Here is a 57,671-nt window from a genome sequence, read left to right as displayed (position 1 = left end):
CGCGCTCGCCGGGTACGACGGGTACGTCCTCGCGGTCAGCACGGCCCTGTCGCTGGTCCTGCTGATGTTCCTGCTGGCCGAACCCCTGCGCAACGCCGGCAGGTTCACCATGGGCGACGTCCTGGCCCGCAACATGCCCGGGCGGGCCGTACGGATCGCCGCGTGCGTGGTGACGCTTTCGGCGACCCTGCCCTTCCTGGTCGTCCAGCTGTCCGGGGCCGGGTCGCTGCTCACCTTCATCCTGAACATCCCGCACGTGGCAGGTGCCAGGACGGTGTGCATCGTCATCGTCGGCAGCCTGATGATCCTCTACGCGGCGCTCGGCGGCATGAGGGGCACCGCGCTCATCCAGATGATCAAGATCGTGCTCCTGCTCGGCACCAGCGTCGTCGTCGCCGCCCTGGTGCTGCGCCGCTTCGACTGGAGCCCCGGAGACGTCCTCAGGGCGGCCCAGCACGGCAGCGGCGCGGGCCCGGCCTTCCTCCAGCAGGGCCTTCAACTGGGCACCTCGCCCCTGGACCGGCTGGACTTCGTCGGTCTCCAGATCACCGTGGTCCTGGGCGTGGCCTGCCTGCCCCACATCACGATGCGCCTGTACTCCGCGCAGGACGTCCCGGCCGTGCGTCGCTCCATGTCGTGGGCGGTCAGCACGGTCACCACCTTCTGCCTGCTCGTGATCATCATGGGTACGGGCGCGGCAGCGCTGGTGGGATCGCGGTACATCACCGCGGCCGACCCGCAGGGCAGGACGTCGGTGCTCATGCTGTCGCAGGTGCTCGGCGGGGCCCCGGACTCCGCGGGCGCGACGATTCTCTACTCGGCCGTGGCGGGCATGGTGTTCATCACCCTGCTGTCGTCGGTCGCCGGTATGACCCTGGCCGCGGCCTCGTCGCTCGCCCACGACCTCTTCGCCCATGCGGCGCGACGGGGACAGGCCGAGCCGCGTACGGAGATGACGGTGGCGGCGTGGACGAGCGTGGCCGTGGGGACCCTTGCCATCGGGCTCGCCACTTTCGTCCAGAACTGGAACGTCGGCGTGCTGACGACCCTGGCCATCTGCATCGGGGCATCGGCGGTGGCTCCCGCGCTCACCTACTCCCTGTTCTGGCGCGGATTCACGCGCACCGGCCTGCTCGCCACCCTCTACGGCGGCGCGTCCTGCGCGGTGCTGCTCATGGCACTGTCCAAGGCCGTTTCGGGAACTCCGGCCGCCGTCTTCCCCGACGCCCACTTCGACCTGTTCCCCATGCAGTCCACCGGACTGGTCTCCGTGCCGTTCGGCTACCTGGCGGGGTGGCTGGGCAGCCGCTGGGACCACCGGCGCCGCCCCGCCGTCAGCGGCGAGAACGAGCGGCTGTACGAGGAGAGCGAGGCCCGGCTGCTCGCGGCAGCCGAGTGACCATGCCGGAGCAGGCGGGCCGGGCCGGCTCCCGGCTCGCCGCCATGGCCTGAGACGGTCAGGGCAGTGTGCCGGTCAGTGGTTGTTCGGTCCACACGGTCTTGCCCTCGCGGGTGTAGCGGGTACCCCAGCGTTCGGTCATCTGAGCCACCAGGAACAGCCCGCGCCCGCCCTCGTCGGTGATACGGGCGCGGCGCAGATGTGGTGAGGTATGGCTGGTGTCGCTGACTTCGCACACGAGACTCCGCTCACGGATCAGCCGCAAGGTCGCAGGGCCACTGGCGTACCGGTAGACGTTGGTGACCAGTTCGCTGGCGATCAACTCGGTGGTGAACGCCAGGTGCTCCAGACCCCATTCGGTGAGCTTGGCCGTGGTCAGTTCTCTGGCCCGGGCCGCGCTGGCAGGCTCCAGCGGCAGATGCCAGGAAGCGACATCGTCCGGTGGCAGTATGCGGGTGCGGGCGATCAGCAGGGCGACGTCGTCGCTGGGGCGCGAGGGCACAAGCGAGTCGACCACCGCCTGGCACGTCCGTTCCAGGGCGTCCGCGGGGCGGGTGAGCGCTGCACACAACTTCTTCAGCGCGGTGTCGGCATCGATGTGGCGTTCGCCGATGACTCCGTTGGTGTACAAGCACAGCAGGCTTCCCGCGGCCAGTTCGATGTCCCGGGCCTCGAACGGCAGGCCGCCCAGGCCGAGCGGTGGGCCGGCGGGCAGGTCGAGCGGAGCCACCTGTCCGTCCGGTGCGGTCACCACCGGCGGCGGGTGACCGGCGCGGGCCACGGAACAGCGCCCGGATACCGGGTCGTACACGGCGTACAGGCAGGTGGCGCCGACGACCTGCTCGCCCACGGGCCGTTCGCCGGCTGCTTCCTGTTCGGCCGCCAGCAGGTTGACCATGTCGTCCAGGCGGGAGAGGACCTCGTCCGGTTCCAGATCGAGGCTGGCGAGCGTGTGTACGGCGGTGCGCAGCCGGCCCATGGTGGCGGCGGCGTGGATGCCGCGACCGACCACGTCGCCGACGACGAGGGCGACCCGGGCCCCGGACAAGGGAATGACGTCGAACCAGTCGCCGCCAAGGCCCGGGCCCGCGCTGGCCGGCAGATACCGCAGGGCCACCTCCACGGCCGACTGGTGCGGAACCGCCCGGGGCAGAAGGCTGCTTTGCAGAGTGAGCGCGGTCTGCTGCTGCTGGGTGAAGCGACGGGCGTTGTCGATGGCGACGGCTGCGCGCGAGGCGAGTTCCTGGGCGAGGGTGAGATCGTCCGCCTCGAAGGGATCGGGGCGGCGCGAACGCCACAGGGTCATCACGCCCAGCACCATGCCACGTGCGGCAAGAGGTACCGCGATCAGCGAGTGGACGCCCAGGTCCGGAGCGTGGCCCCCCTGGTGGCCCTCCGGGGAGAACCAGTCGGGCGGGAGAACCGGTTCCAGGACGTGCCGCCCTTCGGCCAGGCATCCGGCCTGGGGTGTGTCAGGCCCGAACTCAACGGGTTCGCCCTGGGGGTGAGGCGGGCCGGGGTGCTGGGCACCGATGCCGCAGGCTCCCAGTCGGACCACAGTCCCTGACAAGGCCCTCGTCGGTTCCTCACCGCGTGTCACCGGCTGAAGCAGGTCCACCGACGCGTGGTCGGCGAGGTGAGGCACCATCACTTCGGCGAGTTCCCGGGCGGTCTCTGCCACGTCGAGGGTGGTTCCGATACGGCTGCCGGCCTGGTCGAGGAGCGCGAGCCGACGCTGGGCCCGATGGCGTTCGGTGATGTCCTCGATCATCTCGGCCACACCCAGGATGCGGCCGGATGGGTCCTCCAGCCGGAAGGACGAGACCGTCGCGACCCGCTCGCGTGTCGGATCCCATTCCAGTCGGACGAGCTGCTCGGAGTAGACCAACGGTCTTCCGGTCTCCATCACCTGGCGCACCCGGTCCACCGCCTTGCGTGCGTCGTCGGGGAGGAGGAAATAGCCGGTGGGCAGCCCGTGAAAGTCCGCTGCCGGAACGCCGCTGAAGCGTTCGATGGCCCGGTTGACCCGCAGAACCTTCAGATCGGGGCCGTGGACGACCAGGCCGATCGGGCACCGGCGGTACAAACCGTCGAGAACCGCGCGGTCTCTTTGCCACTCCAGGACGTCTGCCGCCGGTGCGGCGGTAAGAATCCACTCACGGACCCGGTCGTCGCGTGAGAGCGCACGGGCCCTGATTCCCATCTCCACGAGCCGCCCGTCGCCGTGCCGCACCCTCAGCACCCCGGACCAACCACCGGCTCCCCTGCACTTCGCCGCTGCCTCCCGGACAGCCGGCAGATCGCGAGGATCGACCAGGACCTCGCATGCCCCACGACCGATCACCTCTGCGTCCGGATGGCCGAGCAGTTCCCGCGCCCGCCGGCTCCATCCGACCACGACGCCCCGGTCGTCGAGCACCGCCAAGGCGGCGAGGTGCAGCGCGAACGGATCGTCGTGGCCTTTGCTGAGCTCCGTCATCCGCTTCTCCACCGCTGGACACCGCTCGGAGTTCCACCGTGCACGCTGACCTGCTGATGCCGTGCAAGTCTATTGAAACCCGGTAGAAGCCGCGGCCTCGTCCGCCGCGCCATGTGCGGGTCCTGCCGGGCCTCGCGGCGGTGTCCCCAGCTCGCGTGCCGCCAAGGCCCAGCTGAGTTCGACCGCGGTGTCCGGGGCGTCGAGGCTGGTGCCGGTGAGCTCCTCGAAACGGCGCAGCCGGTAGCGGACGGTGTTGACATGGACGTGTGCGCTGCGAGCGACTTCGCGGATGTGCCGTCCGCTCTCGAAGTATCCCCGCACCGACTCCTCGATGAGCGCACCGAACTCCCCCTCCGCCTCCAGCGGGCGCAGATAGCGGTCGAGCAGCAACTCGGCAAGTTCCGGTTCGGCGACGACCGCCACCCGCCAGGACAGGTCGCTCAGGTCGTACACGCCGCGCAGACCGTACGCGCGGGCGGCTTGCAGCAGCCTGCCGGCCGTGCGGAAGGAGAGGTGCACCGTGGCCAGGCCTGTCGGCGGGCCCACCCCCGCCGACACCTCCAGGTCACCGGTCGTCGGCTTTGCCTCGACGACTCCGGCGACAACCTCGTCCAGCACGGTGAGCAGCGCGCTTCGGCCGTTCCTGCGGCCGTGGGACTCCAGGGCGTGTTCCAGCGCATCCGAACCGACGTTGCCGTTCGGTACAGCTGTGATGGCCCGGTACGGCCGCGACGGGTCCAGTCCGTAGATCGCCGCACCGCTGTGGATCTCCGCCGAGCTCAGCGTCCCGTAGAGCAGTCCACGCAGGAAGTCGGCGCGGCGGCGGGCGTCGGACAGGGCGGACGCGACCTCCGCCTGCCGGTGGACCGCGGCGATCTGCAGACTCGCGACGTCCGCGAGCTCCCACAGACACTTGGTGCGGTCGACGATGAGGCCGGGGTCCAGCCCGCGTTCGGTCGCCTCGGCGAGGAACAGATCCCGTATCGCGCTCAGCGCCCGGCGGAAGGCCCGGAGCCCGTCGCTGAGCGGCACGCCTCGGGCGGCCCGGTCCCGGGCCACATCGGCTTCGTCGAAGTCCTCCGGCGCGGGGACCGTCCCCTCTCTCACCACCGTGAGAGCCCGCTGGAAGTGCCGATGCCAGATCCCGTCCAGGAGTTCCCGCGGTACCGCGCGGTAGGACGGGATCTGGTCCGCCAGATCCGTGTGCAGCCGCCCGCCCACGTGCGTCTGCTGCGCGGCCATCGCGGCGATGACCCGTTCGAGGGGCGCCGCCACGCCCGACTGCCCGCCCATGGGCCTCTTCTCCGCCCCTTTGGCCTTGGCCGTTGTGCAACTGAACAATATGCCGTCCTCCGGCCTTGGCCGGGAAGCCGTCGACAACCCGCCGCCCCTGAAAGCACAGTGGCACGGCGGCAAAGGGTGCCCGTATCGACGCGCACGCGCCGAGGCGCCGAGGCGCCGATCGACCGTGCTCAGAGCTGCCCTCGTGCTACCGCCCCGTCCCGACGAAGAGTGCGGAGTCCATCATGACCGACGACCACCATCACCGCCCCCACCACGACGGACCGGACACCGGCCCGCGCCTCGCACCGCTGCCCGAGGACGATTGGGACCCGTCCACCCGCGAGCTGCTCGCCGGCATTCCCCGGGACGCCGACGGCCACCTCGCCAACGTCTTCACCACCTTGGTGCGCCACCCCGGCCTCTTCCGGCACTTCCTCCCGTTCGGCAGCCATCTGCTGCGCGACGGCCGTCTACCGGACCGGACCCGGGAACTGCTGATCCTGCGCACCGCGTGCAACACCCGGGCCGGTTACGAATGGGGCCGGCATGTACCGCTGGCCAGGGCCGCCGGAGTCACCGACGAGGAGATCCGGCGGGTCGCCGCGGGCCCGGACGCCCAGGGGTGGGCGACGGCCGACGCCCGTCTGCTGCGCGCCGCCGACGAACTGCACCGGGACACACGCCTGTCCGCAGCCACCTGGTCCGCACTCGCCGCCGATCACGACGAGGCACAGCTGATCGAAATCACCATGCTCGTCGGTCAGTACCACATGGTCGCGTTCTTCCTGAACTCCGCCGGTACGCGGCTCGAGCCCGGCTACGAAACGGAGACCCTGCCCGGGCCCACCGGAGCCGACGCGGACCCGGCGGAGGGGGCACACACCGATGCCTGAGCCCCGGCACACCGCTACCCACCCGGTCGGCCTCCTTACCGGCCGGAACGTACTCGTCGTCGGAGCGGGCACTCGCCCCACCGACGATCCGAAGGCCCCAGTGGGCAACGGGCGGGCGGTGGCCGTACTCGCCGCCCGCGAGGGAGCCTCGGTGGCCTGCGCCGACGTCTCCCCCTCCGCCGCGGCAGCCACTGCCGCCCTGGTCGATGAGGAGGGCGCCCGTGGCCTGCCCGTGGTCGGTGACGCCACGGATGCCGGCCAGTCCTTGGCCATGGTCACCGAAGCACTCCGCGAACTCGGCTCGCTCGATGCGATCGTGGTCAACGTCGGGATCGGCCTCGGTGCGGGCCTGGCGGAGACCTCTCCGCAGCAGTGGGAGCGTGTGCTCTCGCTCAACCTGAGCGCCCCCTTCTTCGCCGCCAAGTACGGACTGCCCGCCATCGCCGACGGAGGATCGATCGTCTTCGTCGGTTCCGTGGCCGGATTGCGCGCGGCCACCAACTCGCCCGCCTACGACAGTTCCAAGGCAGGCCTGTTCGGTCTCACCCGCCATGTCGCCAAGGAGGGCGCGCCGCGCGGGATCCGTGCCAACCTGGTCGTCCCGGGCCTGATCGACACCCCGATGGGCCGCGAGGCCTCGGCCGGACGGGCGTCGCGTACCGCCTCGTTCAGCCGCATACCGCTAGGGCGCCAGGGCACCGCCTGGGAGGTGGCCGAAGCCGTCACCTTCCTGCTCTCCGAGCGCGCCTCCTACATCACCGGGCAGAGCCTGGTGGTGGACGGAGGCCTGAACGCCGTCTGAGCACCTGAGTACCTGTCCGCACGGTGCCGACGGGGCGGGGGCGGTCCCAGGGGCAGGGCATCGACCGGGACCGCCCCCGCCGCTCACTTCGTCAGCGGGCCGAACTCCTTGCGGGTGTCCACCGGCTTGCCGAACAGCTGCCACCGCTCGCCCTTGAACCGCGCCAGCTGCATCGTCTCGAGCGGGAAGGCGTCGTCGGGGCCCGTGGACATGGTGACCCCGGGCAGCAGCATGCCCACCTTCACGTCCTTCAGGCTGCGCACCGCGTCCCGCAGTCCTTCCCTGGTCGGGCACTTCATCGAGTCCAGGGCCTTGTGGAGGCTGGAGGCCACGGCCCAGCCATAGGCGTTGAACTGGTTGGCCGGGTCGGCGTCGGGAGCGTACTTGTGCATGGCGCTCGTGTAGGTCTTCATCTCGGGGTCGTTCGCCCACTGCGGGTCGGCGGGGTCCTTGAAGTAGGTCGCCGAGACCACGCCCTGCACGTTCTTGAACCCGACGGGCTGGAGCACGGCGACCGACGAAGCCACGTTGTTCACGATGTGCAGCGGGTTCCATTTGGTGTTCCTGGCGTCGGCGGCGAGGGCCTGGCTGCCGAACTTGGGGGTGGTGACGTCCAGCAGCACGTCCGCCTTCGAGCGGGAGAGGCTCGCCATCTGTGCCGACACGGACGGATCGGTGACCTCGTAGCTCTCCTCGGCGACCACCTTGATGCCACTGCCGGCGACGGCCTTCTTGAACCCGCCGAGCAGGTCCTTGCCGAAGTCGTCGTTCTGGTAGAGGACCGCCACCTTGGCCTTCGGCTTCTTGTCCTTCAGGTACTTGGCGTACACCCTGGCCTCGGCCACGTAGTTGGGCTGCCAGCCGATGGTCCAGGGATGCCTGGTGTCCGTGCCCCAGACGGAGGCACCCGTGGCGACAAAGGGCTGCGGCACCTTCTGCTTGTCGAGGTAGTCCCACACAGCCGCCGTGGAAGGAGTGCCCAAGGTCTGGAACACGGCGAAGACCTTCTCCTGCTCGACGAGTCTGCGGGCCTCCTCGACCGCCTTGGGCGGCTGGTAGCCGTCGTCGCGGACGATGAACTGCACCTTGCGGCCGTCTATGCCGCCCTTGTCGTTGACGTACTTGAAGTAGGCGGCCACGCCCTTGCTGATCGTGCCGTACGCAGAGGCGGGTCCCGACAGCGGATAGATCCCGCCCAGCTTGACGGTCTTGTCGGTGATGCCGGTGGTCTGCTGGCCCTTGCACGCGCCACCGGCGGTGGTGGACTGGCCGTCCTGGCCTCGCTGGCTGCTGCAGGCGGTGGCGGTGAGCAGGGCGGCGGTCGCGGCCGCAGCCGCCCGCAGAGCGGTCGTCTTGCGCATGTGGTTCATTCCTTTTCCGTGCGGGGCGGTGCGCCCACGGGTTCGGCGTCGACAACTGCGGAGTCCGCAGGGGTGAGGGTCGTGGCGGGTCGGGATCCTGCCGGGGACTTCGGTTTCGCATCGGGTGCGGAGTCGGCTTCGGGTGGTGAATCCGCTTCGGGCGCGTAGTCCGCCTCGGGCGCGTAGTCCGCCTCGGGCGCGTAGTCCGCCTCGGGCGTCCGTTCGAGCGCGGGAGTGGTGCGGGGCAGGCGATGGGCGACAGCGCCCAGGACACGGCCCGGCAGACCGGCCAGTCCCGTCGGGGCCACGAACATCACCGTGACGATCAGCAGGCCGAACACGACTCCCGGTGCCGCCTCGCTGATGTCCTGGGACACGCTCGGCACGTACATCACGAACGCCGCGCCCAGCAGGGGTCCGTACAGCGAGGCGAGCCCCCCGACCACCAGGCCGGCCAGCAGGGTGATGGACAGAACGAAGCTGAAGGAGTCGGGCGAGACGAAGCCGATCACCCAGGTGTACAGACACCCGGCGACACCCGCGAACATCGCGCTCCACGCGAAGGCGAGGCTCTTGTGCAACGACAGCCGCACGCCCATGACCTCGGCGGCGCTCTCGTTGTCCCGCACGGCGAGCAGTGCCCGGCCGACCCGGGACCGCAGCAGGTTGCGGGCGAGCAGCAGGGCCACCGCGGTGACGGCGAGGACGACGAAGTACATCCACTGGTCCTCGGCCAGCCCGCTCCAGGCGGGCGGCTGCAGCTTGTCCACGGTCAGGCCCATGGAGCCGCCCGTCACCGGTTCGAGCCGCTTGAGCAGGGGTGGCAGGAACACCGCGAACGAAAGGGTGACCAGGGCCAGGTACAGCCCGCGCAGCCGTAGGGCGGGCACTCCGAACCCGAGGCCCAGCAGGAAGCATCCGGCGGCCGCGACCGGCAGCGTGGCCAGGTGGCCGGAGTCGTACCGGTCGAGCATGACCGCCGCCGTGTAGGCCCCCGCCGCGAAGAACGCGCCGTGCCCCAGCGAGATCTGCCCGCCGAAGCCGACCAGCAGGTTCAGCCCGGCCAGCGCCACGGCGTACAGGAGCACCATGGTCAGCTGGAAGACCTGGAAGGGGGCGAAGTAGAAGGGTGCTCCGACGGCGACCGCGCCCGCAAGCAGGACAGTGAGCGCGGCCCGCAGCCGCCGGGCCCGGTCGGTGGCGAGCGCCGTTGTGATGGTGTTCATGCGCGCTCCACCGCCGCCCGTCCGAACAGGCCCTGGGGCCGCACCAGCAGCACCGCCAGAATGATCACGAGGGGGACGCCCACCTTCAGATCGGCACCGATCACGTCCACGTACGTCCCGGTCAGGGTCTCGGCGACGCCCACGAACAGGCCGCCGACGACCGCGCCCACCGGGCTGTCGAAGCCCCCCAGGGTGGCCGCGGCGAACGCGTAGATCAGCACGCCGCCCATCATGTTGGGCTCCAGGAACAGCACCGGGGCGACGAGCACGCCCGACACCGCGCCGACCGACGCGGCCAGCCCCCAGCCGAGCATCAGCACCCGTCCCACCCGGATGCCCGACAGCCGGGCGGAGGTGGGGTTGCACGCGACCGCCCGCATCACCAGGCCGATGGACGTGTGCTGGAACAGCAGATAGAGCAGGCCCATCACGACGGCCACCACGCCGAGAATCCCGAGCGTCGAATAGTCCACACGCACCCCGGCCAGGTCGAGCCCGCCGTCGGGGAAGGGCTCGGGGAAGTCCTTCACGGTGAACGACCAGATCAGGCCGGCCAGCGCGTTGACGAAGATGAACAGGCCGACCGTGACGATGACCACCGTCAGCTCGGGCGCGCCCTGCACGGGGCGGATGACGATCCGCTCGACCAGCATGCCGCCGGCGAAGGACACCGCGATGGTGACCGGCAGCGCCAGCCAGAACGGCATCCCGGACGCCACCAGCTGCCAGGCGACGTACGTGGAGAGCATGGCCAGCTCGCCCTGCGCGAAATTGACGATCCCCGTGAACCGGTGGATCAGCACGAGGGCCAGCGCCAGGCTGGCGTACACCGCTCCGGAGCCCAGTCCTTCCACCACTTGCTGGAGAAGATCGGTCACAGCGCTCACCCGGCCTTGCGCGAGCGGACGGAGACACCGAGATACACCTCTGCGACCTGCCCGTCCGCACGGATCTGTGCTGCCGGTCCGGACAGCGCCAGGCGGCCGGCCTCCAGTACGTGCGCCCGGTGCGCGATGTCCAGCGCCAGCTGGGCGTTCTGCTCGACGACGACCACGGTGGTTCGTTCCTCCTCGTTGACGGCACGGACGATCTCGAACAGCTCGCGCGTGACCAGTGGCGCGAGACCCAGGGACGGCTCGTCCAGGAGCAGCAGCGAGGGCCGCAGCATCAGCGCCCTGCCGATGGCGAGCATCTGCTGCTCCCCGCCGCTGAGGCTGCCTGCGGTCTGCCGCGACCGCTGGCGCAGTCTGGGGAAGTGGCCGTAGATCCGTTCCAGGTCGGCCGCCACGGCCGCACGCTCGGCGCGGCCCCGCCACCGGGAGCCGGTGCGGAGGTGGGCGCCGATGCGCAGGTTCTCCTCGACGGTCAGGTCGTTGAAAGTGCCCCGACCCTCGGGGACATGCGCGACGCCGAGCCTGGCGGCCTGCTCGGGCGAGCGGCCCAGCAGCTCGGTGCCGTTCAGAGTGACCGAGCCGCGGCCGCGGACCATGCCGCTCAGCGCCCGCAGCGTCGTGGTCTTGCCCGCGCCGTTGGGTCCGAGGATCGCGCACACCTCACCGCGGGCGACTGAGAAGTCGAGGCCCTGGAGCACACGGGCCTGGCCGTATCCGGCGTGCAGGCCGGATACCTTCAGGATCTCCGGCTCCGCGCTCGCCGCGGCCTCGGTGCGGTCAGTGGTGGGCTCGCTCATGCGGCCGCCCCCAGGTACGCCTCGACGACCGCCGGGTCGCGCTGGATCTCCTCCGGCGAGCCCTCGGCGATCTTGCGGCCGAAGTCGAGGCAGACCACCTTGTCGCACAGGCCCATCACGAACCCCATGTGGTGTTCGACCACCACGAGCGTGAGGTCGAACTCCTGGCGCACCGACCGGACCAGATCCGCGAATTGGCCGACCTCGCCGTGGCTGAGCCCGTTGACGGGTTCGTCGAGCAGTAGCAGCCGGGGCTGTACCGCGAGGGCCCGGGCGAGTTCGACGCGTTTGAGCGTGCCGAACGGCAGCCCGGAGGCGGGGTGGTCGGCGACGTCCGCCAGGCCGAGCCGCTGTAGCAAGTCGTCCGCCCGGTCACGTAGTTCCCTCTCCTCCCGCCGGACGCGGGGCAGCCGGAGCGCCGCGGCGAGGTGTCCTGTGCGCCCCCGGCTGTGGGCGCCGATCATGACGTTCTCCCGGACCGTGAGCCGCGGGAACAGGCCCAGGTTCTGGAAGGTGCGGGCGATGCCGCGCCCGGCCACGGCGTGTGGAGGGAGGGCCAGCAGGTCCTCGTCCTCGAACCGCATGTCTCCTCCGTCGGGAGTGCAGCGCCTGGTGAGGCAGTTGAACAAGGTGGTCTTGCCGGCTCCGTTCGGCCCGATGAGCCCCACGGCGGTGCCCGGCTCGACGGTGAACGCGACACCGTCCAGTGCCGTGATCCCGCCGAAGCGCACGGTGATACCGTCGACCGCGAGCATGAGTGACGCCCCTTCCGACGTGCTGGGGGGTGGGAGAGCGTCACAGTAGGTGGAGGCGTTCCAGCCGCACATTGGGTGTGAGCACCCAACTTCCCGGCCGCCGGACTGTGCGCCGCGCACAGGTGCCGGGAGATGTCTCAGGCCGAGCCTGTTGACGGAGCACGAGTCGGACGGCGACGATCTGCGCCATGCCTCGCGGTCCTGCCCTGGGCACCCCCCAGTTTTCCGAATCCCTCCGCCGGGAGCGGCGGCGGATCCTGCATGCCGTCCACGACCGGGTCGAGGAGGTGGCGGAGACCGCCGTCGAGGTGATGCGCGCGGAGATCCCGTCGTACGCGCTGCAGGGCGAACGGTTCTTCGACGAGGTACGGGAGCAGGTGCTCGAGCACTACCGGATGCAGCTGGCGGCGCTGGCCGGCGACCGGGACATCGCTCCCGAAGACCTGGTCTTCAGCCGGGCGGCAGCCATGCGCCGAGCCCGCGCGGGGTTCGCTCTGGAGGACTGGATCAGTGCCTTCCGGGTCGGCCGGCAGGTGATGTGGGACGCGATGCTGGAGTGCGCGGGCACGTCCGCCGAGGCCCAGCAGGCCGCACTGTCCCTCGTCACCCCGCTGATGCGGTACGTCGACTACGCCAGCACCCATGCCGCGCAGGCATACGTCGAGTATCAGCAGCACGTGGTGGCGGACGCCGACCGGGAACGCCGGGATCTCCTGGACCAGCTCCTGGCCGGCGTGGCACCGACCCGCGGTCCGCTGCTCGCCGCGGCCCAGGCGTACGGCATCGGACCGCGCTCGCCGATGATGGCGGTCGTGGCCGTCTGCGTAGGTGATACACACTCGGGAGACCACACCTCGGCCGAGAACGGGTATGCCACCAGCGCGTCGATCAGCGTCGCCGGGCCTTGGGCCGGCCGGACCCTGGTCGTCGTGCGCCACGGCGAGGTGGTGGCCGTGCCGGTGCTCCGGACCGGCATGGACGCGGACGACATCTGCGCCCACTTCGAGGCCGTACAGGAGCGGCTCGCGCGAAAGGGCACCATGCTCTGCATGGGCATCAGCACGGTCGCCCGGGGCGCGTCCGAACTGCCGCGCGCGTACGAGGAGGCGCGGGCCGCTCTCGACCTGGTGCCGAGCGGGGGCGGAGTGGCGGCGCTGCCCCGGCTGTCCCCGTTCGACTACCTGGCGCTGCGCGCCGACGACCTCGCTCGCCAGTTGGTCGATCCCCGGGTGCGGGTGCTGCTGGAGGAGGACCGCAGGCGTGGCGACATGCTGGCCGCCACCATACGGGCCTTCGCGGAGGCGGACCTCAATCTGCGGCTGGCCGCCGACCGGCTGCGGGTGCACCACAACACGGCGCATTACCGGTTGCGCCGGATCGAGGAACGCACCGGCCGCAACCCGCGCCGGATCGCCGACCTCCTGGAACTGCTGGTCGCCCTCGCTATCCGCGACGGGGCCGGGGAAGGTGAGGATTGCCAGTGAGCGGCATCGTGGAGTCCGCCGGGACCGAGGCGGCACGTCAGCTGCCGGGCGGGCAAGAAGGGACGGGCCTGCCGGAGGAACTCGCCGGGCAGAGCCAAACGGTCCGGCGTGCGCTGCTGGACGCCGCGCTGGCGGTGTTCACCGAGCGCGGTTACACCGACGCCGGCCTCACCGAGATCGCGGCGCGCTCCGGCATCCCGGTGGGCACCCTCTTCCAGCACTACGGCGGAAAGCGAGGGCTTTACCTCGCCCTGTGGGAGGAGTTCCGGGAGGAACAGGAGGGCCGGACCGCGACCACGCTGGCGTCCGAGCGAAGCCGCGGTGTGGACGACCCCGTCGCTCTCTTCGTGGCGGGAGCCAGGGCGTACCTGGAGGGCGCCTGGGACAATCGGAGGCTCGGCAGACTCCTCGTGGAGGACGACGCCCCCGCGGGCTTCGACGCGCTGCGCCGCCAGTGGGACCGCGCATGGGTACGGCGCAACGCCCGGCTGCTGGAGGTGGACGAGCGGCGCCGCGCCGGCCGGGTCCGGGTGAGCGTGTTGACCACCGTCATCGGCGGGGCGGCGCGCGAGCTCGGTGACTGCGGAGACGAGACGGAGGCCCGGGAGATCGTGGACGAGGTGTGCGGCATCCTGATCCACCTGTCGGCCCGGTCCGGCTGAGAGGCCCGGCGCATGGCCGGGGCAACACTGACGCCCACAGCCCGACGACGGCCGAGGCCGATCCGGTCGAGGACAGGCTGCCCGGCGAAGTCGACGCCGAGGGGCTTGAAGCAGCGACTCACCGCCCGGCGTCGGTTCCGATGCCGTCCGGCGCTGGAAGCCGATGCCGGCTCCTCGTCCGAAGGGGAGCGCATCACCGAGGAGCTGACCACCGTCGATCACCATCGTCTCACCGGTGATCCAACTCGCGGCGTCAGAGACGAGAAAGGCGACCGCCCAGGCGATGTCGGTAGCCTCCCCGATGCGTCCAAGTGCCGTCGCTGCGGCGACGGCCTGCTCATGCTCCTTCCACAGAGCCTCGGCCAGCTTCGTGCGCACCACACCTGGTGCCACTGCGTTGACGCGGACCTTCGGCGAGAGTTGCGAACGGCCGTGAGCGGCGGGCTTCGACCCGGCTCAGGCTGCCGGGTCAGCGGTGGTCGGGGAACCGCAGGGCGTTCGCCCAGAGCCGTGTGACCGTGGACACGAGCTCCTCGAAGTCCACGGGCGTGCCTTCTCCCTGCCGTTCGCCGAGCACGAAGGCGTTGTAGGCCATGACGCTGACCATGCCCGACAACGCACGGGAGGCCAGCATCGGATCGACCTCACGATCTGCGACACCCCGCGCCTGCAGGTCGGCAATGCCGCGGGCATTGCGGCGGATGAACGCGTCAGCACGTCGGCTGCGGAACCTACGGAACTCCGGCTCCACTTGCGCGACCTGCTCAAGCAGCCCCATCAGCTTGGCATTGCGCTTGTATGCCTCGAGATACGCGCGATTGCTCGCCTCGAGTACCGCATAGGGATCGTCGCTACCCTCCACCCGGGCCATGCCGGGGTGCAGCATGTCCTCCTGCGCCTCCAGGAGGACGGCGGCGAGCACCTCTTCCTTGTTGGCGAAGTAGGTGTAGAACGATCCCGCCGCACACTGTGCCTCTTTGGTGATGTCGGTCAGGCGGGTGTCGAGGTAGCCGTCCCGTTCGAACACCTTCCGCGCGGCCGTCACCAGAGCGGCTCGTGTCCGCGCTCCGCGCTTCGTCGTGGGAGGCTCGCGAAGGTGCGAGAGGGGCGCCATGGGGGGTGCCTTCTCGCCGTCGATCTCCTCGGGAGCGGTGGTGTCCATCGCCGAAACTGTACTTGAATCCGACGCCATGGTCACAAACTGTGTCCGCCGGAGGAGAGGTGTTCGGTGGGGGCGGCAACGTGGCCGGGCGCGGTGTCCCGGGTCAGACCGGTACGGTCGATGGACCGCTTGAGGATCTTCCCGGTCGGACCCTTGGGCAACACGTCGACGAACCGGACGATGCGCGGGATCTTGTAGGCGGACAGCCGCTCTCGCGCCCAAACCGACACCTCGGCGGCTCCGAGCTCGGAACCGGGCCGGGTGGCAACGAGCGCGGCGACCTCCTCACCGTAGTGCTCGTCGGGCACGCCGATCACGGCTGCCTCGACGATGTCCGGATGCTCGTAGAGCACTTCCTCGACCTCACCGGGGTAGACGTTGTAACCGCCGCGGATGATCAGGTCCTTGATGCGGTCGACGATGCGCAGGTCGCCGTCCGTGTCGGTTTCACCGAGGTCACCGGTCCGGAACCAGCCGTCGGACGAGAGGGCCGCGGCAGTGTCCGCGGGGCGGTTCCAGTAACCGCGCATCACCGTGGGTCCTTTGATGTGGACCTCGCCGACGGTACCTGGCGCACACTCGTTGCCGTCGTCGTCGCACACCTGAACCTGCAGCCGTGGGGCTGCCCTAACGCTGGCCATGGTCGGCGCCTTCCTAGATATGGGCAGGTGACGGTGCGGCTCTTCCCCCCCCTTGCCGATCAGTTGACTCGGTCAACCGGTCAGGCCCTGATCCCGAAGCGTTCGGCGAGTTGGCGACGGGTGTCGGTGGCACTGGTGTGCAGTACGCCGGCGATTCCGATCCGCGCCGCCCCGTCGAGGTTCTGCCGCAGATCGTCGATCATGACTGCCTCCTCGGGGTCGATGCCGAGGCGTTCACATGCGATCCCGTAGATCCGTCGGGAGGGCTTGCGGATCCCGACCTCGGCGGAGATGACGACTGCATCGGCAACAGCGGCGAGGTCGACGCCGTCGTAGGTGCCGGTGCCGAACGAATTGGACACGAGCGCAACGGGATGCCCGGCGGCCCGAAGATCATCGAGCAGGGTGAGCATGTCCTGGTCGATCGACACGCCCGTTTGCATCCGGGCCGTGAGCCCCTCGGCCTCGACGTCGGCGCCGTGGACGCGGAGACGTTCAGCGAATCCTCGCTCGAAGGCCTCGTTGTCGATCCGGCCGCACTCGTGGTCGGCCAGGAGGGTGCGTGACGGCCGGTCCCGGCCGAGGAGCTCCAACGGCAGGCGCGGGTCGCCGCCGAGGGAGGCGCCGAAGTCGGTGAAGGCCCGCAGCACACTGGAGGTGATGACCCCGCCGAAGTCCACCAGGACCGCGGTTCGGGATTTGTCCACCGCGTTCGACACGGTATCCACGCCTCTTTCGTAGTCGGATTGCGCCCGGCAGGGCTGCCGGGCTCAGGCGACCTCGAACAGTCCGGCTGCGCCCATGCCGCCACCGACGCACATAGAGATCACCACATACCGGACACCGCGGCGCTTGCCCTCGATGAGGGCATGCCCCACGAGCCGGGCACCGGTCATTCCGTACGGATGACCGACCGAGATCGCGCCGCCATTGACGTTGAACCGCTCGGGGTCGATGTGCAGTTCGTCGCGGCAGTACAACGCCTGGGAAGCGAAGGCCTCGTTGAGCTCCCACAGGCCGATGTCGTCGACGGTGAGGTTCTGCTGCTTCAGCAGCTTCGGAATCGCGAACACCGGCCCGATGCCCATCTCGTCCGGGCCGCAACCAGCGACTGCCATGCCCCGGTAGACACCCAGCGGTTCCAGTCCGCGGCGCTCGGCCTCCCTCGACTCCATCAACACCGACGCCGAGGCCCCGTCCGACAACTGCGAGGAGTTGCCCGCCGTCACGCTGGCATGCTCACTCACCTGGCCGTCGGGCAGCACCGGCGCCAGCCCGGCCAGACCCTCGAGCGTCGTCGACGCGCGGTTGCCCTCGTCCCGGGTCAGGGTGACCTCCTCGCGCCGCACCTCCCCGGACTGCTTGTCGAGCACGTTCTTGACGCTGTTGAGCGCGACGATCTCCTGGTCGAACCGGCCGGCCTCCTGCGCCGCCGCGGTGCGCTGTTGTGACACCAGCGCGAACTCGTCCTGGCGTTCCCGGCTCACGCCGTACCGTTCGGCGACGATCTCCGCCGTCTGCAACATCGGCATGTAGATGCTCGGCTTGCGCTCGACCAGCCAGGGATCCGTCATGCGGTGCGTGTTCATGTGCTCGTTCTGCACCAGGGAGATCGACTCGACACCGCCGCCGACAGCGATCTGCATGCCGTCCACGACAATCTGCTTGGCGGCCGTCGCCATGGCCATCAGGCCCGACGAGCACTGCCGGTCGATCGACATCCCCGACACCGTGTCCGGAAGCCCCGCACGAAGAGCGGCCTGACGCGCGACATTGAAGCCGGCCGACCCCTGCTGTACGGCACAGCCGAGGATGACGTCCTCGACCTCGCCGCCCTCGAGCCCGGCGCGCTGCACGGCGTGGGACAGGGCATGGGCGGAAAGTTCCTGCGCCTGAGTGTCGTTGAACGCGCCGCGGTAAGCCCTTCCGATCGGCGTCCGTGCCGTCGAAACGATGACTGCTTCCCTCATGTCGCCTCACTGGTCTTGTTGGTCCGGGTCGCCCCAGAGCCTCGCGAGCGGAATTCCGGGCTGCGTGAGCCGAGCTCGATGCCGGCAGTCCCTTCCGAACGCCAACTGCCCTGCTCTGATGGCTCATTGGCCGCCTCCCCCCGTGCCCGACGGCATGAGCCATAGCCACAGGGGGGCGGGAGTCGGCCTCCGGATCCGGTTATAGTTGAATCCGGCGTCACATTCAACAGGGCAGTCCACCCCACCAGTAAGCGATCACGCTCACGGCCTTGACAGCCCGCCTCTCCACCTGAAGGCTACCGACCAGTCGGTACGAAGAGGTGGGGCGTGACTGAGCTGAGCATCTCCACGGATGCGGGCGTGTTCGACGCGATCGTGGCGGGTCCGCCCGAGGGCCGCCCGGTGCTGCTGCTGCACGGCTTCCCGCAGACTGGGCTGGCCTGGCAACGGCAGATCGCGGCGCTGTCCGCGCACGGCTACCGGGTGGTGGCGCCCGACCAGCGCGGGTACTCCCCCGGCGTCCGCCCCCGGCGGCCCGAGGACTATCGCATGGGCCGTCTCGTCGACGACGTGGCCGCGATCACCGAAGAACTGGGCTGGCCGACGTTCGACCTGGTCGGCCACGACTGGGGAGGCGCGGTGGCCTGGTGGACCGCTCACTCCCACCCCGGCCGCGTTCGCACCCTGACCGTGGTCTCGACCCCGCACCCCGCCGCTCTCGCCACCGCTCTGCGCACCGACCAGGATCAGCGTGAACGCTCGCACTACATGATCGACTGGCGCGAGACACCCGCGACCGAGGAGCGCATGCTCGCCCACGATGCCAGGCAGCTCCGTGAGGTCTACGCCGGAAAGGTCCCGCGGGACAGCGCCGAGGCCTACGTACGGCACCTGTCCCGGCCGGGCGCTCTCACCGCGGCGCTGAACTGGTACCGGGCCGGCCGCCCCGACGGCAGGATCGGCGCCGTCGACGTCCCCACCCTGTACGTCTGGAGCACCGAGGACCGCGCGTTCGGCAAGGCGGCCGCACACGAGACCGGGCAGTGGGTCGACGGGCCGTACCGGTTCGAGATCCTCCGGGACGTCAGCCACTGGGTCCCCGAGGAGGCACCCGAGACGCTGAACCGACTGCTGCTCGAACACCTGCGAACACACGGTGAGTTCGGAACCGCGGCGAGTACCCCGCTCGCCGACTCCCCAGAGAGGTGACCGCATGATGACGGCACGTGCGGCCTGGCGCCGCCTCGAACCCGTGCACGGCATGATCTATTTCGTCCCCGAGGCCAGGCAACGGTACGCGGACCTGGGACTGAGCCGACGCTCCGGGTACTTCGCCTCCCGCAGCGCCGCCTTCGGCCGGGCATCCGCCGAGCTGGTCATCGCGACCTTCTACAACTTCAACCCCGCTTTCGTGCGGCAGGCGGTCGACGGGGCCTGGGACAGGACGACACCGCAGCAGGTGCTGGACGCGCGGTACGCCGCGGCGGGCGAAGCACTGCGACGGGCGGGAGTCCACGAACTGCCCGACCTGCACGAGGTCGTGGCGCTGACCCGCCGGGCCGCCGAGGCGGCCCGCGAACACATGCAGGGCCGCCCGCTGTTCGCCGCGCATGCCGCACTGCCCTGGCCCGAGGAACCGGTACTGCAGCTGTGGCACGCCCAGACGCTGCTCCGGGAGTTCCGCGGCGACGGCCATGTCGCGTGCCTGCTCACCGAGGGCATCGGGGGCCTGGAGGCCCTGATCCTGCACGCAGCCACCGGTGAGGTTCCCGTCGGCCTCCTCAAGGCGAGCCGCGCATGGCCCGAGGAGGAGTGGGCCGGCACCCGGGAGCACCTGCGCGAGCGGGGCCTCCTCGACGGCGACGCCCTGAGCCCGGAAGGCGCGCTCCTGCGCCGGCACATCGAGGACCGCACCGACCGCCTGGCCCTTCCCGCCTACGCCGCCCTGGGTGACGCCGGCTGTGCACGTCTCGCCGAACTCGCGAGCCCCTTCGGCCGCGCCGTCGTCGACGCGGGCCTCCTCACCATGCCGGTCGCGTCGACGCGGCCGGCGTTGTGAACGAATCCCTAGAGGTCGATCACCCGCGCTGTACCGGACCCGGACAGCGGCCACACTGACCTCATGGCTACTGTCAACGGACTGCCCGTGTCCGTCGAGCAGATGACGACGCTCGCCCTGACGAACTACGGGCACTTCACCACCATGCGGCTGGACGACGGAGGAGTCCGCGGACTCTCGCTGCACCTCGCCCGGCTCGTGCAGGACTGCGCCGCGGTCTTCGGGGCACGTCTCGATCCCGAGCGGGTCCTGTCCTGCGTGCGGCAGGAGGTCGGCCGCCGGGCCGGCCCGTTGATCGTGCGCGTCACCGTCTTCGACCCGGCCCTGGACCTGGCGCGCCCGGCCGGGAAGGCCGACCCCCACATTCTCGTGACCACACGCCCGGCCGGTGAGCTCTCCCCGCCTCCGCTCAGGGTCCAGTCCCTCGCCTTCCACCGTGACGCGGCCGCCGTGAAGCACGTCGCGCTCTTCGGCCAGCTCAGGATGCGGCGTGCGGCACAGCTCGCCGGGTTCGACGACGTCCTGTTCACCGACTCCGACGGCCGCATCTCGGAAGGCTGTACCTGGAACATCGGCTTCGTGGACGAGGCCGGACAGGTGGTCTGGCCGGACGCCGAGATCCTGCCGGGCGTCACCATGCGCCTGCTTCGAACGGCCCATCCGGAGAGCACCGCACGCACCGTACGGATCACTGAACTGCGCTCCATGCGGGCCGCCTTCGCCACGAGCGCCGCCGTCGGAGTGCGCGCGATCCACGGCGTCGACGACACGACGTTCCCGGACGACGACGCCGTGCCGGCAACACTGCGGGAAGCCTACGCCGCTCTCCCGACGGAACATCTGTGACGGTCCCTACGACTTTCACTAACCGGACGTCCCTAGGGTCGGGAGGACCAGCACGGCCCTGACGGCGTCAGGGCCTTCCGGTCACGGAAGGGGCATCGGGATCATGACTCCGGCAGGGGACCTCGGCGTTCGTGGTCTGCTCTCCTGGGTGAGCGAGCTCCATTCGCTCGGCACCGCATTGCGCCCCGGGCCGGCTCCCGGGACGGACGGGTACCGGCATGACGGGGGCACCGGTCCGGAGCGTCCCGCGGGCGCCCGACCCGACCGGTCGGCCTGGGCGCCTGCGCTGATCCGCGCCTGGGCGCGCATCGACGGGTGATCGAGCGCATTCTCCCCGCGCGCGTGATGAGCGCCGAAGCCGCCGGGGACCGACCGGAGGCCTGTGCGCACCCACGCGAGGCTCTCGCGGTCCGGCATGCCGTGGCGAGCCGCCGCAGAGAGTTCGCCACGGGCCGCTGGTGCGCACGGCGCGCGCTGTCGGAACTCGGCGTCCCGCCCGCCCCTGTGCTGCGTGGCCCGCACGGTGCGCCGCAGTGGCCGGACGGCGTCGTGGGAAGCATCACCCACTGTGCCGGTTACCGGGCCGCGGTCGTTGCATACAAGTCCTGGTACCCGGCCACGGTCCGGTGGCTCGGATTCGAGGACGCGGGGATCTCCGTGGACCCGCTCGCGGGTTCGTTCCCCGCCCGGATCCTGGTGCCCACACCTCTGCGGCACCAGGGTCGCCCGATCAGCCGGCTCTCCGGCAGATGGCTGGTCGGCGAGGGGCTCGTGCCGGCGGCTCTCACAACCCCCTGCGACCCTTGATCCGCTCCGGGCACCCGTCGGCCCTGCGCCGGCTGCCCCGTGACCCCGCGCCCCCGGTGGCCGGGCGGGCCGACCGTCGCCGCACCAAAGACGGCGAGCAGTCGGCCGAGACGGGCTCGGTGCGCGAACGGGCCGTCAGCCGGGCTCGCCCGCGTCCACCGGCTTCACTTGACGAAGTCCTGCGCCACCTTGGGCGGCCAGGTTCCCACCTTGAGCACGCCCATCGAGTAGGCACGCGAGACGAGCGCGGCCCGGTTGGGGACGCGGAGCTTCCGGAAGAGACAGGTCACGTGGTACTCGACGCCCTGTCGGCTCAGGTACAGGCGCGCCGCCAGGGGAACGGTGGAGACTCCGGCCGCTATGCCTTCGAGGATGCGGGCGTCGACCTCGCTGAGGATCTTCTTGCGGGGTGTGGCCATCGTCGGCTCCGCGGTGTCGCCGAACCCGGTCATCATCAGCCAGATGGCCGAGATGTCCGGCGTTCCGCCGCGCACGGCGAACGCCGTCAGGAAGACCCGGAACGGCGTGCCGTCCGGACCCACCGCGATGACTTCCGTGGCGAACCGGTCACGCCGGCCGTCGGTGAGCCCGGCGAACTGCCTCAGCAAGGGCTCCTGGACGCTGGGGTGCACGAGGTCGACGAAGGACTGGCCCACGAGTTGCGGGGCCGAGCCACCGAACCGGTGGAAGAAATCGTGGTTCGCCTGCTGGAGGGCGAGGTTCCGGTCGAGGCAGGCCGTCGTGAGGCCCGGCTGGTGGAACAGGGGGTGTGTCTGTGCCGGTCCGGCGGGCTCCACCTGGAGATCGGGGGTGCCGGAGTGAGCGAGGTCCGCCGGAATGGGAGCGGAGGTTGCCAAGGAATTACTTCCCTTCATGGCGTGGGGGGTGGCTGGAAATGCGTCGCCGAGCGGCGTGATGCGATCCGTGCGCCCATGGTGAGTGGCGCTCGTCGGAGATTCTGAATTCAACCCTAAATACGTCGGATCAGACTGGTCAACGCCGTCCGGCACCGGCACCGGCAAGTTCGTGGCCGCACTTCCGTACGGTGCGGTCCACCTCTGGGACTTCGGTGGTTCGGTGCGGTTCGGTCTCCGTTACACCCCAGGTCAGTCCCGTACTGGGCGCTTGACGGGGCGCGCGCGGGCCGGACCGACCGCACCACCGAAGCAGGGGTCGGTACCGACCGCACCATGCGTGGGCGACCGAAGGTTCGGACTCGGCAGAGTCATTGCCGGGGATTCACTCCGACGCCTTTCATCAAGGTGACCAGTTCCCGACGGCCGGAAATACCGAGTTTACGATAGGAATTGGTCAGATGTTTTTCCACGACGCGGGAACCGACGCCGAGCTCCACGGCGATTTCCTGGTTGGTCAGACCGCCGCTCGCCAGGGCCGCCACCCTTGATTCGGTGGGGGTGAGCGCCACGTCCGGCCGTGTCGCGGCGTCTCGCGCCGGAGCCGCCGCCTCGATCAGGTCCGTGCGCCAGGGCACTCCGCATCCGGCGGCCAGCCCGGACGCCTCTCCCAGCAGGGCCTTGGCCTCGGCCCCTTCCCCGAGGGACATGCTCAACGCGCGCAGGGCGCGGGCGAGTTCCAGCTCATGGCCGGATCCCCGCAGTGTCTCCACCGCGTCGCGCAGCAGGGCGGTGCCTTCGCTGTCACAGCGCAGTGCGCCTCTCAGCCGTTGTGCGCGCCCGAGCGCGACCGGTGCACCCCACAGCAGCGCCTGTTTGTACTCCTCCTCGGCGAGCGCCCGGGCCGAGCGGGTGTCACCCAGTCGGCCGAGCAGCCCGATCGCCCGGGGCCGCCAGGGGAAGAGGACGGGATTGCGCCAGCCGGAAGCCTCCAACCGCCGGCCACAGTCCAGCACCGTGTCCAGGGCACGGGCCGTCTCGCCGCGCTGCTCCTCGGCCGAGGCTTCCAGGAGCCGCAGCATCGTGGTGGTACCGAGCCCGAGTGGCCGGCTCGCCAGGGTGCGGGCCCTCACCCGCTCACTGAGCGCGTGGTCCCGGGTCTCCAGGGCGACGGTGGCCAGCACCGCCCCGGCGATGGCTTCGACCTCCTGCCGACCGGTCCCGGCAGGGCCGAAGACACGCTCGGCCTGCTCCCTGGCGTGCGCGAGTCGTCCACGCCCAAGACACGACAACGCGTGTCCCGTCGCGACCAGCGGGTCGGCCGTTCCGACGCCGCGAAGACCAGGTGTCTCCTCCGCGCCCAGCCACGAGTCGATTTCGTCGACCGCGTTCGCGGCGACGAGAGCCGACAGCACGAGGGGCAGCGCACTGTGGCCTTCGGAAGCCCTCGCCGGTTCGCGTTCCAGGATGCGGGTGGCCTGCCGTGTCACCTGTGACGCCGGCAGGCTGCCGCTGAGCGAGACGGCGTGGAGCAGTACGGCGAGCCACTCGCGCTCGGCGGCCGAGCACACCGGCGGCGCCTGTGGTTCGTCTCGCAGCAGCCTTACGGCGACGGCGAGTTCGGACGGGTCTTCCCGTCCGCTGTGACTCAGCCGTGCCCCCAGGCGCAGTGCCAGGTCTCGAGGTGTTCCGCTCAGCTCGGAGTGGGGGCCGAGATCGTCGGCGGCGCGCCGCAGGATGTCGAGGGCACCGGCGCTGGTCCTGCCGAGGAAGCCGGGTGAGACGCGCAACGCCGCGGCCGCCCGGTCGCGGGCGGTGCCCAGGAGCGACATGGCCTGGGCGATGTGGCGTTCGGACGCGGCGACGTCGAAGTGACGCTCGGCGGTGGCCAGGTGGATCAGCAGCCCGGCGCGTTCCTCGCCCTGTTCCGCGCTGTCCAGGAGGGCCCGTCTGAGATAGCGGGCCGCCGTGTCGGGGGCGCCCCGGTGCAGCGCGCTGTCGGCGGCGGCCCGCAGCACGGCGGCGGACCAGCCGGCGCCGGACGCGGCCACCGCCATGAGCTGCGCGGCGACCTGCTCCGCGGGGTGCCCGCTGTCGTAGAGCAGGGCGGCCGCGGCCTCGTGCCAGTGCTGCCGCTCTGCGAGGATCAGGCAGGCCTCGGCCGCGTCCTGCACGACCGGGTGGACGAAGCGGGGCTCGTCCGCCTCGGCCAGGAGGCCCAGTTGGCGCAATGTGCGCACCGCCGCCGCGTATCCGACGGTGTCGAGGCCGGCCAGCCGGGTGACGAGTTCGGGCGTGCCCTGCTCACCCAGTGTGGCGATGCCCGCGACGAGATCGCGTACCGGCTGTGGCTGGGTGCGCAGACAGCCCGTGAGGCGTTCCCTGAGATTCGAGGGGCGCAGGGACCTGGCGGTGTCCGCCTGATCGGCGGTGGGGCGATGGCCCCCGGCCACCATGGCGAGGACGACGGACATCAGGAACACCGGGTTGCCGCCCGAGGTCTCGTGGCAGGCGCGGACGAACTCCTCGTCGCCCGGCACCCCGAACTGCTCCCGGACGATCCCGGCGGTGGCCGCCCGCGACAGCGGTGCGAGGCGCAACGTCCCTGTCGCCGCCTCCACGACCTCGCGCACGAGGGGATCGCGGGACCTCGGCTCGCCCTCCCGCAGGGCACACACGATGACCGCCCGAAGGCCGTGCAGCCGTCTCGCCAGGTAGGCCAGCCAGCGCAGCGACCAGTCGTCCGCCCACTGCAGATCGTCGACGAGGATCAGCAGGGGCCGCTCCGCGCCCAGCTGCTCCGCCAGGGCCCTGAGATCGTGCAGGACGGCGTCGGGAGCAGCGCTCACGTCGGCCTCCGCGGGCAGGGCGGTGTCGTAGCCGAGCGCCTGCCGCGCCGCGGGTGTCCGGCGCAGCAGGCTCTCGCGGGCCTGCTCCGGCCTGCCGGGTGCCAGGCTGTCGAAGAGCTGCCGTACGACGCCGAAGGCGAAGTCCTGTTCCATGGGCGCCGCGTGGGCACGCAGCACGTACACGTCCTGCTCCGGGAAGCACGTGGGGAGTTCCCGCAGCCAGGCCGAGCGTCCTATGCCGAGCGGTCCCGCCGTCAGTAAGAGGGAGGATCGGCCGCCGGAAGTGGCGCGCAGCGCCTCCCGGACCCGCTCGGTCTCGGTTTCTCGTTCGATCAACATACGTTCCGCGCTCCTTCCCTCGCACGGACGAGCGCCCGCAGTTCCTGCCGGCCGCTGATGCGAAGCTTGGTGTAGGCGCTGCTCAGCCGCAGTTCGACGGTGCGCCTGGAGACCGACAGCAACTCGGCGATGTGGCTGTTGCTGTGGCCGTGCGCGGCGAGCAACGCGGTACGTGCCTCACGCGGCGACAGGTCGGCCCATGCCGGGGAGGGGGCATCGGCCGGCTGTGGCTGTGGATCCGTCCGCTGTGCCAGTCGCGCCAGCAGCCGCGTTCGGGCGGCCATGGGGCTGTGCGGATGGGTGGAGGTGAGGACCGACAGCTCGTCGAGGGCCGCGGTGGCCGTGATCCGGCTCCCGTTCTTCGCCCTCTCGGCGGCGGCGAGTTCGGCAAGTGCCCTCAGGTAGCCGGGGCTTGCCGGGCCGCTCCTGAGCAGGTGGACCGCGCGCCGGGCCCTGGTCAGCCGGTCCTGCCCGGCGTCCGGCCCGGCGTTGAGTTCTGCCCACCCGATGGCGCCGGCCGCCCCCCAGCCGCGGGCGAGCCTGAGCTCGTCACGGCTCAGCCGCTCCGCCTCGGTCCGTCCGCCGGTCATGCGCAGGAGGCGGGCCGCGAACGAACGCCAGGGAATGAGCGCCGGGTTGGGCTCGTGGCGGTTCAGCAGTTGCCGGCCGCATTCCTTCAGCAGGCCGACCGCCATCCGTAGGTCGCCTTCGGAGGCATGGACGAGCCCCCGGGCGAAGAGCAGATGGGGCCAGTATCCGCTGTCCTGGGCGGGTCGGGTCTCCAGCTCCGGCTCCGGGGCGAGCGGGCCGGCCTCGCGGTGCCGGCCGCTCTCCAGATCCACGAGCAGCCGGACGGCTCGGAGATGGGGCATCGACAGCGGGTGCCGGGCGACCCGGGACACGGCCGTCTCGGCAGCGGCGACGTCCCGTTGGGCGGCGGCGAGACGCCCGCAGCGCAGGTGCAGCTCGGCGCGCGCCGTGAGGACGTGGGGAACCGCCACGCCCAGGTCGTACAGGTGGAGCTCCGCGAGCAGTGAGGTGAGCCCGGCCTCCGCCTCCTCGTAGTCCTCGGTGAGGCAGAGGGCTCTGCAGGCGGAGAGGCGGGGCAGGATCAGGGCTCGACGCGCCGGTGCGGCGAGGGCGGCACGGGCGAGCTGCCTGGCGACGGGAAGGTTCACCCCGCGCACCGCGAGCTGCCAGGCGCGCTGCCCCGCCTGGGCGGGCGAGGCCGGGTGGTCGGGCAGGGCGGGCACCTCGGGCACCATCAGTTCCGCGCGCTCGGGTGCAGCCCGGTCGGCCGCCCAGAACAGGGCGATCAGGTCGTCCCGCTCCGGGCCGGGGGTCGTGGGCAGGGCCTCGGCGGCGGCCTGGCGAAGGACGTCCGAGCCGCCGTCGGCGAGGGCCAGGTCGAGCGCCCGTACGCGCAGGCCGGGGGCGGTGTCGCGGGACCGGACGAGTTCGGCGAGCCGTCGGCGGCCCGCCTCCGGGAGGGTGACGAGTTCGGTGGCGGCGAGGTCGAAGGTGAGTTGCGCGCGCTCCGCCGGATCGGTCGCTTCCCGCAAGGCCCGGGCCAGGCAGGCGGTGGAGCGGGTGTGGTCGCCCTCCCGCCCGGCGGTGCGGCCGGCGCGTTTCAGCGCGTGCACGGCCCAGGCGGTCCCGACGGGCCGGGCCCCGAGCAGCAGTCGGGCCACGGCCCGGTCGTCGACGGCGGCGCGATGGGCGAGTTCTGCGGCGCGGGCGTGCAGGTCCGCCCGCGCCGAATGGCTCATCCCCTCCAGGAGACGGGTGCGGACCCGCCGGTCCAGGCGCGGTCCGGTGGCAGTCATGGCGACGAAGCCGGTGGCTGCCACGGCGGCGCGCAGCCGGGCCTCGCCCAGGTGCCGCAGGCCGGCCAGCACGCAGACCAGGGGGAACTCCAGTACCTCGCCGCAGACGGCCAGGGCGTGCAGCAGGCTGACGGTCTCCTCGGGCAGGCCGCGCAGTCCCCGGTCGACGTGGTCGTCCAGGACGGCCGCGCCGATCGCCCGGAGCTCCGGCACCCGCTTCGCGGCCGGCGGGTGTCCCTGCCGGGCGAACCGGCACAGCGCGTCGTGGAGCACGGCGGGGTTCCCCGCGGTGGCGCGGTGGGCGGCTACGAGGAACTCTTCGGCGCCGGGCGCACCGCAGGCATCCAGCACCGCGTCCGCGACGTGGGCCGCGGTCAGCGGGCCCAGCGCGAGTTCGCGTACGCCGACGGGGCCCGGGGAGGAGACGACGACCTCGCGCCAGTCCGGCCCGCTGACCGTGGCGGCGCTGCCGGCGGCGAGCAGGACCACAGGGGCCGAGGAGGCACGCCGGGCGAGGAGGTGCAGCCAGCGGAGTGACTCGGCGTCGAGCCAGTGGGCGTCCTCGACGGCGAGCAACGTCGGCTGCTGCCGGCAGGTGTGCAGCACCTCGGCCGGTGCGGGCGGGCAGTTGTGGCCGGTCGGGAGCGGGGAACCCTCGGCGAGGTCTGCGCGCAGGCCGGGCAGGGAGGCCAGGAGCTGGGCCACCACGCCGTACCGCAGCCCGGATTCGGCCGGTGTCGCCCGGGCGCTCAGCACCCGCAGTCCCCGCGCCGAGGCGTTGTGGGAGGACCAGCGGGCCAGGGCGTCCTGCCCGAAGCCCGTGGCACCGGTCACGGTGACGACGGCGGACCGTCGCGCGCTCAGACCGGTGAGCACCGAGGCCAGCACGGCCTGTTCGCGTGCGTGACGGCGCGGGACGGACACGGGTGGGGAGGTGTGCGGGTGGTCGGCATGGAGGGGACGGGGGAATGCCGAAAGGGACATGGAGATACCGGATCTTCAGGTCGTCGAAGTCGGAAGGGGGGCGGCGCGGGTGCCGCGCGGCTCAGCTGGCCCGGGCCGCCGGGCCGGGTTCCTCGGCCAGGCGCGGTGCGAGCGTTCCGGGCGTGCGCAGGACCGTGCCGAGCTGTTCCCGCCCCTTCACGCCCAGCTTTCGGTAGACGCTGGTCAGGTGGGTTTCGACGGTGCGCAGCGTGACGCACAGCTGCTGTGCGATCCTGCGGTTGCTCGCGCCCAGCAGTACCAGGCCGACGACCTTGCGCTCGGCCCCGGTGAGCAGGTCGGCGCGTGACCCGGTGATCACGCCCATGCGTCCCCCGGCCGCTATCAGCCTGCGACGCGCGGCGCGCGCGAGCGGCAGCGCACCGCAGCAGCCGGCGAGGTCGGCGGCCGCACGCAGGTGCCGGCGGGCCGCACGCTCGTCGCCCTGGTGCAGCAGGGCCCGGCCCAGCTCGTACTCGGCCCGGGCGTGGTCGGCCCGGGCGGGCGAGCGTCCGAGGTACGCGGCCGCCTCGGCGAGCAGGTCGGTCCGCGCCGCCGGTGAGGCGAGGACACCGCGGGCGAGGGCGGCGATGCCGAGGGCGCGGGGAGTGCCCCACCGGCGTGCCGCCTCGGTGCCGAACTCGGCGTATTCGCGCGCCTCGTCGGGGCGGCGCAGGGCGGCCAGGACATGGCAGGCGTCGGCCCACCAGGGTGCGAGGACGGGGTTGACCACGCCCGCCTCCTCCTGGGCACGGCCGCCGGCGCGCAGCAGCCCGAGCGCCGCCTCGCCGTCACCGAGGGCCCGGCGTGCACGGGCGCGGGCCATCAGGTACAGGTGCTGCTCCAGCACCGGGGGCGTCGGTCCGGAAGAGGCCATCTCGGCGAGCAGGTCCTCGGCGTACGCGGCCTCGCCGCGCGCGGTGAGCGCGGCCGCAAGGATCAGCCGGGGCAGTACGAGGCGCCCGCTGCTCCCCGGCTCGTCGGCCGCGTCCAGGGCGGCCCGGGCGGCGACAACGCTGTCGTCCAGCGCCCCGGTGCCGTACAGGACGATGGCGCGAGCGGTCTGCGCGAAGGGCCCGGGCCGGCCGGTCGCGGCCTCCTCGGGGCGTCGTCCGGGGTCCAGAGCGCACAGCGCCTCGTCGGTCTCGTCGGCGAGGGCGAGGGCGGTGGCCGAGGCGAGCAGCGGCCATCCGTCGCAGGACGGAGAGTTGAGGGCCTGGCGGGCGTAGCGCACGGCCGGTTCCGGGGTGCCGCCGTACAGGGCGGCCACGAGCGCGCCGAGCGCGTCGGGGTGCGGCTGTGCGGTCCGCGGGTGCCCGGGGGCGCTCGCGAGCTGTTTCAGGACGGCGGCCGCGGCCGTCCTGCCGACGGGGCCGGTGAGGAGCAGGGCGGACTCCAGCGCGGTGCGCAGCCGGCGTTCGTCCGGGCCGGGTGCGGCGCCCTGGGCACTGAGCGCTCCCAGGGCGGCGGCGGCTTCCTGCCGGGCGGCTGCCGGCTGTTGCGCGGCGAGGCAGGCCGTGGCGTAGGGAACGGCGACACCGGCCCGGGTGCGTGCGTCGGCCGCGCGCTCCAGGGTGTCACGGAGCACCGCGACGGCCGCGCCGGGATCCGTTCGGGCCAGCAGGTCACCGAGCCGCAGCCGTACCGCGTCGTCGTCCGGCTCCGCCTCCAGCACCTGGTGCAGATAGCGCGCCGCCGCCACGGGCGCACCGCGGTCCGCCGCCTCCGTGGCGGCGTCGCGCAGGATGCCGGACATCCACGGTTCGGGGGTTCCCGGCACGTCCATGAGATATCGGGCCGCCTCCCGCGCGGGGCGGCCCGCGTCGCTGAGGAGCAGTGCGGCCCGCTTGCGAAGGTGTGTCAGGGCCTCGGCGGGGAGCGGCGCGAGAACGGCCGTCCGTACGGCGTCGTGGACCGGTTCCGTGCGGCCGGGGGCCAGGGCTCCGGCCTCGCGCAGCAGGGCGACGGCTTCCCGGGCGAGCGGGGCGGAGACTCCGGCGAGCGCAGCGACGTGCTCCGGAAAGGCCCCGTCGAGTACGGCGATCGCGGTGGCCACGGCACGCATCCAGGCCGGCTTCCGTTCGAGCAACTCCCGTACGGAGGCGGCGATCATCGATGTGCCGAGGTCCAGGGCGCGACGTCCGCCGTCGGCGTCGGGGCGGGTGCCTTCGCTGCGCAGTGCGTGCAGCAGCCGCGCGGCCCTGCCGGGGACGCGGCCGCAGACCTCCGCGACCCGCTCGGCGAAGGACGGGTCGACCGGGCCGCCGTAGACGTGCCGGGCCAGCTCGCCGATCGTGTCCGCGGCCGGCGGCCCGAGGACCAGGCTCGTGCACTCGGGATGGGCGGTGAGGTACGGCCAGACACCGTTGTCCGCGGGTTCGCCCTCGCCGCGGCGGGCGAGAACCACCAGCAGTGGCAGTCCGTCGGCGCGGCGCAGCAGAAACTCGATCCAGCGCAGCGAGTGTTCGTCGCACAGATGGGCGTCGTCCAGGACGAGCGCGAGCGGACGGTGCGTCACCAGGTCCACGGTCAGGCGGTGCAGCGCTTGGAACACCCGGTAGGAGGCTGAACCGGCGACGAACGGAGCGCCGTCCGGCGGTACCGGGCCGAGTGCGGTCATGGCGTGCCGTGCGATCCCCTGCAGCAGCGGATGGGCGGCCGCTCCCCCGTCGGCCGTCCCCAGCGGGCCGTACAGTGCGCGCACGCCGGAGTAGGGCGGCGCGGTCGGCTTATTCTCGGCGCATTTTCCGCGCAGTACGGTCATTCCGTTGACGCCTGGACCAAGGGAAAACGCTTCCAGGAGACTGCTTTTACCCATTCCGGTGGGCCCCGACACCACCACAATGCCGGCTCTCCCCGCGCAAGCGGCCCGCGCCCGGGCGGAGAGCGTCGAGATCTCGCCCGTGCGACCGAACGCCGCATGGCCGGTTGAATCGGGCGCCGATTGGCTGAAAACCACGTTCCCCCCGCTGTACGCAAAGATGCCGGCCCCCGTCGAAGCTCCTTGCAGTAAGCCCCAAAACCGTTTGAACCAGGCCAGGTTACCTGATCGAGATGTGGCCGACTATAAGGGAGCCATTAAGAAGCCACGGCCAAGAGCACCTGAACATCAAGTATGGTTGCGCTTTGAACAGTTGATGGCCGTACCTGCTCTGGAGTCGCCCCTGGGTGCGCGACTCTAAGGAAATCCCGGCCGCGCCCGTGAGACCACAGGGGGTGTGCAGCCAACCAGCCAGCCGGTCATGCCCCAAGGAGTCCGATGAGCGCCCCGCAGCGGCCGATTCTGTTCGTGAGCCTCCCGGAAAGCGGTCTGCTCAACCCGTTGCTCGTGCTGGCGGGCGAGTTGTCCCGGCGGGGTGTGCCCGACCTGTGGTTCGCCACGGACGAGCCGCGGCGCGCGGACGTCGAGCGGCAAGGACACGGCAGCGCGGTCGAGTTCGCCTCGCTGGGCGAAGTCTTCTCCGAGCTGTCCGCGGTCAGCTGGAGCGACGAGGTCTACCGGGAGGTCACCCAGACCTCACGCTTCCGGGCGCACCGCGCCGTCGTCCGGCAGTCGTACCGTCCGGATCTGCAGGCGGAGAAGTTCCGCCGTCTGGAATCCGTCGTGGACAAAGTCCAGCCGGCGCTCATGGTCATCGACTGTGTCGCGGGATTCGCGGTGGACCTGGCGGTCCAGCGGAACATTCCCTTCGTACTCAGCGTTCCCTTCCTGCCCAGCAACGTGCTGACATCACTGAACCCCTTCGGCCCCTCCGGAACTCCGCGCAATTTCCCGGTGCCGCACTCGGGCCTGCCTTTCGACATGACCTTGGCGCAAAAGCTGCGCAACGAGCTCTTCAAATGGCGCACACTGGCGATGTTCTTCAATCCGGCGATGGGCAAGGTACTTTCCGAGGACGCACGCCTGCGCAAGGAACTCGGCCTTCCGAAGCCCAGCCCCATGACCAGGATCGACCGGGCCGAGATGATCCTCTGCAATTCGGTCGCGGAACTGGACTACCCGTTCACGGTGCCGGAGAAGATGAAACTGGTCGGCGCGATGCTGCCACCGCTGCCGGAATCCGGACAGGCCGCCGACGACGGAGGGCTCGCGGACTGGCTCGATGGCCAGTCCTCCGTCGTCTACATGGGCTTCGGCACCATCACCCGGCTGACCCGGGACCAGGTCGCGGCCCTGGTCGAGGTCGCCCGGCGGCTGGACGGCCGGCACCAGTTCCTGTGGAAGCTCCCCCAGGAGCAGCAGCATCTGCTGCCGGCCCGGGAATCGCTCCCCGGCAACCTGCGGGTCGAGAGCTGGGTGCCCTCCCAGCTCGACGTGCTCGCCCATCCGAACGTCCGTGTGTTCTTCACCCACGGCGGCGGCAACGGCTTCCACGAGGGCATCTACTTCGGCAAGCCGCTGGTGGTGCGCCCCTTGTGGGTGGACTGCTACGACCAGGCCGCACGCGGCCGGGACCACGGCATCAGCCTGACCCTCGACCGGCCTCGCGACATGGATCCGGACGATGTCGTCGACAAGCTCACCCGGGTCCTCGGGAACCCGTCATTCCGTGAACGCGCCGAACGCGTCGGCGCGTTGCAGCGTGCGGCGGGCGGCCGGACCGCTGCCGCCGATCTCCTGCTCGGACTTCCCGCCCTGGCATGACGAGCCCCGCACCCGAACAGAACGAGGATCGGATGTCGTACAAGTACCCCGTTTCCCGGCCCACGCTTGGCGGACGGGAGCTCGAATATGTCACCGAAACAGTCCGGGACGAGTGGATTTCCTCCCAGGGCCCGTTTGTCAAACGATTTGAGCGGTCGTTCGCCGACTACAATGGAATCTCGCACGGCGTGGCCTGCTCTTCGGGGACGGCGGCACTCACCCTCGCACTGCGTGCCCTGGACATCGGGCCCGGTGACGAGGTCATCGTTCCGGAATTCACCATGATCGCCTCCGCCTGGGCGGTCACCTACACCGGTGCGACACCGGTCTTCGTCGATTGCGCGGACGATCTCAACATCGACGTCGGCAAGATCGAGGAGAAGATCACACCCCGGACGAAGGCCGTGATGCCCGTCCATGTCTACGGCAGGCGCTGCGACATGGACGCGGTGATGGATCTCGCGCACCAGTACAACCTGCGCGTGGTGGAGGACTCGGCCGAGGCGCACGGGATCCGCCCGGTCGGTGACATCGCCTGCTACTCCCTGTACGCCAACAAGATCATCACGTCGGGTGAAGGCGGTATCTGTCTCACCGACGACAGCCGGCTCGCCGACCAACTGGCCCATCTGCGGGCGATGGCGTTCACCAAGGACCACAGCTTCCTGCACCGGAAGCTGGCCTACAACTTCCGCATGACCGCCATGCAGGCGGCCGTCGCGCTCGCCCAGGTGGAGCGCATCGACGACATCCTCGCCAGGCGCCGCGAGATAGAGAGCCGCTACGACCAGGGCCTCAAGGACGTGCGAGGCATCACACTCATGCCGCCTCGCGACGTGGTGTGGATGTACGACATCCGGGCCGAGCGCCGGGAGGAACTGCGGGCGTACCTGAAGACCGAGGGCATCGAGACCCGGCTGTTCTTCAAGCCCATGAGCAGGCAGCCCGGTTACCACGACCCCGTCTGGCCCTACCTCAACGCCACCCGGTTCAGCACGGACGGCCTGTACCTGCCGACGTACGTCGGGCTTTCCGCCGCCGACCAGGAGTACGTGACCGCGAAGATCCGCGCCTTCTACGGCGCGGCCTGACCGTCCCCGGCTTCGGCCGGGAGGAAGTGATGAGCATGACGAACGCCGAGACCGGCACCGAACCGAGAGTGGTGGACTTCCCGCTGCGGGTGCCCGGCGAACCGTTCCCCCCGCCCCGGTACGAGGACTACCGCCGGCACCCGGGACTGGTCCTGACCCACCTCCCCAACGGGAACAAGGTGTGGCTGGTGACGCGGCACGAGGAGGTCCGGGCCGTCCTCACCAACAAGAAGATCAGCTCCAACCCCTCCCATGAGGGCTTTCCCCACATCAGCGACACGATCGGCGTGCCCCGCCCGGAGCAGATTCCCGGCTGGTTCGTCGGGCTGGACTCCCCGGAGCACGACCGCTTCCGCAAGGCGCTGATCCCCGAGTTCACCGTACGGCGGGTGCGTACGATGCGGCCTGCGATCGAGCAGACCGTCGACAAGCGCATCGACGCCCTGCTCGCCGCGGGCAACTCGGCAGACCTGGTGGCCGACTTCGCGCTGCCGATACCGTCCCTGGTGATCTCCTCGCTGCTCGGAGTGCCGCCCGTCGACCGCGACTTCTTCGAGTCCCGCACCCGCACCCTGGTGGCCATCCGTACCTCGACCGAGCAGCAACGGGACACGGCAGCCAAGGAATTGCTCCGGTACATCAACCGGCTGATCGCCATCAAGCAGGACTGGCCCGGCGACGACCTGGTCAGCCGGCTGCTGGCGACCGGCAGCATCAGCGCCCAGGAGCTGACCGGCGTACTGATGCTGCTGCTCATCGCGGGACACGAGACCACCGCCAACAACATCGCCCTCGGTGTGGTGACCCTGCTGCTGAATCCGGAGTGGATCGGCGACGAGCGCGCGGTCGAGGAGACCCTGCGCTTCCACTCGGTGGCCGATCTGGTGTCCCTGCGCGTCGCCCTGGAGGACGTCGAGATCGCCGGACAGCTCATCAGGGCGGGCGAGGGCATCATCCCTCTGGTCGCCGCGGCCAACCACGATCCCGAGGCGTTCGGCTGTCCGCACGCCTTCGACCCGGCACGCACCGAGCGCCACCACGTCGCGTTCGGCTACGGCGTGCACCAGTGCCTCGGCCAGAACCTCGTCCGGACCGAGATGGAGATCGCCTACCGCAGGCTCTTCGAGCGCATCCCGTCGCTCGAACTCGCGGTGCCCGTCGCGGAACTGCCACTGAAGTACGACGGCGTGCTGTGCGGTCTGCACGCGCTGCCCGTGCGCTGGTGACCCCCAGGAAAAGAGAGCCCATGCGTATCACCGTGGACATCGACCGCTGCGTCGGAGCGGGGCAGTGCGTGCTGTCCGCTCCCGAGGTGTTCGACCAGGACACCGACGGTCTGGTCACCCTTCTCACCTCCCGGCCCGAGCCGCAGGACCACGACGCCGTCCTGCGGGCCGGCGACCTGTGCCCGGCACACACCATCACCGTCTACGAGGACTGAAGCCCTCGCTCCCCTCGCCCCGAAAGGACCGACACCTTGCACCGCACGGACCCCTCCACGGCCCTCTGGCTGCGCCGCTTCCATCCGGCCGAGGACGCTCCCGTCCGGCTGGTCTGCTTCCCCCACGCCGGCGGGTCCGCCAGCTACTACCACCCGGTGTCGGCCCGGTTCTCCCCCGGCGTCGACGTGGTCGCGCTCCAGTACCCCGGCCGGCAGGACCGCCGTAAGGAGCCCTGCGTCCAGGACATCGAGACGCTGGCCGACCGCATCACCGAACAACTGCTGCTCCTGGACGAGAAGCCCACGGTGTTCTTCGGCCACAGCATGGGGGCCGTACTGGCCTTCGAGACCACGCTGCGCCTCGAGCACAAGGGCTCGCACATCCCGGGCAGCGTCATCGCCTCCGGCCGCCGGGCTCCCTCGACGGTCCGCACCGAGACGGTGCACCGCCGCGACGACGACGGCATCATCGCCGAACTGAGGCTGCTCAACGGGACCGACGCCAATCTGCTCGGTGACGAGGAGATCCTGCGGATGGCCCTCCCCGCCATCCGCGGCGACTACGCGGCCATCGAGAAGTACACCTGCGCGCAGGACCGCACCATCGCCTGCCCGATCACCGTCCTCACCGGTGACGCCGATCCCCGCACCTCCCTGCCGGAGGCCGAGGCCTGGCAGCGGCACACCCGGGGCGACTTCCGCCTCGAGCTGTTCCCCGGCGGCCACTTCTTCCTCGGCGAACACCCATCGGCGGTGGGCGACGAGATCGCCCGTGAACTCGGGACGCTCTGATGCACACCCTCCTCGTCGACAACTACGACTCCTTCACCTACAACCTCTTCCACTACCTGGCGGAGGTCAACGGGCAGGAGCCCGTGGTCATCCGCAACGACGACCCGGACTGGCACGACGGACGGCTCGACGCGTTCGACAACGTCGTCCTGTCACCCGGGCCCGGTACCCCGCACCGTCCGGCGGACTTCGGCCTGTGCGCCCGGATCGCCGAAGAGGCCCGGCTGCCCGTGCTCGGCGTGTGCCTCGGCCACCAGGGCATCGCCCTGGCGCACGGCGCCAAGGTCGGCCGCGCGCCCGAACCCCGGCACGGCCGGTCCTCGCCGGTACGCCACGACGGCACGGGCCTGTTCGAAGGGCTTCCCGACCCGTTGCAGGTCGTCCGCTACCACTCGCTCGCCGCCACCGAGGTCTCCCCCGCCCTGGAGGTGATCGCCCGGTCCGCCGACGACGACCTGGTGATGGCCGTACGCCATCGTGAACTGCCCCTGTGGGGAGTGCAGTTCCACCCCGAGTCCATCGGCACGCAGGGCGGTCACCGGCTGCTCGCCAACTTCGCCGAACTCACCCGGTCGCACGGTCGGGCCCGGAGGCGTACGGTCCGTCCCCGGGCCGCCGGCACCGGGCCGTACGCTCCCGCCCCGGCCGGGGAACAGCCGCACCGCTCGGTGCGCCGGCTGCGTGTGCTCGCGGACCGGACACCCACCCGGTGGGACGCCGAAGTGGTCTTCGACCACCTCTTCCGCAAGGGCCCGCACCCCTTCTGGCTGGACAGCAGCAGGCCGGACGGGGTCCTCGGGCGGGTGTCCGTCCTGGGCGACGCCTCGGGCCCGCTCGCCCGGGTCGCCACCGCCGATGTCCACGACGGCACGGTGACCGTCACCTCCGGCGGGAACAGCCGGACCCTCGGCACCCCGTTCCTGGAGTGGCTGGAGCGGGATCTCGCCTCACTGAGCACGGAAGTACCGGATCTCCCCTTCGACTTCGCCCTCGGGTGGGTCGGCTACCTCGGCTACGAGCTGAAGGCCGAGTGCGGCGGCGACCGTGCGCACCGTGCACCCGATCCCGACGCCACCCTGGTCTTCGCCGGCCACGCCCTCGTCCTGGACCATCGCACCGGCACCACACATCTCCTCGCCCTCGCCGAGGACGGGGACGAGGAGGCGGCCCGGGCGTGGCTGACCGCGACCAAGGCACAACTGCGGTCCCTCGCCGGGCAGGAGCCCGCACCCTGTGCCCCGCCCCCGCCGGCCGAGGACGGGGAACTGCGGCTGCGCCACGACCGCGACACGTACCTGAAGCTCATCGACGCCTGCCAGGAGGAGATACGCGCCGGTGAGACCTACGAGGTGTGTCTCACCAACATGATCGAGGCGGACACCGCCCTCGATCCCTGGCACGCCTACCGTCACCTGCGGCGCGCCAGCCCCGCCCCGTTCGCCGCGTTCCTCGGCTTCGGCGAGGTGTCCGTGCTGAGCACCTCACCGGAACGGTTCCTGCGGATCGACCGGCACGGCACGATGGAGTCCAAGCCCATCAAGGGCACCAGGCCGCGCGGGGCCACACCCGCCGAGGACACCCTGTACATCGCCGACCTGGCGACCAGTGAGAAGGACCGCGCCGAGAACCTGATGATCGTCGATCTGGTCCGGCACGACCTGGGACGATGCGCCGAGGTCGGCAGCGTCGTGGCCGATCCGGTCTTCCAGGTGGAGACCTACGCCACCGTCCACCAACTGGTGAGCACCGTACGGGCGACCCTGCGGGACGGCGTCGGTGCCGTGGCCGGGGTGCGGGCGGCCTTCCCCGGCGGCTCGATGACCGGAGCGCCGAAGATCCGGACCATGCAGATCATCGACCGCCTGGAGGCCGGACCGCGCGGCGTCTACTCGGGCGCCATCGGCTACTTCTCGCTGGGCGGCGCGGCCGACCTGTCCATCGTCATCCGCACGGTCGTCATGAGCGGCGGTCTCCTGCGCTACGGCGTCGGCGGTGCCGTCATCGCGCTGTCGGACCCTCGGGCGGAGTTCGACGAGACGGTGGTCAAGGCGGCGCCGCTGCGGTCGCTCCTCGCCTGCGACATCCCCGGGCAGCGCGTCGGCGCCGAGGCGTGAGCACCGGGCCGGCCGGGGCCTCGGACCACGTCTAGGGCTTTTCCTGCGGCAGCGAGCCCAGCATGGGGGCGACCTCCAGTGGCCGGCTTTCTCGGGAGTGATGGTGTCCGTCCATGTCGATGATTTCCAAACCGCCGCTCTCGCCGACCCGCAGGGTCTGCTGCGCGGTCTGACGCTCCCGGCGGTCTTCGAGGCCGCCGTGGCCGCGGCACCGGACGCGCCCGCCCTGGTGGACGGCGACCGGTCGTGGACGTGGGGCGCGTGGCGGGCGGATGTCGCCGCACTGACCCGAGGGCTGCAGGAGCTGGGCGTCGGCGTCGGAGACGTGGTCGCCGTCCAGCTGCCCAACTGCTGGGAGTTCCAGACCCTGCACCTGGCCGTCGCGGCGGCCGGCGCCGTCATGATGCCCGTCCATCAGGGCAACGGCAGCGCCGACGTCCTCGCGCTGCTGGAGCGGGTCGCGCCCGCGGTCGCCGTGCTGCCCGCCGACTCCGCCCACCTGGCCGGGCCCGGGGCCGTCGGCGCCCTGCGGTCGGCGGTGCCGTCGCTGCGGAGCGTCCTCGTCGCCGGTGACAGCCCGCAGGACCGCGGTGCGGTGGCGGTGGAGGCGCTGCTCACCCGATGGACCGGGCAGCCTCCCCGGCCGGTGGAGCTGCGGCCAGAGATGCCGTTCGTCCTGCTGCCGTCCTCGGGTACGACGTCCGCGCGGCCGAAGATCTGCCTGCACAGCCACGACGGTCTGCTGTCCAACACCGCCGCCGTGGCGGAGGAGAGCTCGGCGTCCTTCACCGGTGCGGTCGTCACCGCCTGCCCGCTGACCCATCTGTTCGGTCTGCAGTCCCTGCACACCGCGCTGTTCACCCGGTGCCCACAGGCCCTGCTGCGTGGCTGGGACCCGGACCGCTTCCTGGAGCTGGCCCGCGCCGAACGGCCCGCCGTGGTCTTCGCCGTACCCGCGCAGCTCCACGACATCGTGGGCAGGCTCGCGGACCGCGGGGAGCCTGCGGGCTTTCGTCCACGGGAGATCCGGACGGCGGGCGCGGCGATCCCGGGCGCGCTGGTCTCCGGTGTGCGCGACGCGCTCGGCAGCCCGCTCGTCGTCGTGTGGGGGATGTCCGAGGTCGGTACCGGAACCTGCACCCGCGCGGACGACCCTGCCGAGGTGCCGGAGCGCAGCGTGGGCCGGCCGACGTACGGCGCGAGCGTACGGATCGTCACCGAGGACGGAGCGGAGTGCCCGCCGGGCGAGCCGGGTGAGCTGCAGTACCGCAGCCCCGGCATGTTCCGCGGCTACCACCGTGAGCCGGAGCTGACCCGGTCCGCGGTCACCGGGGACGGCTGGCTGCGCACCGGGGATCTGGCGAGCATCGGCGAGGACGGGCGAATCGCGTTCCTCGGGCGCGCGGCCGAACTGATCAACGTGGGCGGCCGGAAGTTCAACGCCACCGAGATCCAGGGCCTCCTCGCCGGCCTGTCCGGCCTCGGTCCACTCGCCGTGGTCGGCAGACCGGACCCCCGGCTCGGGGAGTACCCCTGTCTGGTCGTCACCGGCCGCGCGGACCGCTCCCTGGGTCTCGACGAGGTGACCCGCTTCCTCCTGGAACGCGGAGTCGCCGAGTACAAGATCCCCCTGGAACTCGTCGTCGTCGACGACCTCCCCCGCACCCCGGCGGGCAAACTGCACCGCCGGGCCCTGGAGCAGCTGCTGGCCGCCGACGGGCTCCCCCCGGGCCCCGCACACCGGCCGGGAGCGGCGGCGCCGCGGTCCTTCGGCGAGGCACTGGAACTGATCGGCACCTGTGTGACGAGGGTGCTGGCACCGGATGCTGAGCACGCACCCGTTGCGCGCCTCGGCCCCGATGCCACCTTCCGCAGCCACGGCCTGGACTCGATCCGCTGCATCCGGCTGCGCAACCTGCTCTCCGAGGCGACCGGACTGCCGCTGCCCGCCTCGCTCGCCTTCGATCATCCGACCCCCGCCGAGGTGGCCCGGTTCCTGACGGCCGGTCACGCCGGGACCGACGAGCTGCCGCCGCACCCGACCGGCGCCGTGGAGGACGATCCGGTGGCCGTCGTCGGCATGGCGTGCCGGCTGCCCGGCGGAGTGACCGGCCCGGACGACCTGTGGTCGCTCGTCATGGCCGAGACCGACGCCGTGTCCGACTTCCCCACCGGCCGCGGCTGGGACCTCGACCGTCTCTTCGACGACGATCCGGACCGTCCCGGCACCTCGTACGCCCGGCAGGGCGGCTTCCTCCACGACGCGGGCGGCTTCGACGCCGCGTTCTTCGGGTTCTCCGACCACGAGGCCCTGGCCACCGATCCCCAGCAGCGGCTGCTGCTGGAGACGGCCTGGGAGGCACTGGAACGGGCCCGGATCGACCCGGGGGCCCTGCGCGGCAGCCGGACCGCCGTCTTCACCGGCGCCATGTACCACGACTACGCGGCGGACATCCGTGGCGCCGCAGGCCCGTTGGAGGGTCTGCTGGGCATCGGCACGGCCGGCAGCGCCCTGGCCGGCCGTATCGCGTACACCTTCGGCCTGCAGGGACCTGCCGTCACGGTGGACACCGCCTGCTCGTCCTCCCTCGTCGCGCTGCATCTGGCCTGCCAGTCGCTGCGTACCGGGGAATCGACGCTCGCGCTGGCGGGCGGTGTCGCAGTCATGGCGACGCCGTCGTCGTTCACCGAGTTCTCCAGACTGCGCGGCCTCGCCCCCGACGGGCGCTGCAAGTCCTTCGCCGACGCAGCCGACGGCGCGGCCTGGTCGGAGGGCGCGGGCCTGCTGGTGCTCGAGCGCCTCTCCGACGCCCGCCGGGCCGGTCACCCGGTGCTCGCCGTCGTCCGTGGCTCCGCGGTCAACCAGGACGGCGTGTCGAACGGTCTCACGGCACCGAACGGCACCGCGCAGCGCCGGGTCCTGCGCCAGGCACTCGCCGACGCGCGGCTGACGGCCGCCGACGTGGACGCGGTGGAGGCGCACGGCACGGGGACGACACTGGGAGACCCGATCGAGGCAGAGGCCCTGATCGCCGCATACGGGCGGGAGCGACCGTCGGACCGGCCGCTGTGGCTCGGTTCCGTGAAGTCGAACATCGGGCACACGCAGGCCGCCGCCGGAGTCGCCGGCGTGATCAAGACGGTCCTGGCACTGGAGCACGGCGTGCTGCCGCGCACCCTCCACGTGGACGCGCCGTCCTCCCACGTGGACTGGTCGGCGGGCGAGGTGCGGCTGCTCACGGGGGCACGGCCATGGCCGAGGACCCCCGAACGGGTCAGGCGTGCCGGGGTCTCCTCCTTCGGCATCAGCGGGACCAACGCACACGTGATCCTGGAGGAGGCGCCGGGAGAGAAGGCACCGGGAGAGGAGACGCCGGACGCTTCCGGCACCTTCGCCTGCGTGCCGTGGGTGCTGTCCGCGCGTACTCCGGAGGCGCTGCGCGCGCAGGCCCTGAGGCTGGCCGATCATGTCGCCGCCCACCCGGATCTCTCGCCCGGCGACCTAGCCCTGTCCCTCGCCGCGACGCGGACCATCCACCCCCATCAGGCGTACGCCGTCGGCGGCGACCGGCATGAACTCCTCGACTCTGTGCGGGCGTTGGCCGAGTCGTCGGCCCGGACGGAGGCCGGCCGCACGAACGCGCAGGGCCTCGGGTTCGTCTTCACGGGACAGGGCAGCCAGCGGCCCGGCATGGGCAGGGCACTGGCCCGTGCCTTCCCCGCCTTCGGCTCGGCGCTCGCCGAGGTCTGCGCGACACTCGACCCGCTGCTGGGCAGGCCGTTGCGGGAGGTGATGTGGTCGGGCCCGGCGGAGCTGCTGGACCGTACGCGGTACGCCCAGCCCGCGCTCTTCGCGTTCGAGGTGGCTCTGTACCGGCTGGTCGAGTCCTGGGGAGTGGTGCCGGACCGCCTGGTGGGCCACTCGGTCGGCGAGATCGCCGCGGCGCATGCGGGGGGTCTGCTGTCCCTCGAGGACGCGTGCCGGCTGGTCGCCGCACGGGGCAGGCTGATGGACGCGCTGCCGAGGGGCGGTGCCATGGCGGCGGTGGAACTGCCGGAGGAGGAGGTCACGCCCCTGCTCGACGGTCTGACGGACCGTGTGGCGGTGGCGGCGGTCAACGGTCCACGCTCCGTGGTGATCTCGGGGGACGAGGGACCGGTCGCCGAACTGACCGAGCGGATGGCGGCTGCCGGGCACCGGACCAGGCGGCTGACGGTCAGCCACGCCTTCCACTCCCCCGCGATGGATCCGATGCTGGAGGACTTCCGGGCGGCCGTCGGTGCGCTGGACACCGCCGAGCCGTCCGTACCCGTGGTCTCCTGCCTCACCGGGCGCCCGCTCACCCGGGAGGAGGCGCGGGACCCCGGCCACTGGGTCCGGCACGTACGCGAACCTGTACGGTTCGCGCGGGCGGTGGACCGGCTGCTGCGCGACGGCACCGACGTGTTCCTGGAACTTGGCCCGCGGGCCGCGCTCACCCCGATGGTCGACGCGTGCGCGGCGGACACGCCCGGGGCCGGCGTCGTACCGGCGGCCGGCGGGGACGAGGGCGGCCGGAACGAGGAGCACGCCCTGCTCGCGGCCGTCGCCCGGCTGCATCTGCGCGGTGTACCCGTGTCCTGGGAGTCGGTCCTGCCCGGTGCCGTCACCGTCCCCCTGCCCACCTACCCGTTCCGGCACCGGTCCTACTGGCTGGCCTCCACGGGCGCGACGGCGGCAGTCGCGGACAGTGCGGCGGACGGGCCGGCCGGTGGTCCCGCGCCGTCGGCGCCGGCCTCGTGGCTGTCCGGGCTGGGCGAGGGCGAGGGACGGCATGCCGTGCTGCGCCTGGTCCTGGACGAGACCTCTGCCGCTCTCGGCGGACGGCCCCTGGAGCCATCGGACGCCGACACGCACTTCACCGACCTGGGCATCACCTCGGTGAGCGCCGTCGGACTACGCAACCGGATCACCTCGGCCACCGGGGCACGACTTCCGGCCACCCTGGTCTTCGACCACCCCACGCCCACCGCCGTCGCAGACCTGGTTCGACAGGATCTGGCGCGGCACCCGACGACGACGGCACAGCGGTCGGCCGCCGACATCGTGGACGAACTGGACCGCGCGCTCTCGGCCGGTTCCTGCCTCGACCCGGTGACGGCGGCGCGGCTGAAGGAGCTGGTGAAGCACTCGGATCCGGCACCCTCCGGCGGTCCGGCCGGCGGCCTGGATCTCGACACCGCGTCCGACGAGGACCTGTTCCGCCTCATGGACGGCGCCGGCGACTGAGCGCTTCGCGGGAACGGCCGCGCTGGGCCGTCGATCGTCCACGGGTCCCTCGTGGCCGGTCGCCCCCACACGGCGGAGCCGCACTCGAACTCGGGCCCGCGCCCCTTCAGGGCGCTGCCCCCCGGACCGCGCCGAACCCGCTCGGCCGCCTCCCCCAGCCCTTGTCCCCAGCCGACCGGCGGTCTTCCCGCCGGTCGGCTTGTTCCGCATCGCAACCAACCCTTGGGAGTTCTTCGATGACCCGGCTCTTCGAGCCTCGCGCGGTCCCCCGGACGTCGGCGGACCCGGACATCATGATCGAGACGCAGGATCTGAGCAGGACGTTCGGATCCGTGCGCGCGCTGGACTCGGTCACCGTGTCCGCCCGGCGCGGTACCGTGCTGGCACTGCTCGGCCACAACGGCGCGGGAAAGACCACGCTCGTCGGCATCCTCACCGGCTCGCTCCCGCCCACCTCGGGCCGGGCCGCGGTCGCCGGATTCGATGTCACGGAGCAGGCGCAGGAGGTCCGTCGGCGCATCGGGCTGACCGGTCAGTTCGCCTCCGTCGACGGGAAGCTGAGCGGCCGGGACAACCTCGTGCTGATCGCCAGGCTGCTCGGCGCGGGCCGGAAGGCGGCCCGGGCGCGCGCCGACGAACTGCTGGAACTGTTCGCCCTCCAGGAGGTGGCGCAGCGCCGGGCCCGCACGTACTCCGGAGGTCTGCGCCGCCGGCTGGATCTCGCCGCCAGCCTGGTCGGCCACCCCGAAGTGCTCTTCCTCGACGAACCCACCACGGGTCTGGACCCGGCGAGCCGCCTGACGCTGTGGGAGATCGTGGAGGCGCTGGTGGCCGACGGGACCACGGTGCTGCTCACCACGCAGTACCTGGAGGAGGCGGACCGGCTGGCCGACCATGTCACCGTGCTGTCCGCCGGTTCCGTGATCGCGAGCGGAACACCCGCCGAGCTGAAGGCCCGAGTCGGCCGGCGCACGGTGACCGTCACGATGGGCGGCACCGAGGACACGGGCACGGCCGTCGCCGCGCTGCGGCGCGCCGGCCTGGAACCGATGGCGGCCCCGGAGCCGCACTCCGTCGTCGTGCCCATCGAGGCGACGAAGGAGGTGGCGTCCGTGATCAGGGCGCTCGACCAGGCCGGCATCGAGGCCACCGAGCTGTCCTTCGGCGAACCGACCCTCGACGACGTCTACCTGACCCTCTCCGGGCAGCGGCCCGAGGGTCTCGTCCCCTCGCTCTCCGGAGGTCCGGCGACATGACCACGACCACCCGTCCACCCGCCGCGTCGGCTCCCGACCGGGCCCAGTGGCAGGGCAGTTCCGTGTTCGTCCAGGTCCAGGTGCTCACCGGCCGGTCACTGCGCGCCCTGGTGACCGATCCCGGCGTGATCCTCTTCGGACTGCTGCAGCCCGTCGTCATTCTCTTCGTCCTGACCCAGGTCTTCAGCAAGATGGGTGCGCCGCCGCACTTTCCGGCCGGCATCAGCTATCTCGACTTCATCCTGTCCGCCGTCCTGGTGGACAACGCCGTGCAGTCCGCTGTGCAGTCGGGCGTGGGACTGGTCGACGACCTCAAGAACGGTGTGGTGGCCCGGCTGCGGTCCCTCCCCATCGTCCCCGGCACGCTGATGCTCGCCCGCAGCATCGCGAACCTGGTGCGCAGCGCCGTGCAGGCGGTGGTCATCCTCGTGCTGGCCGTTGCCGTGCTCGGCTACTCGCCGCGCGGCGGAGCGGCCGAGGTCGCGGCCTCGGTGGGCCTGACGCTGTTCATGAGCTGGTCCGTCGGCTGGGCGTTCATCGCGGCGGGGGCCTGGCTGCGCCGTGCGGAGCCGATGCAGAACCTCGCGGTCATCGCGATCCTGCCGCTGATGTTCGCCTCCAGTGCCTACATTCCGGTCGCGGACCTGCCCGCCTGGCTGGCGGCGGTCGCCCGCGTCAACCCGCTCACGTACGCGATCGACGCGACACGCGCGCTCGCGCTGGGCATCCCGGGCGGGGACGCGATCGTGCCCGCCCTGCTCACCGGTGGTGCCGTCGCCGTCGTGGGCGGCGTTCTGGCGGTGCTGGGGTTCCGGCGCCCGATGTGACAGCCGGTTGAAGAGTCCGAAGGCCCTGGGGCCCGGCCCTCCGACAATTCCTCGGAGGGCCGGGCCCCAGGCCTTTCGGATGATCCGGACGATTCAGCGGGTACGGGGCCGAGGCCCTGTACCCGCTCGCCGCTACAGGCCGAGCTGCTTGTCGAGCAGGTCGAACACCTCCTCGTCGGAGGCTCCGTCGAAGTCGAACGCGTCCTCGCCCGAGCCGGCCTCGCCGCCGCCACCGCGCGAAGCGGCCCGCAGGGAGCTCCACTTCTCCCGCAGGACGTCCAGTCGTCCCGCGATCTGCTCGAACACCTCCTCGCTGACCTCGGCCCGCCCGAACGCCCGCTCCAGTCCGGCCAGTTCGGCCAGAAGTGCCGCCCCGGCGGTCTCCCCGGCCGACGGCGCGAGGTCGAGCTGCGCGTACAGGTGGTCCGCCAGCTCCGCGGTCGTCGGGTGATCGAAGACCAGGGTGGCGGGCAGCCGGACCCCGGCCAGCGCGCTCAGTCGGTTGCGCAGCTCGATCGCGGTCAGCGAGTCGAAGCCGAGGTCCTGGAACGACCGCTCGGGGTCCACCTCCGCCGCCCGGGCATGCCCGAGCACGGCCGCGGCCTGTCCCCGCACCTCCTCCACGAGAGCCTCGTGGCGCTCGGCCTCCGGCAGCGCCGTCAGCCGTTCGACGAGTCCGCCCACCGTGTCTCCCGCGGCCGCGCCGCGGCGTACGGGCGTACGGATCAGGCCGCGCAGCAGTGCCGGCACCTCGCCCCGGGCACGCAGGGCCGCGAGGTCCAGCCGCACCGGGAGCACATCCGGCTGCTCACCGCCGAGAGCGATGTCGAACAACCGCAGACCGTGCTCCGGCGTGAGCGGCGGCATCCCGGCCCGCGCGAGGCGCTCGGCCTCCGCCTCGCTCAGCGCGCGCGTCATGCCGCCCCCGGTGCCGGACCACGGCCCCCAGGCCAGTGAGAGCCCCGGCAGGCCCTGCGCACGGCGGTACCGGGCGAGCGCGTCGAGGTACGCGTTGGCCGCGGCGTAGTTGGCCTGGCCCGCGTTGCCGAGCGTGCCCGCGGCGGAGGAGAAGAGGACGAAGGCGTCGAGGCCGAGGTCCTTCGTGGCCTCGTGGAGGTTCCAGGCCGCGTCCGCCTTGGCGCGCAGCACGGTGGCGAGCCGCTCCGGGGTGAGGGATCCGAGGATCCCGTCGTCCAGAACGCCCGCGGTATGGACGACCGCCCGCACGGGATGCCGCGCGATCAGGTCCGCCACCGCCGCCCGGTCGGAGACGTCACACGCCTCCACGACGGCTTCGGCACCGAACTCGCTCAGCTCTGCGACGAGATCGGCCACACCCTCGGCCTGGGCACCACGACGGCTCACGAGGAGCAGACTCCGTGCACCGTGCTCGGCGGCCAGGTGCCGCGCCAGGAGCCGGCCCAGTCCGCCCGTGCCACCGGTGATCAGTACGGTCCCCTCACCACCGAGAGCGGCATCCTGGCCCGTGTCGGCTCCCGGAGCGGGCACCCGCGCGAGCCGGGCCGCCAGCACCTCACCACCGCGGAGGGCCAGCTGCGGCTCTCCCTCGGCGAGCGCGGCGAGAGCACGCGGCAGCAGCCGCACCGCGTCGGGACCGTCCAGATCCAGCAGACCGAAGCGGTCCGGGTTCTCCGAGTGTGCCGACCGCACCAGACCCCACACCGCGGCGCCGGCCGGATCCGCGCCGGACGTGGCACCAGATGTCACGAACACCAGGCGGGAGTCGGCGCACCGCTCCTCGGCCAGCCAAGTCTGCGCGAGCTCCAGGGCGTGAGCGGTCAGGGTGTGCACGGAATCGGGTGATCCGATGGAGTCGGGTGAGCCGGCGGACTCGGATGAGCCGATGGAGTCGCGTGATCCGATGGAGTCGCCGTCGCCGAACACCGGCGCCAGGACGAAGCGCGGGAAGCCGGCATCCGGCTCCACCGACGCCATCAGTCCCTTCAGGCCGTCGTGGACCGGGTATTCCCCGAGTTCGACTGCCGTGGTGGGCGATCCGACCACCACGGATCCGACCACTACGGTCTCCTCGCCCGGCGTTCCCTCGGCCTGGACCGGCGTCCAGTCGAGCCGGAACAGCGCGTCGTGGGCAGCTCCATGAGCCCCGGTCAGCTGATCCGCGCTGATGGGCCGGACGACGAGGGACTCCACGGACACGACCGGGGCACCGGCCGGGTCGACGAGTGCCAGCGACAACCCGCCCGTGCCGCTCTGGCTCAGCCGGGCCCGGACCGCCGAGGCACCAGCGGCGTGCAAGGACACACCGGACCACGAGAACGGGACCCCGGCATGGCCGTCTCCGACGCCCTCGCCGCCGAGAACGACAGCGTGGAGGGCCGCGTCGAACAGCGCCGGATGCAGCCCGAAGGCGCCACCCCCGGTGCTCTCCGCACCGTCGGGCAAGGCGACCTCGGCGAACACGTCGTCACCCAGCCGCCACGCCGCGGCCAGACCCTGGAACACCGGACCGTAGTCGAAACCGGCGTCGGAGAACCGGTCGTACACCCCTGCCACGTCCAGCGGTTCGGCACCGGCCGGCGGCCAGACCGAGGTGTCGAAACCGGCAGGGGCGAGTACCTCGGGCGCAAGCACGCCACTGGCATGCTGCGTCCACGGCTCCTCGGAGTCCCGACCGGACCGGGAGTGGACGGTCAACGTCCGCCGCCCCGACCCGTCGGGCGCACCGACGCCCACCTGCACCTGCGCTGCGCCACCCGCACCGGACAGCGTCAGCGGTGCGGCGAGGGTGAGTTCCTCCACGGTCCCGCAGCCCAGCTCGTCCGCCGCGCGTACGGCCAGTTCGAGCAGCGCGGTGCCGGGCACCAGCACCGATCCCATGACGACGTGGTCCGCCAGCCATGGGTGTGTCGCCACCGAGAGCCGACCGGTGAACAGGAACCCGTCGGAGCCGGCCAGTTCCACCGCTCCGGAGAGCAACGGGTGCTCGGCGGACCGCAGCCCGAGAGCCTCGGCGCCCCGTCCGACGGCAACGCCCGTGGGCCAGTAGCGTCGGCGCTGGAAGGCGTAGGTCGGCAGATCGACGCGCTGGGCACCCGTTCCGGCGAAGACAGCCGTCCAGTCGACCTTGGCGCCGTCGACGTAGAGGCGGGCCAGGGCCTGGAGGGTGGTCGTCTCCTCGTCGCGGTCCTTGCGGAGCACGGCCGCGAGTACGGCATCGGCGTCGGCGGACTCCGCCGCCATCGCAGTCAGGACACCGTCCGGGCCGAGTTCCAGGAAACGGGTCACGCCTGTGGCGGTGAGGGTGCGGATGCCGTCGGCGAAACGGACCGCCTCACGGACATGGCGCACCCAGTAGTCCGGGGAGCACAGCTCTTCGGCCGCTGCGATCTGGCCGGTCAGATTCGACACGACCGGGATCAGTGGCGTGCCGAAGGAAAGCCCTTCGACCACGCGATGGAAGTCGCCGAGCATGGGGTCCATCAGCGGGGAGTGGAACGCATGCGAGACGCGGAGCCGCGTCGACTTACGGTCGCCGAAGTGGGCACGGATCTCCTCCACCTCCGCCTCGGCACCGGAAACCACTAGGGCCTGGGGTCCGTTGACGGCAGCGATCGACATCAACTCACTTAGCAGGGGACGCACTTCGTCCTCGGTGGCCTGGAGGGCGAGCATGGCCCCGCCCTCCGGCAGAGCCTGCATCAGCCGTCCACGAGCCGCGACCAGAGCACACGCATCCGCCAGCGAGAACACACCCGCCACATGCGCCGCCGCCACCTCACCGATCGAATGCCCAGCCACGAAATCAGGGCGAACGCCAAGAGATTCGGCAAGCCGGAACAACGCCACCTCGATGGCGAACAGGCCGGCCTGCGCGTAGGCCGTCCGGTCGACCAGTTCGGCGTCCTCACCCCAGATCACATCCCGGAGCGGCACGTCCAGGTGCTCGTCCAGACCGGCACACACCGCGTCGAAGGCCTCCGCGAACACCGGGAACCTGCCGTACAACTCCCGCCCCATACCCAGGCGCTGCGAACCCTGCCCCGAGAACAGGAAGGCGTTGATCCCGGCTCGAGCCGTACCTTCGACAATCTCGGTGCCGTTCAGGACCACGGCCCGGTGAGCGAACTCCGACCGCGAAGTGATCAGCGACAGACCCACATCCACCGGACGCTCAACAGCAGCCGCAAGCAGACGTGCAACTTGATCCTTGAGGGCATCTTCCGTCTTGCCGGAGACGACCCACGGCACCACGCCTGGGGACGCCACAGCCTCCTCGGTCGAAGCAACGGCCATGTCCTGCGGCTGCTCCAGCACCACATGCGCATTCGTGCCACTGATACCGAACGACGACACACCCGCACGACGCACCCGACCCGTCTCCGGCCAAGCCGTCTCCCGCGTCAGCAGCTCAACATCCCCCGCAGCCCAGTCCACATGCGACGACGGGGCATCAACATGAAGTGTCCTCGGAGCAGTCCCATGCCGCATCGCCATGACCATCTTGATCACACCCGCGACACCAGCCGCCGCCTGCGTGTGCCCGATGTTCGACTTCACCGAACCCAGCAACAACGGCCGCTCCCGATCCTGACCGTACGTCGCAATCAGCGCCTGCGCCTCGATCGGGTCACCCAACGTCGTACCCGTACCATGCGCCTCCACCACATCAACATCGGCAGGCCCGAGACCACCACTGGCCAGCGCCTGACGAATCACCCGCTGCTGCGACGGACCATTCGGCGCCGTCAGACCATTCGACGCACCGTCCTGATTGACCGCCGACCCACGCACCACCGCAAGCACCCGATGCCCAAGACGACGCGCATCCGACAACCGCTCCAACACCACCATGCCCACGCCTTCGCCCCAGCCGACGCCGTCGGCCGCGTCCGCGAACGCCTTGCAGCGACCGTCCTCCGACAGCCCCCGCTGCCGGGAGAACTCCACGAACGTGGTCGGCGTCGACATCACCGTCACGCCACCGGCCACGGCCAGCGAACACTCACCCGAACGCAGTGCCTGGGCCGCCAGATGCATCGCCACCAGCGACGACGAGCAAGCGGTGTCCACCGTTACCGCCGGACCCTCCAAGCCCAACGTGTACGACACCCGGCCCGAAGCCACACTGCCGGCGCTACCACTGCCCTGATAACCCTCGAACTCGCGACCCCCCAGAAGACTCGCGTAGTCGTTGTACATCACACCCGCAAAGACACCGGTCCGACTGCCACGCAGCGACACCGGATCAATCCCCGACCGCTCGAACGCCTCCCACGCCGCCTCCAACAACAACCGCTGCTGAGCATCCGTAGCCAACGCCTCACGCGGACTCATCCCGAAGAAGGCGGCGTCGAACTCCGCCGCTCCTCCCAGGAAGCCGCCCGAGCGGGTGTAGCTGGTGCCCAAGTGCTCCGGGTCCGGGTGATAGAGGCCGGCCACGTCCCAGCCGCGGTCCGTCGGGAAGCCGGTGACCGCGTCGACGCCGTCGGAGACGAGCCGCCACAGATCCTCCGGCGACTCGACGCCACCCGGATAGCGGCACGCCATACCCACGATCACCACCGGGTCATCGGCCGCAGCGCGGCCTGGTGCGAGACCGGGCGCCGCCGTCTCGGTGTCCCGCCCGAACAGTTCGTCGAGCAGGAAGCTGACGAGCGTGTCCGCGGTCGGGTAGTCGAAGATCAGCGTGGCCGGCAGGCGCAGGCCGGTCGCCGCGTCCAGTCGGTTGCGCAGCTCGACCGCCATCAGTGAGTCGAAGCCCAGGTCCTGGAAGTTCCGGGCCGGGTCGACGTCCGCCGCTCCGGTGTGTCCGAGGACGAGCGCGATGTGCGTCCGCACCTCGTCGAGCAGCGCTTCGCGCCGCGTATCCACGGTGAGTCCGCGCAGGCGCGCGGCGAAGCCGGAGGCCACCGTTGTCGCCGGTCGCCGGGACGGTGTGCGGACCAGGCCGCGTAGGAGGGCGGGGACGGCATCGCCTCGACGGCGCAGTGCCGCGAGATCGAGCCTGACCGGCAGGACGTGGGGATGCGCGCCGTCGACCGCGGCGTCGAAGAGGGCCAGGCCCTGTTCCGGAGCCAGCGGCGGCATGCCGGCCCGCTTCATCCGCTCGACGTCCGCCTCGCTCAGGCCGCCGGTCATGCCGCCGCCCGTACGGGTCCACGGCCCCCAGGCCAGCGAGACACCAGGCAGCCCCAGCGAGCGCCGGTGGTGCGCCAGACCGTCGAGGAACGCGTTGCCCGCGGCGTAGTTGGCCTGCCCGGCGTTGCCGAGTACGCCTGCCACAGAGGAGAACAGTACGAACCGCGAGACACCGTGCTCCTGGGACGCCTCGTGCAGGTTCCACGCGGCGTCGGCCTTCGGCCGCAGTACCGCGGCGAGCCGCTCCGGGGTCAGTGAGCCGATCACGGCGTCGTCCAGCACACCGGCGGTGTGGACGATCGCCTGGACCGGGTGGCGCGCCATCAGGCTGTCGACGGCTGCCCGGTCGGCGAGATCGCACGTCTCGATGGCCACCTCCGCCCCCAACTCGCGCAGTTCGCGGATCAGATTGCCGGCCCCTTCGGCGTCGGCACCACGTCGGCTCACGAGCAGCAGGCTCCGTACGCCGTGCACGGCCGCCAAGTGGTGGGCGACGAGCCTGCCCAGGCCGCCCGTACCACCGGTGATCAGTGTCGTGCCCTCGCCGTCCCACACCGGACCGGCACCGGATTCGGCGCGGCCCGCCGGGCGGGCCAGCCTGGCCGCGAGCACCTCGCCCTCATGGACGCGGAGCTGCGGCTCATCCACCGCGAGAGCCGAGCCCAGCAGGCCGTGCTCCTCCTCCCCGTCGAGGTCGACCAGGCCGAACCGTCCCGGGTGCTCCGACTGCGCCGACCGCACCAGACCCCACACCGCGGCACCGGCCAGGTCCGCGCCGGTCGTGGCACCAGATGTCACGAACACCAGGCGGGAGTCGGCGAACCGCTCCTCGGCCAGCCATGTACGCACCAGGTCCAGCGTCTGCGCGGTCATCGCGTGCACCGCATCGACCACATCCGTATCCGTCGTACCGGGCGCGGGCGTCCCGAGCCGGACCACGAGCGTATGCGGTGCCGCGTCGGGCTCGAACTCGGCCAGATCCTGGTGCGGATCCAGCTCCAGGAACGGAACGCGGTCCTGGTCGGCAGCGGTCAACGGCGTCCACTCCAGCGTGAACAGAGCGTCGCGTCCGACCGCTGAAGTGCTCCCGGACCCAGTCGCGGTCTCGATCTGCTCGGCCGAAATCGGGCGCACCACAAGGGACTTCACGGAGGCGACCGGCTCACCGGCTGCATCGGCGACCGCCACGGACACCGTTCCGTCACCGGTGCGGGACAGGCGTACCCGCACGGCGGACGCACCGGGCGCGCACAGGGACACGCCGTTCCACACGAACGGCACGCCACCCGGTTCCCGCTCCTCGGTGCCTTCCGCGCCCGCCGCCGCGAGGGCGTGCAGGCTCGCGTCGAGCAGTGCCGGGTGCAGGGCGAACGCTCCGCCGTCCACGTCCTCCGGCAGCGCGACCTCGGCGAACAGCTCCCCGTCGCGCCGCCAGGAGGCCCTGAGTCCCTGGAACACGGGGCCGTATTCGAACCCGGCATCCGCGAACTGCTCGTAGACACCAGTCACGTCCAACGGCTCAGCCCCCGTCGGCGGCCACACCGACGCGTCGAAGCCGACCACTGCGTCGGTGCTGCCGCCGCCGAGCGACCCACTGGCGTGGAGGGTCCACACGGAACCGTCGTCCCCATCCGGGCGTGAGTGCACGCGCACTGCGCGGCGCCCGGATTCGTCGGGTTCCCCCACCCAGACCTGCGTCTGTACGCCGCCTTGCTCGGGCAGGACGAGCGGCGCCGCGAGGGTCAGTTCCTCGACCTCGGGACAACCGACCTCGTCGCCGGCATGCAGGGCCAACTCGACCAAGGCCGAGCCGGGCACGAGGACGCTGCCCATCACTTCATGGTCGACCAGCCACGAGTGGGTCTGGGCCGACAACCGGCCCGTGAACAACTGGCCTGCCGATTGGGCCAGTTCGACCGTGCCCGTCAGCATCGGGTGCTCGGCGGGCCGGAGCCCGACCGACTCCGCCGTGCCGGCGTGCGCCAGCACGGCGGGCCAGAACCGACGGTGCTGGAACGGATAGGTCGGCAGCTCCGTACGACGGACACCGGAGCCCGCATAGAAGGCGGCCCAGTCCACGGTGACACCGTGCATGTGCAGCCGGGCCAGCGCGTCGACCATCGAGTTCTCCTCGGGCCGGTTCGCACGCAGACACGGCAGGAGGGTGACACCCGAGACCGACTGCTGGGCCAGGGCGGTCAGGACGCTGTCCGGACCGAGTTCCAGGAAGTGCGTGACACCTGCGCCGGTGAGGGTGCGGATGCCGTCGGCGAAACGGACGGCTTCGCGGACGTGGCGCACCCAGTAGTCCGGGGAGCACAGCTCTTCGGACGCCGCGATCTGGCCGGTCAGATCCGACACGACCGGGATCAGTGGTGTGCCGAAGGAGAGCCCTTCGACCACGCGATGGAAGTCGTCGAGCATGGGGTCCATCAGCGGGGAGTGGAAGGCATGCGAGACCCGCAGCCGCGTCGACTTACGGTCACCGAAGTGGGCGCGGATCTCCTCCACCGCCCCTTCGACGCCGGAGACGACCACGGCCCGGGGTCCGTTGATCGCAGCGATCGACACCAACTCACCCAGCAGGGGACGTACTTCCTCCTCGGTCGCCTGGAGGGCGAGCATGGCCCCGCCTTCCGGCAGGGCCTGCATCAGCCGGCCACGAGCCGCGACCAAAGCACACGCATCCACCAGCGAGAACACACCCGCCACATGCGCCGCCGCCACCTCACCGATCGAATGCCCAGCCACGAAATCCGGGCGAACGCCAAGAGATTCGGCAAGCCGGAACAACGCCACCTCGATGGCGAACAGCCCAGCCTGCGCATACACAGTCCGGTTGAGCTGTTCGGCGTCCTCACCCCAGATCACATCCCGGAGCGGCACGTCCAAGTGCCCGTCCAGACCGGCGCACACCGCATCGAAGGCCTCCGCGAACACCGGGAACCTGCCGTACAACTCCCGCCCCATACCCAGGCGCTGCGAACCCTGCCCCGAGAACAGGAACGCCAGAGGTCCGGAGACCGCCATCTCCGTCCGTACGGCCTGATCGCCTCGGGCCAATGCGTCGAGTCCGGACAGGAGTTGGTCCAGGTCCTCCGCGACGAACGCGGCCCGGTGGGTGAGCGCTGCCCTCGTCGTCGCGAGGGAGTAGCCGAAGTCGGCGGGACGGAGTTGGTCCGCCGCGCGGACGGCTGCCAGCAGGCGGCCGGCCTGGGCCCGCAGAGCCTCGTTGCTCGCTGCCGTCACGACGACCGGTACCAGAGCGGGGACCGGAGAGTCGGTGTGGTCCGTCACGGCCTCGGCAGTCGAAGCCTCCTCGACGATCACGTGCGCGTTGGTGCCGCTGATCCCGAAGGACGAGACACCCGCGCGTCGCGCACGGCCACCGGCCGGCCAGTGGCGGGCCTCGGTCAGTAGGCGGACCCTGCCCACGGTCCAGTCGACCTGGTCGCTCGGCTCATCGACATGGAGCGTCGACGGCAGCACGCCGTGGCGCATCGCCATGACCATCTTGATCACGCCGGCGACGCCCGCCGCGGCCTGCGAGTGCCCGATGTTCGACTTCACCGAGCCCAGCCACAGCGGACGGTCCTCCGCCCGGTCCTGGCCGTACGTCGCCAGCAGGGCCTGGGCCTCGATCGGGTCGCCCAGGGTCGTGCCCGTGCCGTGCGCCTCGACGACGTCGATCTGGTCTGCGGCAAGCCTCGCGTTCACGAGGGCCTGGCGGATCACCCGGCGCTGGGAGGGGCCGTTGGGTGCGGTCAGTCCGTTGGACGCGCCGTCCTGGTTGACGGCTGAGCCACGGATCACGGCGAGTACCGGGTGCCCGTTGCGTACGGCGTCCGAAAGGCGCTCTACGACGAGGAAGCCCGCGCCCTCGGCAAATCCGGTGCCGTCGGCCGCCGAGGCGAACGACTTGCACCGGCCGTCGGCGGCGAGACCGCCCTGCCGGCCGAACTCGGCGAAGACGCCTGGGGTGGCCATGACGGTGACACCACCGGTCAGCGCCAGTGAGCAGTCGCCCTGACGCAGTGCCTGTACCGCGAGGTGCAGGGCGACGAGGGAGGACGAGCAGGCGGTGTCCACGGCAACCGCCGGTCCTTCCAGACCCAGCTTGTAGGAGACCCGGCCGGACACGACGCTGCCGTTGCCGTCGCTGCCCGGATAGTCGTGGTACATCACGCCGGCGAACACGCCGGTGCGGGTTCCCTTGAGGGTCGTGGGGTCGATGCCGGCCCTTTCCAGCGCCTCCCAGGAAAGCTCCAGTGTCAGCCGCTGCTGCGGGTCCATGGCCAGGGCCTCGCGGGGCGAGATGCCGAAGAAGGCCGGGTCGAAGTCCGCTGCTCCGTCGAGGAATCCGCCGGTACGGGTGTAATAGGCGTCGGGGCCCTCCGCGTTCGGGTCGCGCAGGGACGACAGGTCCCAGCCCCGGTCCGCCGGGAAGCCGGAGATCGCGTCACCGCCGGAGGAGACGAGCCGCCACAAGTCCTCCGGACTGGTCACACCGCCCGGGTAACGGCAGGCCATGCCGACAATCGCGATCGGCTCATGCTGCAGGGCGGTGAGCTTCCTGTTGTCGGCGCGCAACCGGGCCGTCTCACGGTGAGCGGCCGCCAGGGCGTCGCCGTCCGGGACGGATACGCCCTCGGACGGTCCGTCGGGCTCGGCCACGGCCTCCAGACCGGCCAGGTCGGCCGGCGTGACGCGCACCTCGGCCAGCTCCAGCAGGTTCTCCATGAGCCCGGCGTCACGCAGTCGAGTCACCGGGATCGACTGGAGGGCCCGCCGGACCTCTTCTTCGCCGGAGCCCGCGACTTCGTCACCCTCGGACTTCCCGAACTCCCCGAACTCGTCGAGGATCTGCTCGGTGACCGCCGCGGCGTTCGGGTGGTCGAAGGCGAGCGTTGCGGGCAGCCGCAGGCCGGAGACCCGGTTGAGCCGGTTGCGCAGTTCGGTGGCGGCCAGGGAGTCGAAGCCCAGCTCTTGGAACGGCCGGTCGGGACCGATCGCCTCGGCCGAGGTGTGTCCGAGCACGGACGCCACCTCGGAGCGCACGATGTGCAGGACGGCACGCCGCCGTTCGCCCGCCGGCAGAACTGCGAGCCGCTCCCTCAGACCGGCTGCCGGCGTCACGGAACCGCTGGCCGCGGCCCGCCGTACGACGGGAACCAGGCCGCGGAGCAGCGCGGGAATCTCGTCCGTGCGGGTCCGCAGGGCGTTCGTGTCGACGCGTACGGGGACTACGTTGGCGAGCCCCGATCGCAGAGCGGCGCCGAAGAGAGCAAGCCCGGTGTCGTGACTCATCGGCGGTACGCCCTGGGTGACCATCCGCTTGCGGTCGACGTCCGTCAGGTACGCGCCGAGTCCGCCGCCGACCTCCCACAGACCGAATGCCATGGCGGTGGCGGGCAGTCCCTCGGCCGCGCGACGGGACGCGAGGGCGTCGAGGAACACGTTGGCCGCCGCGTAGTTGCCCTGCCCCGCGGTCAGAACCAGCCCGCCCGCCGAAGAGAACATCACGAACGCGGCCAGATCCATCTCCCGCGTCAACTCATGCAAATACCAGGCCGCATCCGCCTTCGGCGCCAGTACGTTGTCCATCTGAGTACCTGTGAGCGCACTGGTCAGGGCACTGTCTCCGACGCCGGCGGCGTGGACGACCGCGGTCAGCGGACGCTCGGCCACCATCTCCCCGAGCAGCGCCTCCAGCGCGTCCCGGTCCGACACATCACAGGCGACGACAC

General features: G+C 71.4%; 35 protein-coding genes and 1 pseudogene (1 of these 36 running past the window's edge). 19 read left to right on the top strand and 17 right to left on the bottom strand.

The annotated features are described in order from the left end of the window. Nucleotides 1–1,399, top strand: partial view of a sodium/solute symporter gene (locus AC07DS_RS34465; protein ID WP_479151764.1) — the 3' portion only. The gene continues 218 nt to the left of window position 1, outside the view; the window shows 1,399 of its 1,617 coding nt (coding positions 219–1,617); its start codon lies beyond the left edge, outside the window; it ends in the stop codon at nt 1,397–1,399. A 58-nt stretch (nt 1,400–1,457) separates the two neighbouring features. Here the strand turns inward: AC07DS_RS34465 and AC07DS_RS34460 are convergent, their stop codons facing one another. Both AC07DS_RS34460 and AC07DS_RS34455 read right to left on the bottom strand, forming a co-directional pair. Further along, nucleotides 1,458–3,878: a SpoIIE family protein phosphatase gene (locus tag AC07DS_RS34460; RefSeq protein ID WP_479151762.1), complete on the bottom strand. Its 2,421-nt coding sequence runs from the start codon at nt 3,876–3,878 to the stop codon at nt 1,458–1,460. A gap of 69 nt (nt 3,879–3,947) precedes the next feature. Beyond that, nucleotides 3,948–5,171, bottom strand: coding sequence for a PucR family transcriptional regulator (locus AC07DS_RS34455; protein WP_479151760.1), 1,224 nt, complete (start codon nt 5,169–5,171; stop codon nt 3,948–3,950). A 233-nt stretch (nt 5,172–5,404) separates the two neighbouring features. Here AC07DS_RS34455 and AC07DS_RS34450 point away from each other — a divergent pair, with 233 nt between their 5' ends. Beyond that, nucleotides 5,405–6,055, top strand: a complete 651-nt coding sequence (locus AC07DS_RS34450) for a carboxymuconolactone decarboxylase family protein (RefSeq protein WP_479151758.1) — start codon at nt 5,405–5,407, stop codon at nt 6,053–6,055. Next, entirely contained in the window at nt 6,048–6,857 is an 810-nt protein-coding gene (locus AC07DS_RS34445) for an SDR family NAD(P)-dependent oxidoreductase (protein ID WP_479151757.1), read from the top strand. The genes AC07DS_RS34450 and AC07DS_RS34445 overlap by 8 nt, the downstream gene beginning before the upstream one ends. A gap of 83 nt (nt 6,858–6,940) precedes the next feature. Here the strand turns inward: AC07DS_RS34445 and AC07DS_RS34440 are convergent, their stop codons facing one another. Genes AC07DS_RS34440 through AC07DS_RS34420 form a run of 5 tightly spaced genes read right to left on the bottom strand, consistent with a single transcriptional unit; the run spans nt 6,941 to nt 11,889 of the window. Then, entirely contained in the window at nt 6,941–8,218 is a 1,278-nt protein-coding gene (locus AC07DS_RS34440) for an ABC transporter substrate-binding protein (protein WP_479151755.1), read from the bottom strand. A gap of 5 nt (nt 8,219–8,223) precedes the next feature. Continuing rightward, complete coding sequence (locus AC07DS_RS34435; protein ID WP_479151753.1) at nt 8,224–9,444, bottom strand: branched-chain amino acid ABC transporter permease; 1,221 nt, start codon at nt 9,442–9,444, stop codon at nt 8,224–8,226. Further along, the gene (locus tag AC07DS_RS34430) at nt 9,441–10,322 is read right to left on the bottom strand and encodes a branched-chain amino acid ABC transporter permease (RefSeq protein WP_479151751.1); all 882 of its coding nucleotides are present in this window, start codon (nt 10,320–10,322) and stop codon (nt 9,441–9,443) included. Before AC07DS_RS34430 ends, AC07DS_RS34435 begins: the two co-directional genes overlap by 4 nt. A gap of 5 nt (nt 10,323–10,327) precedes the next feature. Further along, nucleotides 10,328–11,134, bottom strand: a complete 807-nt coding sequence (locus AC07DS_RS34425) for an ABC transporter ATP-binding protein (RefSeq protein ID WP_479151749.1) — start codon at nt 11,132–11,134, stop codon at nt 10,328–10,330. Next, entirely contained in the window at nt 11,131–11,889 is a 759-nt protein-coding gene (locus AC07DS_RS34420) for an ABC transporter ATP-binding protein (protein ID WP_479151747.1), read from the bottom strand. The genes AC07DS_RS34425 and AC07DS_RS34420 overlap by 4 nt, the downstream gene beginning before the upstream one ends. Before the next feature lie 188 nt (nt 11,890–12,077). Between AC07DS_RS34420 and AC07DS_RS34415 the strand changes: the two genes are divergently transcribed. Next, nucleotides 12,078–13,373 (top strand): PucR family transcriptional regulator, encoded by a 1,296-nt coding sequence (locus AC07DS_RS34415; RefSeq protein WP_479151745.1) that lies wholly within the window; start codon nt 12,078–12,080, stop codon nt 13,371–13,373. After that, nucleotides 13,370–14,035: a TetR/AcrR family transcriptional regulator gene (locus AC07DS_RS34410; RefSeq protein ID WP_479151743.1), complete on the top strand. Its 666-nt coding sequence runs from the start codon at nt 13,370–13,372 to the stop codon at nt 14,033–14,035. Before AC07DS_RS34415 ends, AC07DS_RS34410 begins: the two co-directional genes overlap by 4 nt. A gap of 219 nt (nt 14,036–14,254) precedes the next feature. Here AC07DS_RS34410 and AC07DS_RS34405 read toward each other — a convergent pair. The 5 genes and pseudogenes from AC07DS_RS34405 to AC07DS_RS34385 form a co-directional block, all read right to left on the bottom strand. Then, nucleotides 14,255–14,437: pseudogene (locus AC07DS_RS34405) on the bottom strand (SDR family oxidoreductase); the annotation flags it as partial. Nucleotides 14,438–14,504: 67 nt separating this feature from the next. Next, a complete protein-coding gene (locus tag AC07DS_RS34400) occupies nt 14,505–15,197 on the bottom strand; it encodes a TetR/AcrR family transcriptional regulator (RefSeq protein WP_479151742.1) in 693 nt (230 codons plus the stop codon). Between the two features lie 32 nt (nt 15,198–15,229). Further along, nucleotides 15,230–15,838, bottom strand: coding sequence for a class I adenylate-forming enzyme family protein (locus AC07DS_RS34395; protein ID WP_479151741.1), 609 nt, complete (start codon nt 15,836–15,838; stop codon nt 15,230–15,232). 80 nt (nt 15,839–15,918) lie between these two features. Continuing rightward, nucleotides 15,919–16,545 (bottom strand): HAD family hydrolase, encoded by a 627-nt coding sequence (locus AC07DS_RS34390; RefSeq protein ID WP_479151740.1) that lies wholly within the window; start codon nt 16,543–16,545, stop codon nt 15,919–15,921. Nucleotides 16,546–16,608: 63 nt separating this feature from the next. Further along, entirely contained in the window at nt 16,609–17,808 is a 1,200-nt protein-coding gene (locus AC07DS_RS34385) for an acetyl-CoA C-acyltransferase (RefSeq protein ID WP_479151739.1), read from the bottom strand. A 327-nt stretch (nt 17,809–18,135) separates the two neighbouring features. Between AC07DS_RS34385 and AC07DS_RS34380 the strand changes: the two genes are divergently transcribed. From AC07DS_RS34380 to AC07DS_RS34360, 5 genes are all read left to right on the top strand, one after another. After that, nucleotides 18,136–19,017, top strand: coding sequence for an alpha/beta fold hydrolase (locus AC07DS_RS34380; protein WP_479151737.1), 882 nt, complete (start codon nt 18,136–18,138; stop codon nt 19,015–19,017). Nucleotides 19,018–19,021: 4 nt separating this feature from the next. Further along, complete coding sequence (locus tag AC07DS_RS34375) at nt 19,022–19,867, top strand: SCO6745 family protein (RefSeq protein WP_479151735.1); 846 nt, start codon at nt 19,022–19,024, stop codon at nt 19,865–19,867. 63 nt (nt 19,868–19,930) lie between these two features. Continuing rightward, nucleotides 19,931–20,713, top strand: coding sequence for an aminotransferase class IV (locus AC07DS_RS34370; RefSeq protein ID WP_479151733.1), 783 nt, complete (start codon nt 19,931–19,933; stop codon nt 20,711–20,713). Nucleotides 20,714–20,816: 103 nt separating this feature from the next. After that, complete coding sequence (locus AC07DS_RS34365; RefSeq protein WP_479151731.1) at nt 20,817–21,032, top strand: hypothetical protein; 216 nt, start codon at nt 20,817–20,819, stop codon at nt 21,030–21,032. Next, nucleotides 21,029–21,520: a 4'-phosphopantetheinyl transferase family protein gene (locus AC07DS_RS34360; RefSeq protein ID WP_479151729.1), complete on the top strand. Its 492-nt coding sequence runs from the start codon at nt 21,029–21,031 to the stop codon at nt 21,518–21,520. Before AC07DS_RS34365 ends, AC07DS_RS34360 begins: the two co-directional genes overlap by 4 nt. 164 nt (nt 21,521–21,684) lie before the next feature. On the opposite strand, the gene AC07DS_RS34355 is transcribed toward AC07DS_RS34360, so the two are convergent. The 4 genes from AC07DS_RS34355 to AC07DS_RS34340 all read right to left on the bottom strand — a co-directional run bounded on the left by AC07DS_RS34355 (nt 21,685) and on the right by AC07DS_RS34340 (nt 31,328). Further along, nucleotides 21,685–22,395 (bottom strand): helix-turn-helix transcriptional regulator, encoded by a 711-nt coding sequence (locus AC07DS_RS34355; protein WP_479151727.1) that lies wholly within the window; start codon nt 22,393–22,395, stop codon nt 21,685–21,687. Nucleotides 22,396–22,745: 350 nt separating this feature from the next. Continuing rightward, nucleotides 22,746–25,562 carry an ATP-binding protein gene (locus AC07DS_RS34350; protein WP_479151726.1) on the bottom strand — a complete coding sequence of 939 codons (2,817 nt, stop codon included), beginning with the start codon at nt 25,560–25,562 and terminating at the stop codon, nt 22,746–22,748. Beyond that, the gene (locus AC07DS_RS34345) at nt 25,556–28,372 is read right to left on the bottom strand and encodes a LuxR C-terminal-related transcriptional regulator (protein ID WP_479151724.1); all 2,817 of its coding nucleotides are present in this window, start codon (nt 28,370–28,372) and stop codon (nt 25,556–25,558) included. The genes AC07DS_RS34350 and AC07DS_RS34345 overlap by 7 nt, the downstream gene beginning before the upstream one ends. Before the next feature lie 61 nt (nt 28,373–28,433). Further along, entirely contained in the window at nt 28,434–31,328 is a 2,895-nt protein-coding gene (locus AC07DS_RS34340) for a helix-turn-helix transcriptional regulator (RefSeq protein ID WP_479151722.1), read from the bottom strand. A gap of 300 nt (nt 31,329–31,628) precedes the next feature. Between AC07DS_RS34340 and AC07DS_RS34335 the strand changes: the two genes are divergently transcribed. The 9 genes from AC07DS_RS34335 to AC07DS_RS34295 all read left to right on the top strand — a co-directional run bounded on the left by AC07DS_RS34335 (nt 31,629) and on the right by AC07DS_RS34295 (nt 45,804). Next, complete coding sequence (locus AC07DS_RS34335; protein ID WP_479151721.1) at nt 31,629–33,014, top strand: glycosyltransferase; 1,386 nt, start codon at nt 31,629–31,631, stop codon at nt 33,012–33,014. Nucleotides 33,015–33,046: 32 nt separating this feature from the next. Continuing rightward, on the top strand, nt 33,047–34,105 hold the full coding sequence (locus AC07DS_RS34330; protein WP_479151719.1) for a DegT/DnrJ/EryC1/StrS family aminotransferase: 1,059 nt from the start codon (nt 33,047–33,049) through the stop codon (nt 34,103–34,105). Nucleotides 34,106–34,134: 29 nt separating this feature from the next. Further along, nucleotides 34,135–35,331, top strand: coding sequence for a cytochrome P450 (locus AC07DS_RS34325; RefSeq protein ID WP_479151717.1), 1,197 nt, complete (start codon nt 34,135–34,137; stop codon nt 35,329–35,331). Between the two features lie 20 nt (nt 35,332–35,351). Beyond that, complete coding sequence (locus tag AC07DS_RS34320) at nt 35,352–35,546, top strand: ferredoxin (RefSeq protein ID WP_479151716.1); 195 nt, start codon at nt 35,352–35,354, stop codon at nt 35,544–35,546. A 36-nt stretch (nt 35,547–35,582) separates the two neighbouring features. Further along, the gene (locus AC07DS_RS34315; RefSeq protein WP_479151714.1) at nt 35,583–36,338 is read left to right on the top strand and encodes a thioesterase II family protein; all 756 of its coding nucleotides are present in this window, start codon (nt 35,583–35,585) and stop codon (nt 36,336–36,338) included. Beyond that, nucleotides 36,338–38,452, top strand: coding sequence for an aminodeoxychorismate synthase component I (gene pabB / locus AC07DS_RS34310; RefSeq protein WP_479151713.1), 2,115 nt, complete (start codon nt 36,338–36,340; stop codon nt 38,450–38,452). Before AC07DS_RS34315 ends, pabB begins: the two co-directional genes overlap by 1 nt. A gap of 100 nt (nt 38,453–38,552) precedes the next feature. Beyond that, nucleotides 38,553–43,721, top strand: a complete 5,169-nt coding sequence (locus tag AC07DS_RS34305) for a type I polyketide synthase (protein ID WP_479151710.1) — start codon at nt 38,553–38,555, stop codon at nt 43,719–43,721. Nucleotides 43,722–43,957: 236 nt separating this feature from the next. Continuing rightward, on the top strand, nt 43,958–44,977 hold the full coding sequence (locus AC07DS_RS34300) for an ATP-binding cassette domain-containing protein (RefSeq protein ID WP_479151709.1): 1,020 nt from the start codon (nt 43,958–43,960) through the stop codon (nt 44,975–44,977). Next, nucleotides 44,974–45,804, top strand: a complete 831-nt coding sequence (locus tag AC07DS_RS34295) for an ABC transporter permease (protein ID WP_479151706.1) — start codon at nt 44,974–44,976, stop codon at nt 45,802–45,804. The genes AC07DS_RS34300 and AC07DS_RS34295 overlap by 4 nt, the downstream gene beginning before the upstream one ends. A 132-nt stretch (nt 45,805–45,936) precedes the next feature. Here AC07DS_RS34295 and AC07DS_RS34290 read toward each other — a convergent pair. Further along, nucleotides 45,937–57,671 (bottom strand): SDR family NAD(P)-dependent oxidoreductase (locus AC07DS_RS34290; protein WP_479151703.1); only part of this gene is annotated, 11,735 nt, incomplete at its 5' end.

Source organism: Streptomyces sp. NPDC044064 (assembly GCF_056434245.1).
The sequence above is the reverse complement of the archived record's forward strand: the minus strand, read 5'-3'. Positions and strand labels throughout refer to the sequence as shown.

Bases quoted from the DNA above. Each gene is read 5' to 3' on its own strand.
- AC07DS_RS34460 (WP_479151762.1), bottom strand. From the start codon at position 3,878: ATGACGGAGCTCAGCAAAGGCCACGACGATCCGTTCGCGCTGCACCTC.
- AC07DS_RS34455 (WP_479151760.1), bottom strand. From the start codon at position 5,171: ATGGGCGGGCAGTCGGGCGTGGCGGCGCCCCTCGAACGGGTCATCGCC.
- AC07DS_RS34450 (WP_479151758.1), top strand. From the start codon at position 5,405: ATGACCGACGACCACCATCACCGCCCCCACCACGACGGACCGGACACC.
- AC07DS_RS34445 (WP_479151757.1), top strand. From the start codon at position 6,048: ATGCCTGAGCCCCGGCACACCGCTACCCACCCGGTCGGCCTCCTTACC.
- AC07DS_RS34440 (WP_479151755.1), bottom strand. From the start codon at position 8,218: ATGCGCAAGACGACCGCTCTGCGGGCGGCTGCGGCCGCGACCGCCGCC.
- AC07DS_RS34435 (WP_479151753.1), bottom strand. From the start codon at position 9,444: ATGAACACCATCACAACGGCGCTCGCCACCGACCGGGCCCGGCGGCTG.
- AC07DS_RS34425 (WP_479151749.1), bottom strand. From the start codon at position 11,134: ATGAGCGAGCCCACCACTGACCGCACCGAGGCCGCGGCGAGCGCGGAG.
- AC07DS_RS34420 (WP_479151747.1), bottom strand. From the start codon at position 11,889: ATGCTCGCGGTCGACGGTATCACCGTGCGCTTCGGCGGGATCACGGCA.
- AC07DS_RS34415 (WP_479151745.1), top strand. From the start codon at position 12,078: ATGCCTCGCGGTCCTGCCCTGGGCACCCCCCAGTTTTCCGAATCCCTC.
- AC07DS_RS34400 (WP_479151742.1), bottom strand. From the start codon at position 15,197: ATGGACACCACCGCTCCCGAGGAGATCGACGGCGAGAAGGCACCCCCC.
- AC07DS_RS34395 (WP_479151741.1), bottom strand. From the start codon at position 15,838: ATGGCCAGCGTTAGGGCAGCCCCACGGCTGCAGGTTCAGGTGTGCGAC.
- AC07DS_RS34385 (WP_479151739.1), bottom strand. From the start codon at position 17,808: ATGAGGGAAGCAGTCATCGTTTCGACGGCACGGACGCCGATCGGAAGG.
- AC07DS_RS34375 (WP_479151735.1), top strand. From the start codon at position 19,022: ATGATGACGGCACGTGCGGCCTGGCGCCGCCTCGAACCCGTGCACGGC.
- AC07DS_RS34370 (WP_479151733.1), top strand. From the start codon at position 19,931: ATGGCTACTGTCAACGGACTGCCCGTGTCCGTCGAGCAGATGACGACG.
- AC07DS_RS34365 (WP_479151731.1), top strand. From the start codon at position 20,817: ATGACTCCGGCAGGGGACCTCGGCGTTCGTGGTCTGCTCTCCTGGGTG.
- AC07DS_RS34355 (WP_479151727.1), bottom strand. From the start codon at position 22,395: ATGAAGGGAAGTAATTCCTTGGCAACCTCCGCTCCCATTCCGGCGGAC.
- AC07DS_RS34350 (WP_479151726.1), bottom strand. From the start codon at position 25,562: ATGTTGATCGAACGAGAAACCGAGACCGAGCGGGTCCGGGAGGCGCTG.
- AC07DS_RS34345 (WP_479151724.1), bottom strand. From the start codon at position 28,372: ATGTCCCTTTCGGCATTCCCCCGTCCCCTCCATGCCGACCACCCGCAC.
- AC07DS_RS34335 (WP_479151721.1), top strand. From the start codon at position 31,629: ATGAGCGCCCCGCAGCGGCCGATTCTGTTCGTGAGCCTCCCGGAAAGC.
- AC07DS_RS34330 (WP_479151719.1), top strand. From the start codon at position 33,047: ATGTCGTACAAGTACCCCGTTTCCCGGCCCACGCTTGGCGGACGGGAG.
- AC07DS_RS34325 (WP_479151717.1), top strand. From the start codon at position 34,135: ATGAGCATGACGAACGCCGAGACCGGCACCGAACCGAGAGTGGTGGAC.
- AC07DS_RS34320 (WP_479151716.1), top strand. From the start codon at position 35,352: ATGCGTATCACCGTGGACATCGACCGCTGCGTCGGAGCGGGGCAGTGC.
- pabB (WP_479151713.1), top strand. From the start codon at position 36,338: ATGCACACCCTCCTCGTCGACAACTACGACTCCTTCACCTACAACCTC.
- AC07DS_RS34305 (WP_479151710.1), top strand. From the start codon at position 38,553: ATGGTGTCCGTCCATGTCGATGATTTCCAAACCGCCGCTCTCGCCGAC.
- AC07DS_RS34300 (WP_479151709.1), top strand. From the start codon at position 43,958: ATGACCCGGCTCTTCGAGCCTCGCGCGGTCCCCCGGACGTCGGCGGAC.
- AC07DS_RS34295 (WP_479151706.1), top strand. From the start codon at position 44,974: ATGACCACGACCACCCGTCCACCCGCCGCGTCGGCTCCCGACCGGGCC.